Source organism: Campylobacter concisus (assembly GCF_003049085.1).
Classification (GTDB): domain Bacteria; phylum Campylobacterota; class Campylobacteria; order Campylobacterales; family Campylobacteraceae; genus Campylobacter_A; species Campylobacter_A concisus_H.
On record NZ_PIQX01000003.1, the window covers coordinates 228116 to 273413 of the forward strand.

Here is a 45298-nt window from a genome sequence, read left to right on the forward strand (position 1 = left end):
AAAATCCAAAGCTAAAAATGTATAGTATGCCATCAAGCAAAAATGCGCTTTTTATCCCAAAAAAATGTATATAAACTCCAGCTAGCCCCATACCAGCAGTGTATGAGACCGCCCAGATAATGGAGTGGATCTCGTTTGCGAGTTTGAGATTTTCTTTGCTTAAAATTTTTGGCAGCACGCTCATCTCTACTTGAAAATACATTCCACCAGTGCCATTTCTAACAAAAATGATAAGTAAAAGTAGCCATAAAAAATCAAGTGAGTCTATAAAAAGAAGCATGAAAACGCTTATCGTCTCAACTGCCATCATGATGACAAGCATTGGCTTTGGGCTAAATTTATCAACTAAAATTCCACTAAATGGAGCTATGACAACACCTGGGATAAATGCCATCGCTGCACTTAGCGTGATCGCCCAAACAGGAGCGTCAAGCTTGATAAGAAGTGTAAAAATACCTGTGTGCGAAAACCATACGCCAAAATAGCATATAAGCTGAATGATGCTTAAGAGGCGAAAATTTCTCTCTTCTTTTAAAAGTTTAAGATATTCTTTCAACTTATTGATTCCACATTAGCGTTATTTGCTCTATCTTTGTTTCATCTGGTATATCGTTTAGGCTTGTTATCTCTTTGGCAAGTGTATTTTTTAGTGTGATTAGTATATCGTGGCTATCTATTTTTAGATAGATGTTGCTTTTATCACTACGAAATTTAGAAATGACAAGAGAATTTTTTATATCTTTGAAATTTGATTTAAGGCTGATATTTTCTGGAGTTTTAAACTCGTTTGAATAAATTTCAATGCTTGTGATAATGCCATTTAGCAAGGTGTATTCAAAAATTCTTTCATTTTTGTTTGTTACGATGTAGCTGTTTTCTTTTTTTGTGTTATCTCGTTTTATATTTTTTGAGCCATAAATTTTTATCACATCTCTATTTGCTGATTCGTTTGTCAGCTCTGCAAAAAAGCCTTTGCCAAAGAGATTTTTTTGATCTTTATCTTTTTTATATCGTCCGCTTATGTGAGCATTTTTACAAATTTTGTCATTTGCCACTAGAAAAATTGCATTATTTATTCTGTGTATGCTTAGAGCAATGCCTTTTTTATCTAAAAGGTAAAAAATTCCCTTGTCGTAAAGTAGCTCAGAGCTAAACTCGCAAAGTGGCGAGCCATTTTTTAACGATGAATAAAAACTTATTTTCGCACCATTTTTACTTGGCACGATTACGATATCTAAAAAGTTATCTTTGTTTTTAAATTTATAAAATTTAGCAAAAAAACTATCTTTGTAAGCTTTATTTACCGGTTCAAAATTATAAATTTGAGCTAGCACGCCAACTCGCTTATTTTTCTTGTCATCAAGCTGAAGAAGTGAGTTTTTATTTGGCGCAAAGTAGCTAAGATTGCCATTTTCATCTTTTAAAATGATAGCACTATCATCAACATCAAACGTACCATTTTTTTCAACCAAGCTTACTTCTTTATCCATAGTAAGCATTGTTTTTGTGTAGGTTTTGTCTTTATTTAGCGTAATGATAGTTTTTATGCCTTCGCAATTTGGGCAAGGCAAAATAGTGTGAAAACTACTATAAATTGAGTTTGGAAGTATTAGCTTTTCTGGCTTCTTTGGTGTATCTGCCTGAACTAGCGGTTTGTCTTCTTTTACTGTATTTTGTGTGTTTTGTTTTGGCTCTAAATTTTCATTTTTTGCGCAGCCAAGGATGAAAAATGAGATAAGTATGGCAAAAAGATATTTCATTTGCAACTCCTTAAAAATTGCAAAATTATATCATTTTGCCTTTAAAATTTATTTTACGCGTTTAAAGATGTATTTATCTTTTAGCTCGCCAGTGACCTCTTTTTGATCCATATCTAGCATTTTTAGGTTCTCGCCTTCTATTTTATAAAAGCTTTTTTCTTTATACTCATCAATCGTTGTTATCACACCATTTTCTATTGAGTATTTGCCTTTGCTAACGGCTTTGTAGTTGTCTTTTGACTTGTAGTTCATCACACTTTCAAATGTGCCGTCTTTTTTTAGTGTAAGGGTTGAGTCTATGCCCATGCAGCTAGCGCAAGGTAAAAATGCCTTGTAAGTGCCCTCGATGCTGCTTACTGGAGCCATGCAGCTACCTTTTACTTCACATTTGCCTTGTGGGATGTTTGCGTTTTGGCTAGATGAGGCACAACCTGCCAAAAGTAGAGCCGCACTTAGTGCAAATATAAAATTTTTCATGCTAATCCTTTTTGAAAATAAAATTTAAAATGTATTATAATACTTAAGAAAATAACAAATTATAAATTAAAGGAGTAAAAATGCAAATCGAAGCATTTGGCGTTTTAGTCGTAGTTCTGGTTATCTTTGCGTTCTTGTTTTTAAAGGCTGGTATCAAGATCGTCTCACAAGCTGATAATCTACTCATCGAGCGACTTGGTAAATTTCATAAAGTGCTTGACGGCGGATTTCACATAATCATCCCATTTGTCGATCAAATAAGAGCGATAATTACCGTAAAAGAGCAGCTCGTAGATATCACAAAACAGCAAGTCATCACAAAAGATAACGTAAACATAAGCGTCGATGGTATCGTCTTTTTAAAGGTTTTTGATGCAAAAATGGCAGTTTATAATGTCGATAACTACAAACGTGCCATTGCAAATTTAGCCATGACAACGCTTCGTGGTGAGATAGGCGCGATGAATCTTGACGATACACTAAGCTCACGTGACCGCCTAAATGCCGCACTTCAAGTGGCTCTTGGCGACGCTGCTGGTAACTGGGGCGTAAAGATTATGCGTGTAGAAATTTCTGAAATTTCTGTCCCACTTGGCATCGAAGAGGCGATGAATATGCAGATGAAAGCTGAGCGTGAAAAACGTGCGATCGAGCTAAAAGCCTTGGCTGAAAAAGAGGCGTTAATTCGCAACGCAGAGGCGCTAAAACAAGAAAAAGTGCTTCAAGCAGAGGCTATAGAGCGTATGGCTGATGCGAAAAAATACGAACAAATCGCTATCGCAACGGCTCAAAAAGAGGCCATGGATATGATAAATGACAGCATGAGTAAAAACGCAAATGCAGCAGAATTTTTGCTCGCTCGCGATAGAGTCGGGGCATTTAGCGAGCTAGCTAAAAATAGCTCAAAAGATAAAATTTTAGTCCCTTACGAGGCGACTGAGCTTATTGGCTCCCTTAGTGTTTTGAAAAATTTCCTAGCTAAGGATAAGGCGTGATCAGCCCTTTTATAATGATAGCAATCGGTGTGGTTTTATGCATCACCGAGTTTATCTTTTTCTCATTTTATTTGCTGTTTTTTGGTATAGCTTTTATCGTAGTTGGAGCTATAAATTTTGGTTTTAGTTTTGCTTGGAGCTATCAAATTTTAATTACAGCAGCGATTGCGATCGTGCTCCTTGTGCTTTTAAAAGCGCCGTTAAAGAGTAAATTTATGTCCAGAAAAGAGAGCTTTAACGAGGAATTTTTAGACGAAGCCGGCGTTGGCGAGATCAGAGAAAATATGGTCTATTTCAAAGGCACTCTTTGGAAATATGATGGAAATTTAGCTAACGGAGAAAAAGTGACGGTTCTTGGCACCAAAGGTGACAAGGTGATATTAAAATAAAAGTGCCATTTGGCACTTTTACTATTTTGCGTGAGCTGGGCAGCCTGCTGGCATTTGCTCATGCATCGCACCTTGCATGCCATGATGTGGGCAGCTTGGCATATTTTCTTGCATCATTTTTTGATGATGAGCACATCCACAGCTTGCACCTTGAGGCCCAGCTGGCTTTGGCTCATTTTTGGCACAACCAACTAAAAATAGCCCGCAGATAACGGCAAATATCACCTTTTTCATAACTTGCTCCTTTAAAGAATTTCTCACATTTTAGCCTTTAAAAATTAATTTTTCATAACGCCTGATTTATCATATTTAAAAGCATTTTTGGCTAAACTTTCGCCCAAAAATAAGCAAAATAAAAGGTTAAATTTGAAAAGACTTAGTGTAAATGAAGCCATCGATCTCATAGAAAATGCACCGCTTCACGAGCTTGGCAAGATGGCGCTAGCTAGGAAAAAAGAGCTTCATCCAGAGGGCATAACGACCTTTATCGTAGATCGCAACATCAACTATACAAACGTCTGCTGGGTGGATTGTAAATTTTGCGCATTTTACCGCCACGCAAAAGAGGAAGACGCATACGTTCTAAGTTTTGAGGAGATCGGCAAGAAGATCGAGGAGCTAATCGCCATTGGCGGCACGCAAATTTTATTTCAAGGTGGCGTTCATCCAAAGCTAAAGATCGAGTGGTACGAGGAGCTTGTCGGCTACATCAGCAAGCACTATCCAAGCATCACGATACATGGCTTCTCAGCCGTTGAGATCGACTACATCGCAAGAGTTTCAAAAATTTCTACAAAAGAGGTCTTAAGACGCCTAAATGAAAAGGGCTTATACTCGATGCCAGGGGCTGGAGCGGAGATTTTAAGTGACAGGGTGCGTGACATCATCGCCCCAAAAAAGTGCGACACCGCAGACTGGCTTCGCATACACAAAGAGGCGCACGAGCTTGGCATGAAAACGACTGCTACGATGATGTTTGGCACGGTTGAGAGCACTCGCGAGATCGTCGAGCACTGGGAGCATATCAGAAATTTACAAGATGAAACGGCTGGATTTAGGGCATTTATACTTTGGAGCTTTCAAGGGCTAAATACAAAGCTCATGCAAGAATTTCCAGAGATCAAAAAGCAAAGCTCAAACGTCTATCTAAGGCTTCTTGCAGTCTCAAGGCTCTTTTTGGATAACTTTAAAAATATCCAAAGCAGCTGGGTCACGCAGGGTAGCTACGTAGGCCAGCTAGCGCTTCTTTTTGGTGCAAACGACCTTGGTAGCACAATGATGGAAGAAAACGTCGTAAAGGCGGCAGGAGCAAGCTTTAGGATGAATCAAGATCAGATGATTGAGCTTATAAAAGATGTCGGAGAAATTCCAGCTAAGCGCAACACAAACTATGATATTTTGGAGAAATTTTAGATGAAAATTTTAGATATCAATGTAAAAAATGTAAAAATCCCAGTCGTTTTTGAAAGCTCAAAAGCGATGCCAGTAGTGAGCCTAAAACTAGTTTTCAAAGCAGCTGGTAGCTCACAAAATGGCAAACTAGCAGGCCTTGCAAGACTAAGTGCAAATTTGCTAAACGAGGGTGATATGAAGCTGGGCTCGGCTAAATTCGCTAAAGAGCTTGAAGTAAGGGCGATTAGCCTAAATGCAAGCTGCGGCTTTGAGATATTTTGCATCGATCTAAACTGCCTAAAAGAGCACTTTGTCTTTGCGTGCGGCAAGCTAAAAGAGCTTATAAGCGCTCCAAATTTAACTGATGAAATTCTAAATAGGTGCAAAACAGTCACACTTGGCGAGATCGCAGCAAATGAAAACGACTTTGACTACGTGGCAAGGCAAGGTCTTTTTGAGCTTTTGTACCCAAAAAGCGTTCTTGCTCAGCCAAGTATCGGCACTAAAAAGAGCATAAAAGCGATCACACTTGAAGATGTGAGAAAGTTTTTAAACGAGCATTTAGACCTTTCAAATCTGCTTTGCGTGCTAGGTGGCGACATCGATGAGAAGCAGACAAAAGAGCTTGCAAGCGTTTTAGAAATCCTAAAACCTGGTAAGGTGCGAAATCTAGAGCGCTTTAGTCCAAGTGACAAGTGTGAAAGCAGCGAGATCATTAGGCAAAGTGAGCAAGCATACATCTACTTTGGTGCGCCATTTGATGTAAAGCCTGAAGAGAAATACAAGGCCGCAGTGGCGACATTTATCCTAGGCGAGGGTGGCTTTGGCTCGAGGCTCATGGAGGAGATACGCGTGAAAAGAGGGCTTGCTTATAGCGCCTACGCTAGAAATTTGCTAAATCTCTCTTACAGCCAGATTTATGGCTACATGCAGACAAAAAATGAGAAAAAAGATGAGGCTATCGCCGTTATAAAAGAGGAAATTTTAAAATTTAGTAAAAAAGGAGTTAGCGAGGCCGAGCTTGAGCAGGCAAAGAAATTCTTACTTGGCTCGTTACCGCTTAGGCTAGAGACGCTATTTAAACGCCTTGATATCGCGCAAAGTGAGTTTTATGAGCATGGCGAGCTTGGGGCATTTTTAAAGGACCTTGATAAAATTTCAGCCCTTTCGCTAAGCGAGCTAAATAGCTTTATAAAAGCCCACGCAGAGATCAATCAGCTAAGTTTTTGCGTCCTAAAAAATGAAATTTGAAGCAAGCGACAGAGCAAAACTTCTAAAAATAGGCGTGCTTAGCCTGCTTGACCTTGCTCTAGTGCTGCCAAAGGACTTTGAGGATACGACTATCGCTAAGAGCCCAAGAGAGGGGCAGGTCTGCATAAACGTAAAGATCACTTCGCTAGCCTCGCGCCCTGGCATGCTAACAGCACTTGCCTTTTGCGAGCAGTGGCAAAGTAGCGTAAAGATCGTCATTTTTAACGCAAAGTCTTGGCACTACGGCGCCTTTAAGACGGGCAAAGAGATGGCGATATATGGGATTTGCTCCTATGCCTTTGGCTCATGGCAGATCGTAAATCCAAAAATCACCACAAAAATAGGCCAGATCGTGCCTAAATTTAAGACCGAGCTAAAAGATGATGAAGTCAAAAAACTTGTTTTAAAATATATAAATTTACAAAATTTACTGGCTGAGGGTTTAAACGAAAAAGAGGCTAAATTTCTAGCTGATCTGCAAAGACTAGATGAGCAAAGCGTGCAAATTTTATATCGCCTAAAAAATGGTGGCGAGGGCGTGGATATCTTAAAATTTATAGAAATTTTTAACTACATAAAAAAGCTAAGTGCCAAAAAAACCTACTTTAAAAGCCCCAAGATCAAGCTTTTTGATATAAGCTCTTGGCTTAAGGGCTTGCCATTTACGCCGACAAATGATCAGATAAATGCCATAAATGATATCAGAGACGACCTTAGCGCTGTGCAGGCAAAAAGGCGCGTCATAATGGGCGATGTGGGAAGCGGCAAGACGCTAGTGATCTTAGCAGCTGCTCTTAGCGTCTATCCGCAAAGTGCCATTTTGATGGCGCCAACGAGCATCTTAAGTGAGCAAATTTATAATGAAGCAAAGAGGCTTTTGCCTGCTTTTATGAATGTGATGCTGGTGCGAAGCGGGGAGAAAAAGATAGACTTTAGCGGGGTAAATTTGATCGTTGGCACGCATGCGCTACTCTTTCACGAGCTGCCAAACTCGCCGCTTGTCATGGTCGATGAGCAGCACCGCTTTGGCTCAAACCAGCGCAAAAAGATAGAGGAGCTGGCTTCAAGCGAGGACGAGCGAGCAAATTTCGTGCAGTTTTCAGCTACGCCAATACCAAGGACGCTAAGTTTAATCCAGTCTGAGATCGTAAATTTTAGCTTTTTAAAGCAGATGCCATTTAAGAAAAATATAACTAGCCAAATTTTAGGCGCTAGCGAGTTTGGCTTTTTGCTAACTCACATCAAAAAGCAGCTTGCGGGCGGCTTTCAAGTGGCTATCATCTATCCGCTAGTCGAGAGCAGCGAGAGCTCAAACTACCAAAGTCTAAGCGAGGCGCAGGGCTTTTGGCTAAAGAATTTCAAAAATGTCTTCGTCACGCACGGCAAGGACAAAGAGAAAGAGGAAATTTTAAGGCGCTTTAGAGAAGAGGGCGAAATTTTGCTCTCAACCACTGTTGTTGAGGTGGGGATCTCGCTGCCAAGGCTAAATACGATAGTGATCGTGGGCGCTGAGCGGCTGGGGCTTGCCACGCTTCATCAGCTGCGTGGTAGAGTGGGGCGAAACGGCGGCGATGGATACTGCTTTTTATTTACCAAGCTAAAAGAGGCACCAGCTAGACTAAAAGAATTTTGCGCGACAAATGACGGCTTTAAGGTGGCTGAGCTTGATCTGAAAAACCGTCAAAGTGGCGACATACTAAACGGCTTTTTTCAGCATGGAGCGACATTTAACTTCTACGACTACGAGGATGATATCACACAGGCTGCAAAGGCTAGAGTGGCGGCGCTTGCTAAAAATAACGCCTAGTTGCTTTCAATTTAACCTAAATTTTTGATTTGATTTTGTTAGCTTTAAATTTTAGCGGAGTAAATTTTAATAAAATTATTTTTCTACTCTACGTTCTTTGCATATATTCTCACATGGTATGCCGTCACGATCACGGTCAAGGCCACTGCGTCCACAGTTTCTTAGATAGTGATATGCTTCTTCACAACTCTTCATCTCTTTGCAGTAGCGTTTAGAGCAATCAAATTTATCAGCCGCATTTGCTATCAATGCAAAAAATAAAATCAAAATTAACTTTTTCATTTTTACTCCAAAGGCAATATGTGTGAAATAACAAAAAAGTACAAAAAGTGCTTTCAAAAGAATTTATCCTTTTGAAAGCAGATAAATTTAAAGAGGATATGTTAAGCAACACTCTCTTTGCACTTTGTCGATGTAGCTCACGTTTAGATCGAGTCCATAAAGTTTACTTAAATTTTCACTTTTAATAATCTCGCTGACTGAGCCAAACTCAACATTTCCATCACCTTTTACAAGTGCGACATATCCGCCAAGAAGCACGGCAAAGTCAGGGTTGTGAGTAGTTAGCACCACCGAGTAGCCAAGCTCTTTTAGCCATTTAACAGTGCGTAGGAATTTATACTGGTTGCCAAAATCAAGCGCGCTCGTTGGCTCGTCAAATATAATCATCTTTGGCTGTGCAGCCATCGCACGTGCGATCATGCACATTTGCTTTTGGCCGCCACTCATTTGAGTGATAAATTTCTCTTCAAGATACTTGATCTCAAGCTTTTTAGTATAAATCCTAGCTATCTCTTCATCTTCTTTGCTAGGCCTTGCAAAGATACCAAGGTGTGCTGCACGACCCATCGTGATAAACTCAAGCCCAGTGTAGTCGTATTCTGTGATCTCGCTTTGAGCCACATATGCCATGATCTTGGCTCGATCTTTATTGCTTAGACTCTCTACGTTTTTACCATCGAGAAAAATTTCTCCAGATACTGGCTTTAGTGAGCCGCTTATTAGTCCAAGGGTGGTTGATTTACCAGCTCCGTTTCGCCCAAGTATGGTTAAAATTTCACCTGCACCTATCTTTAAATTTACATTTTCTAGTTTACCAGCTCCATTTGGGTAGCTAAAGTTTAAATTTCTAACTTCAAGCATCACGCAACCTTTTTATTTCGCCATAATACCCAGACGAAAAATACCGTGCCGATAAAGCCAGTAAGCACACCAAGAGGCACTTCGCTCACACTTATACTGCGTGCCAAGGTATCAACAAAAAGCAAAAACATAGCTCCCATAAATATACTTGCAGGCATGCTTTTTATGTTATTTGCGCCAACTAGCATGCGCGCTAAGTGAGGCATGAGAAGTCCCACCCAAGCGACTATGCCGCTTATGCAGACGCTGCATGCTGTAAGAAGCGTAGCGCAGATGATGATGACAGCGCGCTCAAATGAGACATTTACGCCCAGCCTTGCCGCACTCTCGTCGCCAAGAGAGAGTAAATTTATACGCCAGCTCATGGCGATAAGTAAAATGGCGCAGATGATCATCACTGGAGCTATGTATTTTAAGTTGTCACTATCAAGCTTTGCAAGGCTACCAAGTTGCCAATAAACAATGTCAGGTAACTTCGTCTCAGGGTCGGCGACATACTTTAAAAAGCCGATCACTGAGCCCATGAGGCCGCTTACGATGATACCAGAAAGAACTAGCATAAGCGTGCTCGTGCGACCCATCATCTTTGGTATGGCTAGCGTGATAGCAACGGCTGCTAGGCCAAAGCCAAAGGCAAAAGCCTGCACCCAAAATAGCGATAGATCAAAGATGATAGCAGTGGCTGCTCCCACGCAAGCGCCCGCTGAGACGCCAAGAAGATCAGGGCTAACTAGCTGGTTTTTAAAGACGCCTTGATAGGCCGCACCACTCACGCTAAGAGCGGCTCCAACAAGGATGGCTGCGATGATACGCGGGATGCGTAAATTTTCTATCACATTTGTGATGTTGCTAGCTGCACCATCTCCAAAACCAAAGCCGTGAGCTAGCACGCTAAAGACGTCGTTAAATGGTATGTAAAATCTACCAACGCCAAGTGCGACAAAGGCGCAAAGAAGCGTTAGTAGAGCTAAAAAGATAACAACTATTGAAAAATTTGCGTTTTTCATATCTTACTTGCTGCTACCGTCTGGATTTAGACCTTTTAAGATATAGCCGTACTCTGTATCGCTAAGATCGTGATTTAAGAACTCTTTATAAAACTCTTTTGTTTTTGCTTTTATATCGACATCTTTAAATAGATCTGGTTGGATAGTCTTTGCTGCCCATAAAATTTGAAGCACGTTTTCAGCGCCATATCTATCCCAGCTAAATACACCTTTTGGGTTGCCGTAAATTTTGCCGTTTTTAACAGCATTTGAGCCAGAGAATGCAGGGTGCTCTTTTATCTTTTTGATCTGTGCGTCTGTGTCATTACCGCCAACGATGATGATATCAGGGTTTGCATTGATGATCTCTTCTGCGCTAACTTCGATCATTGAGCCCTCAGTTTGGATAGCATTTACACCGCCACCTAGCTTGATCCAAGTGTTTTGGATGGTATTTGTACCATCAACTTTTAGCAAATTTGCGCCACCAAGCAAGTGAAGTACTTTTGGACGTTTAGCGTCAGGGATGTTTTTTGTTCTTGCTGTTACAAACTCAGAGTTATCGTGGATTTTATTAGCAAGTTTTTCAGCTTTTTTTCTAGCGTCATCAGTGCCTATGACTTCAGCTGTTGCGTAGATGCTTTTCTCCATATCTGGATAGTCTCTAAAGATCAAATTTACCGCGCTAAAGCCATTTTTGATAAGTTCATCTTGAAAATTTTTGTTATATACTATGATAACGTCAGGTGCAAGTTTAACAAGCTCTTCGATCTGAAGGTCTTTGCCATTTAGTGCAGCTGGTAAATTTTTAAGTTTTGGATAGACATGCTCAAACCACTTGTTGTTTTTGATCAGATCAGTTGTGGCTACAACTTTATCCATGCCACCAAGTGCTAGGATGATCTCGTTGTTTGCATTCCACAGTGCTGCGATCTTCTCAACCTTCTCAGGCACGCTTACTTTGACACCTTTCATATCTGTGATGCTTCTAGCAGACTCAGCTGCGCTTAGACTAAGAGCCATAAATAGTGAAGCAACAAGGCTAAATTTAGCTACTTTATGCATAAAATTTGTTTGCATATTTTTTCCTTTATTTTTGAAGTATAAACATGTATGTTAATAATATTTATATTAATTCTATGTAAATTTTGCATATACATTATGAAGAATTTGCATATATTGTAAATTCTTATAAAACTAATGGGATAAATTCTCTCCTCTTATTGACATATGTCATTATTTGCTTTTTTAAAATGAGATAAACTTCGCCTTAAAATTTTTAAAAAAAGGAGAATCAATGCGTGAATACAAAAAGTATTGGCTAGCACTTGTTGCAGTACTAGTAATTTGCTTTAGTATTTTAGGCTACTACGGCGTTGAAGTTTATAGAAGCTCGCCACCAGTTGTAAATTTTACAGATGAGAATGGCAATGTCGTGATCGACAAAGAGAGCATCTATAAAGGTCAAGAGGCCTGGCAAAGCATAGGAGGTATGCAAGTTGGCTCTGTTTGGGGACACGGCGCATATCAAGCACCTGATTGGAGTGCGGACTGGCTTCACAAAGAGTTAGTTATATTTTTAGAGTTAAAAGCAGATGAAATTTACCACTCAAAATATGCTGACTTAAATGATGAGCAAAAAGCAAATCTAAAAGTTCTACTTAAAAAAGAATACCGGGAAAATGGCGTAAAAGACGATAAAATCGTACTTAGCAGCGATAGATTAAAGGCTATGAAACAAGTAAGCCAAGAGTATTCATCACTTTTTGGAAATGACCCTAAGTTTAAATCTTTAAGAGAAGCTTATGCGATGAAAGAAAATACTCTTCCAAATGCTTCTGATAGAGATGATCTTAATAACTTTTTCTTCTGGTCAGCCTGGGCAACCGCAGCAAATAGACCTAATAGCGATGCTACATATACAAATAACTGGCCACATGAGCCACTAATCGATAATGTACCAACAAGCGAAAATATTTTTTGGTCAATCGCAAGCGTTGTAATACTTATTGCTGGTATTGGATTTCTTGTTTGGTTTAGCTCTTTTTATGGCAAAAAAGATGATGAAAAATTGGAAGCTATTAGCGAAGATCCGCTTAGTAAATTAAGCCTAACTCCATCTCAAAAAGCTCTTAAAAAATATCTTTTTGTGACTTTGGCTCTTTTTGCATTCCAAATTTTAATAGGCGGCTTTACAGCTCATTATACAGTAGAAGGACAGGAATTTTACGGTATAAATTTATCAGCCTATATTCCTTATTCACTTGCTAGAACATGGCACATTCAGGCTAGTATCTTCTGGATTGCGACAGGATTTTTAGCAGGCGGTCTTTTCCTAGCGCCTATTATAAATGGCGGTAAAGATCCAAAATTCCAAAAGCTTGGCGTAGATTTATTATTTTACGCATTACTAATCCTTGTGGTTGGCAGTTTTGCTGGTGAGTATTTAGCGATCGCAAATATTATGCCTATAAATTTAAGCTTCTGGTTTGGACACCAAGGATACGAATATATCGAGCTTGGACGTGTTTGGCAAATTATTTTATTTGTTGGCCTTGTCATTTGGATGCTACTTTTACTTCGCGGATTTATCGGCGGATTTAAGAACAAAGGTGATAAAAATTTACTTGCTATCTTCGCAGCTTCAGCTGTTGCAGTTGGATTATTTTACGGAGCAGGATTATTTTACGGTCAAAGAAGCCCACTTCCAGTGATGGAATACTGGCGCTGGTGGGTTGTACACCTTTGGGTTGAAGGCTTTTTTGAGGTATTTGCTACCGCTTCACTTGCTTTTGTGTTTGTTAGTCTTGGTCTTGTTTCAAAGAGATTTGCTACGTTTTCAACACTTGCGAGTGCATCACTTTTCTTAGTAGGCGGAATTCCAGGAACTTTCCACCACTTATATTTTGCGGGCACTACAACACCTATAATGGCAGTTGGCGCTAGCTTCTCAGCACTTGAGGTAGTTCCTCTTGTATTGCTTGGCGCTGAAGCTTATGAACACTACAGACTTCAGTTTGCTCAAACTTGGGCTAAGACATTAAAATGGCCACTTTACTGCTTTATCGCAGTTGCTTTCTGGAATATGCTAGGCGCTGGTGTATTTGGATTTTTAATCAATCCTCCGATTTCACTATTTTATATCCAAGGCCTAAATACGACTCCAGTTCACGGACATGCTGCGCTATTTGGTGTTTATGGATTTTTGGCACTTGGATTTGTTTGGCTAGTAGCTACTTATCTATTCAAAGGTCAAGAATTTGATGAAAAACTTATGAAAGTAGGTTTTTGGGGCTTAAATATAGGTCTTATGCTAATGATCGTGCTTTCACTACTTCCAATAGGAATTTATCAAGCATTTGCAAGCCTAGAGCATGGTATGTGGTATGCAAGAAGCGCTGAGCTTTTACAACAATCACACTTACAAAATTTAAGATGGGTAAGAATGATTGGCGATACGATTTTAATAATCGGTGGAATCAGCTTCCTTGCACAACTTCTAAAATTTATGCTTAATAAAAAAGCTTAAAATTAAAGGGGTATTTTGCCCCTTTATTAAGCTATCTTTTCATAAAATAACGCAAATTTAAAAGGAAAGAAATGATTACATTTTTTAAAAGAATTTGCGTTATTTTTATTGTACTCTTACACGCTTTTTTGGCTCTTGTAGTTGATTATTCGTTTCCACACTATGCAAATGTGCAAATCACGGGTGGCGATGTCAAACGTATGGACAAAGATGGTATCATCGACGCTAAAAATCCGGCAGATGGTCCTACCAGAGATGTTTATTTTATCTATACTAAAGATTCTAATAATTCAAATAAAGTCATGGCTTATAGAAATGAAGATACTGCATGGGGATTTCCGTTTTATTTTAAATTTAACTCAGCTGATGTACAAGCCAAGGCCCAGGGCTTTGCAAATAGCGATAAAAACGTAACTGTAAAATATTATGGATATAGAATTTCTATGCTTCAAGAGTTTAGAAATGTCATCTCACTAAAAGAGAGCGGTACTGATACTAGTTGGCCGGTAGCTAGCTATGTATTTTACTTTATCTTGTTTATCTCGCTAATCATTTGGATAAGAAAGATAAATAAGGCCTTTAGACCAAAAACTAGTGAAAATTTAGAGAAATAGATTACATTTGTTTTAGCTATTTGATATTTTAAAAATCAAAAAGAGAGCCTTGTCTCTCTTTTATCTTTAAAAATTTCTAGTGTTATCAAGTATTTTTAGCTCATTTGCTCTGTTGTATTATTTGTCACATTCATCTACGTTTTTCCAGCTTGTAAAGTAAAATTCCACGTCCAGATGCTTAAAATTATTTTTAAGAAAACCGCCCACTTTTTTATGGCATGTAATTCTTTGCCTTGCCATTCATCAGTTGTAACCTAGTTTATGTCGTTAAATTTAGCTCGCCAAGATCTTCTAAAATGACTCGCACGAAAGCCACCTTGTATCTACGTCTATCTCACGCAAGGATATCTATTCTATTTTTGAAAATTTTAAGCCATTTGCTGGCGTATCAGTTTTTGTAACAGGATTTTTTAGATTTCAGAAAGAAATTTTATAGTGAATTAGCATAAATTTTAGGGGCAAAGATGCCCCTATTTTTAGTAAAGACCGAAAGTTCCGTCTGTTCTTTTGTAGATCACACGCATTTTTGCGTCAACGTCGTTAAATACATAAAATTGTTTATCACTTGATTTTAGTTTCTCAAGTGCCTCTTCGACTTCAAGTGGTTTATAAATTTCAAGCTCCATAGGCACTATCTCCTCGACACCCTCTATCTTTTCTTCACCTATTCTTGAGCGAAATTCTTTGTCGTCAGCCTTACCTTTTACGGTAAATTTCTTATCATGCTCTCTTCTTAAAACTTTTGATGCTTTTTCGATAGCAAGATCGATCGCAGCGTAAAGGTCTTTATCTTTTTGGCGAACGACTATCGTATCTTTATGGGCCATATTTAGAGAAAATTCTGCATTAAAGCCTTTTTTTCCTTGTTTTTCATCGGCTGCTACAACACATCTTGCTGAGATGATGTCGAGATTGTATTTGCCAAGCGTATCAAAAGCGTCTTGGATATAGTTTTTGATTGGCTCTGTTAGCTCAAATTGTTTTCCTACAATGCTTATGTTCATCGTAATCTCCTTTATAGAAAGTAAGATGATTATAACACGCTAAAACTAAAAACAAATTAAACTAAAATCTTTATAAAATTTTAAAGTTTCTGAAGAGTTCGTTTGTGAAAATTTATAGGATTTGGCGTTTTTTTATCTTTTGATGTTACAAAAACATCAAAGATCATGTTGCCAGTACTTGCGACTCCCTCAGTGCCAGGCATGATGGTCGGTGGAGTGCATATGCCGATATCGCCAAAGTAAGTTATTTTTACTTTAAAGTCGAACATATCGTTAAATTCTCCATTTACTTTATCTAAGCATTTGTTTGAGAAATCGGTTCTAAAAATTTCAAACATCGCATACTCTGCTGCTGCTTGAGCAACGAGCTGCGCTTGCTCTCTTAGATAAATTTCACTGCTTTGTCTAGCTGATGTGCTAGCTATCGAAAGGGCAAGAGTGCTAATAGAAGCTGCTACAACTAGAAAAAATATCGCTGCTATTAACGTAAATCCTCTTCTCATTAATACACTGCCTTTGATTTACAAATGGTTATTTCTGATTTTTCTGCTTTAAGGCAAAGCTTTAGCGCGATGACACCATTTTTTTCTGTAAAGACAAATCTTGTTACGTGTTTAGCTAGTGTTGCACTTTCAGCTTTGATATCCTTTGTAGATGTCGAGCTAAATTTTTTAAAGCCTTCATTTAGCCATGGCCTATAGTTGTAGTAAATTTTAAGGTCAAAAGAGCCATTTTGTATATCCTCGGCACTTTGCTCAGCTGGCGCTATGGCAATGGCTGTGTAAGCTAGCTTATACTGTTCTGAAATTTTTTTATTTTTAAAATCACTTGAAATCTTAAGCGTGTCGATTGATTGTATGCCAACTTTTGCGATATCTAAGTGCCTTTGGTCTAAATTTTCTTGATAGCCAAAACTACTACCAACTCTATAAAGTATGCTAGAAAATATCGCTACTAAACCACCATTTTCATTATCGGCGTTTATACACCTAGAACCGCTATTTACATCTTCTTCATTGCTATCATTTTCGCAGGTCAAGTCCATTACGCCGTTTCTAAAAGCATCATTAAATTTGCTTCCAGGGCTTTTTAGTCCATTTGCAACAGAGCTATTTGCAAGATCTACATATCCGCTATATATGCCTTCTTCGATGATAGGATCTCCGTTAGTATCATCTCCTTTATATTCGTTTATGCCATCAAATAACTCATAAGCAGCTGGGATAAATTCTAAAATTTCAAAGTCACTACTTAAATTTACGCCACTATCATTTAGAGCTAGATAATCTCCATTTTTTTTTCTAGCGATAACGCTTTGTTTGATTCTGTGGCTAAGTAGCATTGAAATTTGCTCTAGAGCGATTTCGCTTTGTGTTTCTAGTTCGTTTATTACTTTGCTTTGAAAATAGTTTTGATATAAATTCATAAGCGTGTTAAAGCTCATAAGTGAGATAACGCCAAGTACGGTGATGACTATTATTAACTCAATTAATGTAAAAGCTTTTTTTGTTTTTTTCATTTCCATTCTTTTACACTTAGAGTGCTACTTTCACCTATGTTAAAGGCATATCCATAAAGTACGCTTTTGCTCTCTTTTGTAGTTTTCATAGTCGTATCTAGCTTTATCTGTAAAACGTCGTTATCGTTTAAAGGAGTGCTAACTACAAATTTATCAGCTCTATTTGTTATAGTTGGAGTCGTTTCTGTATCTATGATAAAGTCGCGTTTAGTGGTACTGGCAGTTGGTGAGATGGATTTTTGAGTATTGAAATTTTTGATAGATTTTACTTTAAAATTTACGCTTTTGATTGATTCTGGAAGCTTTGAATCACTAGGCCTTGTAGCACATGCAGATGAATTTTGTACCGGATACGCAAGTATCCTATGTCCTTCTCCTTTTACACCGCTTTTTTCATAAAAATCCGGATTTGCCCCTTGATCGCAGATAATAAGAGGAAAAATTATAGCCTCTTGAGTGGTTATAGATGATGGCATGGTGTTTTTACCGGCTATTAAGACTTGATCACTAAATGGTGCTTTTAATATTAATGACATATAAGTTTTAGCGTTCATTAGTCCTTCTTGCATTAAGGACTGCTCGCTTAAATTTGAAGTAGTTCTTACTGCTAGTGGCAGGCTTGCACTTACTATGGCTACTACAAGCACTGACAAGATAAGCTCTATCAATGAAAAGCCACCTCTTTTTACCACTCTATTCTCCTGTTTGTCTTGTCGCTTATATCTAGGTTACTATCACTATTAGATTTTACTCCTATAAAACCTCCAACTGCACCGCTTGTCTTATCCTCTATATTATTGCTCTTTAGGACTTTACCAGCCCATTCGCCATTTGGTACTAGAAAATTTAGATTGAAATTATTTGTTTCAGTTTTTTCATCAAATTCACTATAAAGAAGCCAGCTAGGTGCTCTCATTTTAGCCACATCAGTAACTGCTGAAGGGTTTCTTATAAAAATTATTTGCTCGCCATTGCTTATACTACTTACATCATTTCTTAAAACAGTGCCGCTGTAAGTGTTTGTAAAGCTAAAGTCGTGATAGTTAAGTACTCCTGCGCTATGTTTTGGATTGGTAGCCCAAAATGGTGCAGCTGGAAAGTCTTGCCACAGTTTGCCATTATCTTTCATATAGATATTTTTATTGCATCCATCGCAGTAGGCACCATAATAAATTTTGGCATAAAAACCGCTATAAAGCCCTTCATAAAATGGTGCATAAACCCTACCAAAGTAAAATTTTGCTGTCGTTTCTGTTGCTGGTTTTTCATATTTTTTTACTGTATCGGTGCTATCTGACATGCCGCTAAAGCTAAAATCATTACTTGAAATAGTAAAAGGATTTTTGGCATGATTTACTTTTCTTTCAAAATTAAAATATACTTCACCTTTGCCTACGCCATTTACAAAAGTGTTTTTCTCTACATAAAATGTTGATTTTGTGGCACTTGGATCTATTGCTTTTCTAGTATTTGAGCCAGGAATTTCAAAAAATAAAATTTCTTCATTTGCTTTTGCTAATGTACCGGCATTGCCATCGTTATCTGTAAAATTTAAAGGAACTCTGTCTAACTTTATGTCAAAGTTCATATTTTTTGCATAGCAATCTTCATTATAAAGTTTTGCAGGATCATCGTTAAATAACCTGGCAGTTACTTCAAAGTCAAGCTTTGCTTTTTGTATGCCTTCATTATCAAGGTATGTTATATCGCTATCTTTTGTTATCTTTAACTTACTTATTTGTATATCTTTTGGCCTAAATAGATAATCTCTATTACCTTCTAGCTTTATACTACATCCGATCCTTCCTTCTTGAGCAGTATCTTGTGATGGATCGTTGCTAATTGAGTTTTTTACACAATCATCAGCTCTTGATGGCGTATGTTGATCAGTTATTGTATAGTCTTTGTCTAATACATAAAAATATGTATCACCTATATCTGAGTAAGAAAAGCCAACAGGTCCACTTGACGTGTGACGGAAAATTTTACCCAATGCTTTATTTGGATCGTTAAAATCTACGCTTAGTTTGTTCTCGCTCTCTATAATGCTAGGATCGCAGGTCGCACTATATGCTGGTACAAGTTTTATCTCTCCATTTGAGCCACTTATGTTGTTTGTATAGCCATTTGCTAAGCCACTATCAAGAGGTTTCATAGCCGCAAGAGCAATATTATTATAAACTTTGCCGCCTATTAAAACATTGTTATTATTGATCGTGTTCTTGTCGGTATCCCATAGTCTAAAGTGACTTGGTCTTATGGCAAAATCATCTAATTTTTCGCATTCAACCTTTGTAGTATTTGTCACTGGATCAAGATGAGAAATTCTAAATTTTACGCTTTTATAGGCTCTATCAATACTAATGCCTGACAACAAAATATCAGTTACGCCATTAAATGTTATATCTTGTTCATATAAATTTGTTGGAGCACTGCAAGACTCAACCAACTCTACTTTTACATCTACTGGGGCATCTGGTACTTTTTTGTTGCCATCTGTATCATAGTTTGTGATATAGACATTAAATGGCGTAGAAACGATTTTTGTTAGAAGTCTATTTTTAAATTTAGTTTTAAAAGCCGCTGAGCCATCGTCTTGTCTATTACTTGCGACGAAATTATTTGGACTGGCACTAACGCCTAAAGTAATGTTGTAATTTTGATTGCTACATCTTCTTATGTATGTGTCATAGGGCTGTAAATTTATATCAGCATTTGCGACCGTCGCTTTGTAACTATTTGGCTCAAATTTAGACTTAAGGGTAGTTTCATATATAGCATAAGCGTAGTTGCCTTGATGAATTAGCATTTCTCCACCCTTATTTGCAGCCGCACCTTGTCCCAAATAAAAAGTTAAGTCATTTCCACTTAGTTGCTGCAAGCCTGTGTTGTCGTTATAGTGCACCTGTCCTGACATAGTAAGCAAGTCACTAGGCCCTTGTGATGCTTTATCTGCGTATATGTAAGTTGAGTTTGGATTATAAATTTGACTTGGATCTATTGTAGCTTTTAGAGCAAAGTCTTGGGCAGCTTCATTAGTATTATTTGTAACTTCAACGAAAGTTTTTAAAATAGTATTTGCTGGCACTACCGTCGGAGTATTTTCTTGCACCTTTGTAAAAGTACTATCGCTAGGTTTTTTCGCATAAATATATTCCATATAACAAACATCTGGCTTATATATACTAGTAGAAAAGCCAACTAGAGCTAAATTTATACGGTCAGCACTTACAACATTGGCACCGCCTGAGCTCTTAATCGTTGTAACTGTAAATTTTATATCCGCTTCTTTTTGAGCATATGACATTTTGTCCGATATATCAAATATATCCAAGTCTGCTTGGGAGTGAAATTTTTTACCTGGATTTATAAGTTGTCCAAATTTTGTCATAGTTGAGTTAAACTGATCGCCTTGAGCATTATATCCGCTGGTAATACTCTGATAGCTGCCACCATTTTTTATCTTGATATCTTCACCCTTTGTTTCTGGCTTGCCGCCAAATGAAAACATTGTGAGCGAAGCATCTATATTTCCTGCTTTTGGTGTGTAGATATTTTCAAATTTTACATCTATGGTTGAGCTCTTTACAGTACCAAATGGATCGCTTGACTTCATCCAGTCCGCCGCAAGTCTTTCTAGTCCATCAAATATACTAACAAGCTTTGGCTCTATATTGTTTGCTGCAGCGGTTTTATCATCAAAGTCATAAATGATGACTAAACTCCAAGCTGCAAATTGTGGTGCGATGGATTGTATCCAGTAACCATTTTGCCCTTGAACTGGTGAGAATAGTAGCGTGCCGTATGTTTTTTTTAGTTTTCTATTAGTAGAGTTGTTTACCTTATATATGCCATCATTTGGGTCTATAAATTCATCACTAAAGGGAATCGTAGTTGATCTAATATTGCCAGCATAAAATGTCCTATCTGACTCGCTAGTGCCAAGAGAGTCTCTAACTATATCTGTTACATCAGCACTTGCTACATATTGATAGTTTATTCCAGCCTTTACATAGTAGCTATTAGACTCGTTTTGATTGTATGATTCAAGAGTCATTGATTTTGGTTTATACTCACTAAATGAACCAAACCAAAAGATATCTTTTGGATCAGCATCTATTGTGATTGCATTTTTTCCAGGAGCTTTAAAATCAATCCTGCTATATCCTTTTATGTAATTTAAAGCACTTACATATAAATTTGACCCAAGATTTTTTATTGCCCAGTTTTGATAAAGAGAGCCGCCCCAATAAAGCCTGGCATAGACTACGTTTTTGCCTTTTAAATTATTTTGTATAAAGGTATTTTTCTCACTAAAATCAAATGTGGAAGAGGATGAATTTTTACAATAAGGATGCTTGCTAGGATTATAAATATATGTTGTTTGACAAAGTGTGTAATTGCTAGGCGAAAAATTACCAGTATCTAAAAATATTCTATCGGCTGTAGATGATGTTCTTGTTACGTTAGATGGATCTGGAACAAAATTATATCCAGCGTATTGTGGAATCATAATAGTAGCACCAATGGTAGCTATATCTCCATTTACTCTGGTATTTAGATTTCCATTTATTGATCTTTGTCTTAAGCCTTTAGAGTGATCATCCCACATACCTATTAATGATCGTTGATTCCATGGAGAAAATTGCTCAACGTAAATATGATAGTGATCTTGTGCTAAGCCTGAAGAAAAGCTATTGGTATCTATCGTCCAGGTTCTATCAGATTTTCTTATGCAATGTGGGATATTTTTAGAAGAGTTATCTTGGTACTCTTCAGCGTCTATAAAGCAAGAATAATTTGCTCCACTACAACCAATAGATGCTGCTTCTGCTGTCGTACAAGCTCTGGGTGCACAAAAACCAAACGTGACAATAAAACAGAGTAAGTATGCTATCTTCACAACAAATCCTCTAAATAACAATAAAAAATCTATCCTTAGATTTTTAAAAGCTTTTAGCTACTATTTTTGTATAAAATTTTCTATCATTTCAGCTTGCCCGTACTGAGGATATTTGGCAATGTCTAAAACGACTTGGGATAAGGTCATATTATCCATATTGCAAACGATAGGAGCTATAAAATTTACAGTTGATTTTTCAAGCGGGAGTGCAACAACGATAATGTTATAAATTCTAAGTTGAGAGCTTTCTTTAATCTCCATAAGATCTTCATAATAGCTTGGAATATCGAATTCGTAGCTTCTTAATGCAAAAGGATTTATCATTGTAAAAGATGTCTCATCATCTTTGCTTGCTAGCTTAACAAAAAATTTATCAAGTTCAATTAACTCCATCGTCTTGATATGCTCAAAGCCTAAAATAGGGCTTTTAACACTAAAAATCATACTAACTCCTATTTTGTAAAGTTGCCGTATTTTATCATAGTTTTAAAAAATTTATACAAAAATAATAGCAAAAAATGTAGAATACGAGGATTTAAACTTTTTAAGGAAAAGCATGAAAAGATTTTCTAAATTTCTAGCAGTTGTAGCTCTTTTGGGGCTTTTTAGTGGTTGTGCTGAAAAATATACCGAGCTTTACAATCTAACTCCTGATGAGTGGTATGCACAGGTTATCGCTGATATAAAAGATGGTGATCTTGAAGCGGCCGATAAACACTATGTTTCAATGGCAAGCGAACACGTAGCAAGTCCCCTTTTGGAGCAAATTTTACTTATTCTTGCCCAAGCTCACGCAAATGATGAAGAGTATCTAATGGCAAATCACTATCTTGATGAGTATATCAAAAGATACGGCGACAACGGCCCAAAAACAGAGTTTGCTCAGTATCTAAAGATAAAAGCAAATTTTGACTCATTTACTCAGCCAAACCGCAACCAAAAGCTTATGGAAGATAGCGTAACAGAGATTGAGAAATTTCTTTATATGTATCCAAATACTGAATATAAGCCACTTATTGAGACTATGCTTATCAAATTTAAACTCGCGCTTTACTTCCTAGATATGCAAATAGCTGATCTTTACAATAGGACTGGTCGTGATGTTTCGGCTAAAATTTACGAGCAAAAGCTTGAAGAGTCGCCGTTTAAAAACTCAGATCTTATTAAACCTGACGTGGCATGGTATAGAAAACTGTTTGAATAGGAGAAATTTTGCAAATAAACGAAAATAAAGGCTTCCCAACTGAAATTCCCATCATCGTTGAGGACGAGCTATTTTTATATCCATTTATGATAACTCCGCTTTTTTTAAGCGATGATGAAAATTTAAAGGCACTTGAACTCGCCATACAAGAAGAGACTCCGATCCTTGTGGTGCCTACAAAGCCTCAGCAAGACGGTGCTAGAGACTTTGATGGTATCTATGATGCTGGCGTTATCGGCACGATAATGCGCCGTGTGCCACTACCTGATGGACGCGTAAAAGTTTTATTTCAAGGCATAGATAAAGGTAAAATTTTAAAACAATCAGGCATAAATCCGCTCCGCGGTATAGTTGATATGCTCCATGTTAAGCGCCCATCGCAGGTCAAAACTGACGCACTCATAGTGGTTTTAAGAGAAAAAGTAAGAGAGCTTTCGCAGTTTAGCCATTTTTTCCCACCTGATCTTTTAAAGACGATCGAAGAGAGCGCTGAGGCGATCAGGGTTTGTGACCTAGTTTCAAGCGCACTTCGCTTAAAAAAACAGATCGCCTATAGCTTTTTTGTAGAGGAAAATTTAGAGCAGCGCCTACTAAAGCTCATCGACTACGTCATCGAAGAGATCGAGGCAAACAAGCTTCAAAAAGAGATCAAAAACAAGGTTCACTCAAAGATCGACAAGACAAACAAAGAGTACTTTTTAAAAGAGCAGCTAAAGCAAATTCAAGCTGAGCTTGGAGCGGATACGAGCCGTGAAGAGGAGCTTGAAGAGTACCGCAAAAAGCTTGATGCGAAGAAGAAATTTATGGCTGAGGACGCCTACAAAGAGATCAAAAAACAAATAGATAAACTTTCTCGCATGCACCCAGACTCAGCCGACGCAAACACTTTACAAAGCTATCTTGACTGGGTTTTAGAAATTCCATTTGAAAATGTAGCTAAGAAAAAATCATCCATCACCGAAGTGAGCAAGCATTTAAATGCCGATCATTACAGCCTTGAAAAGCCAAAAGAGCGCATTGAGGAGTATTTTGCTTTGCGTGAGCTTTTGGAGCTTAGAGGCGTTGGAGAAAAGGTAAATAATGGCGCTATTTTATGCTTTGCAGGCCCTCCAGGCGTGGGTAAAACAAGCCTTGCAAACTCGATCGCAAAGGCGCTAAAGCGTGAACTAGTTAGGATCGCGCTTGGCGGACTTGAGGATGTAAACGAGCTAAGAGGCCACCGCCGCACCTACATAGGCGCTATGCCAGGGCGTATCGTGCAAGGGCTCATAGAAGCCAAACAGATGAACCCAGTGGTTGTCTTAGATGAGATCGATAAGGTTGGCAGAAGCTACAGAGGCGACCCGACCGCAGTTTTACTTGAAATTTTGGACCCAGAGCAAAATAACAAATTTAGAGACTACTACCTAAATTTCAACATCGATCTTAGCAAGATCATTTTTATCGCCACAGCAAATGACGTGAGCATGATACCAGCTGCACTTCGAGATAGGATGGAGTTTATCGAACTTAGCTCATATACCCCGCAAGAGAAATTTGAGATCGCTAAGAAATATCTCTTGCCTCAGGAACTTAAAAAACACGGACTAAAACCAAGCGATGTTAGCATCAGCAAAGAGGCACTTGAGCTAATAATTAGCGACTATACAAGAGAGAGTGGCGTGCGAAATTTACGCCGCAGGATGGCTGATATATTAAGAAAGGTTGCTAAAAATATCCTCACCAAAAAGAATGATGGCAAGATCAGTGTCACGGCTAAAAATTTAAAAGAGTTTTTAGAGAAAAAGGTCTATGAGATCGAGCCGGCGGATAAAAAAGATCAGATAGGTCTAGTAAATGGCCTAGCGTGGACGAGTGTCGGTGGCGACGTGCTAAGGATCGAGGCTATAAGGATCCAAGGCAAAGGCAGCATGCAAATCACCGGTCAGCTAGGCGACGTGATGAAAGAGAGCGCTCATATCGCATTTAGCGTGGTAAAAGTGCTGATCGATAACAAAAAACTAAAAGTACCAATGGCTATCGTGCCAAAACTAGATGACGACAAGCGTAAGCTCGAAGCTAGCGATGTTTATAGACGCTATGATCTTCACTTGCACGTACCAGAGGGTGCTGTACCAAAAGACGGCCCAAGTGCTGGCATCACGATGGCAACCGCGATCGCATCTATACTAACCGACACAAAGGTAAGACACGACATAGCAATGACTGGTGAGATCACGCTAACTGGTAGAGTGCTGCCGATCGGTGGTCTAAAAGAGAAGCTCATCGCTGCTCACAAAGCTGGCATCAAAATAGCTCTAATACCTCGTAAAAACTACGACCGCGATCTTGTCGATATACCAGCCGAAGTAAAAGGCGACATGAAGATCATTGCCGTAGATACGATAGAAGATGTCTTAAAAAACGCTCTTGTAACTAAAAAATAATCCAAATCCTAGCCCCATTTAGCCTTGCTTAGGGCTAGGAAATTTTCATAAATATATTACGAAATAAAAATTTAGGCTAGCTTGTTTACTCTTGAATAAAAAATAAATATTAAAACTTTGCCTATTCGCTTTGGCGGACTATTAAATTTGTAAGATGTTTTTACAAAATCTAGGTCTTGTAAAGCTCGCTGCTAAATTTAGAGCCGTGATATGCTCGTTCATAAATTTTAAAATTTGATAGATTTTTTGCTGTAAATTTTAGCTATTTATGCTTTGCTTCATGCTCTAAAAGCCAAATTTTAGTTGGTAGACCATCTCCACCAGAGTAGCCGCCAAGTCCGCTACTAGCTAGCACTCTGTGGCAAGGTATAATGATAGGCACTGGATTTTTGGCATTGGCTGATCCTGCTGCTCGGTAGGCATTTTTGTGACCTACGGCAAGTGCAAGGGCTGCGTATGTGGTCGTTTCCCCGTATGGTACTTTTTGTAAAGCCTCGTAAATTTTTGCTCTAAAATTAGTTGTTTTTATATCAAGCCTTACGCTAAATTTTTTAAGCTTGCCATTAAAATAAGCCTCTAGCTCATTCAAGCAAAGCTTTAAATTTTTATCTTTTACTGAAATTTTTTCAAATTTATCTACAAAATTTATCTCACAAATTCCATTTTCGCTAGCGATGATCTCCAAAATTCCAATGGGAGATTTTAGGTAAGCTTTTGACACATTTGCTCCTTAAAATTTGAAATTTTGGGCAAATTTTACTTTAGTTTGTTTTGCTTTTTGATAAAATGCAAGCAAAATAGCGATTTTAGACTAAAAATAACGAGCAAAAACCACAAAGGAATTTCATGAGCTTTTTTACCGACTACGAAAAACACGTGAGCGAGCGAGAAAAAGAGGGCGTGCCACCGCTTGCGCTAAATGCCAAGCAAACAAGTGAAGTTTGCGAGCTAATAAAGATTGCCAGCAAGTCTAGTTGCGACGAAAAGGCACAAAGCGAGCTAAAATTTCTTATAAATTTGCTTGAAACTCGTATCAATCCTGGCGTTGATGACGCAGCGAAGATAAAGGCAGAATTTCTTGGTGAAGTGATAGATGGGCTTGCTGTTAATGGCCTTGACGCTATGCGTGCTATTAAAATTTTAGGCAAGATGCTTGGCGGATATAACGTGGAAATTTTGGTGCGAGCTCTAAAAAATAGCGATGAAAATATTGCACAAGCTGCGGTAAATGAGCTAAAAAATATCATCCTGGTGCATGAGTATTTTGACGAGATAGTAAAGCTAAGTAGCAACAATAAATTTGCAAAAGATGTACTTGTTTCTTGGGCGAACGCAGAGTGGTTTACGCATAAAAAGCCAATCGAAACCTGTATAAACGCAGTCGTTTTTAAAGTACCTGGTGAGACAAATACTGACGACCTAAGTCCAGCGAGTGAGGCCTATACAAGGGCCGACATACCACTTCACGCAAAAGCAATGCTTGTTAAAAAGATGCCTGAGGGTCTAGAAATTTTAAAAGAGCTCAAAACTCGTGGTAAAAAAGTGGCGTATGTTGGCGATGTGGTTGGCACTGGCAGCAGCAGAAAGAGCGGTATAAACTCTATCCAGTGGCATCTTGGCGATGAGATCGAGGGCGTGCCAAACAAAAAAACGGGCGGTATCGTGATCGGTACGACCATAGCTCCTATATTTTTTAATACCGCTGAAGATAGCGGTGCACTGCCGATAGTTGCAAACGTAAATGAGCTTGAGATGGGCGATGAGATAGAAATTTATCCATTTAAAGGCGAAATTTACAAGCTTGCAGGTACTGAGAAAAAACTCGTGGCAAATTTTAAACTTAGTCCAAATACTCTAAGTGACGAGATAAGAGCAGGTGGCAGGATACCACTTATGATAGGACGGCAAGTGACCAAAAAGGCTAGAGAGGCTCTAGGGCTTGGCGAGGAGCAAATTTTTATAAAGCCAGATCAGCCAAAAGAGCAGAGCGGTGGCTATACGCTGGCTCAAAAGATGGTTGGCAAGGCTTGCGGCAAGGCTGGCGTTAGAGCTGGGGCTTATGTGGAGCCAGAAATTTTAACTGTTGGCTCGCAAGATACGACTGGGCCGATGACTAGAGATGAGATAAAAGAGCTTGCTAGCCTTAGTTTCGGCGCGGATTTTGTTCTGCAAAGCTTTTGCCACACAGCTGCTTATCCAAAGCCAAGCGACCTTGAGATGCAAAAGAGCTTGCCAAAATTTATAAATTTACGTGGCGGTGTGAGTCTAAAGCCAGGCGATGGCGTCATCCACTCGTGGCTAAACCGCATGGTACTACCTGATACGGTGGGCACTGGCGGCGATAGTCACACGAGATTTCCTATCGGTATCAGCTTTCCAGCGGGAAGTGGTCTAGTGGCGTTTGCAGCGGTGCTTGGCATGATGCCACTAAATATGCCAGAGTCGGTTTTGATCAAATTTAAAGGCGAGCTAAAAGAGGGCGTGACGCTTCGTGATCTTGTCAATGCGATACCTTATTTTGCTATCAAAAAAGGGCTTTTAAGCGTTGAGAAGAAAAACAAAAAGAATGTTTTTGCGGGTAAAATTTTAGAGATAGAAGGGCTTGAGAGTCTAAAAGTAGAGCAGGCGTTTGAGCTAAGTGATGCTTCGGCTGAACGCTCGGCGGCGGCTTGCGTGGTAAATTTAAGCGTTGATAGCGTTGTGGAGTATGTTCGCTCAAACGTCGCGCTAATTGATGCGATGATAAAAGCTGGTTACGATAGCCGTGAGACTTTGCTTAGACGAAAAGAGAAGATGCAAAAATGGCTTGAAAATCCAACTCTTTTAAGAGCCGATAAAGATGCAAAATACGCTGAAATTTTGGAGATCGATCTAGCTCAGATAGATGAGCCGATTTTGGCGTGTCCAAATGACCCAGACGATGTGGCAACATTAAGTGAAATTTTAGCTGATAACAAAAGAGCGCATAAAATCGATGAAGTTTTTGTGGGAAGCTGTATGACAAATATCGGCCATTACAGGGCGCTTGCTAGAATTTTAGAACATGAGAGTAAGCTTACAACTAGGCTTTGGATAGCACCGCCGACAAAGATGGATAAAAGCACACTTGAAAATGAAGGCGTTTATGAAATTTTTAAAAGATTAAATGCAAGGACAGAGGTGCCAGGCTGTTCGCTTTGCATGGGCAATCAAGCAAGAGTTAATGACAATGCCGTTGTCTTTTCTACCTCGACTAGAAATTTTGATAACAGAATGGGTATGGGCGCGAAGGTCTATCTAGGAAGTGCCGAGCTGGCTGCTGTTTGTGCGCTACTTGGGCGTTTACCAAGTGTAGATGAATATAAAAAGATAGTAAAAGATAGCCTTAGCTTAAATAAAGATGAAATTTATAAATATCTAAATTTTAATGAAATAAGCGAGTTTAGCATATAAATTTGTTACAATATCGCGAAATTTTAAGGAGCTTTGATGAAAAAAGTAGTTTTTTTTCTCTTTTTTAGCGTTTGTTTTTTTATAAATTTACACGCTTTAGAGTGCAGTGATCTTGCTAAAAAAGAGAGCTTTAAAACTACTCCAAACGATCTTGCTTATGCGAATGAGGGGCTATTTTACTGTGATGGTTCGCTTTTAAATTTAAAAGAGGTGAAAGAGCTTTTTGAGGCGAGTGTGGCTGTGAGAAGTGAGTCTCAAAGTTGCGTTGGTGATAGAGTTTATAAAGAAAATTTAAACAAGCTTAGATGGCTTTTACTAAAAGCGTCATTCGCACCTGAATTTTACGCAAAAGAGCTTGCAGAGCCAAAGATTGCTGAGGGTGAAAAAGACGCTAGAATGGAGTATCTTAGATACTGGGCAAACGAGAGCTTATTTAATTTTTTAAAATATAAAAAAATTATCGAAGCTTACAAAAACGCTCAAACTCCGCTTGTAAAATTTTATGAAAGCCTGGGACTTGATACACCAAGTGCCGCTTACTACGCAACTAGCGTGGTAAATGAGTTTTTGACTTTTGGTGTCGGTAAAAGTGTAAATAAGGCTAAAATTTTAACACCTGAGCAAAATATGATGGCTCAAAGGATAAATTCCGATGAGCTGGCAAATTTGCTCTACTCGAAAAATTTTAGTACCGCTGAGCTTACAAATTTGCTTAATATCGCACTTTTAAACGAAAAAAGTAGTGACATGATAAAAGAGATCATAAGGCGCGGGGCCGATGTGAATTTGGGCGATGAGACGCCGCTATTTTTTGCTTTAAAAAATATAGAAAATGTAAAAATTTTACTTGCAAATAAAGCCGATGTAAATCACAAAAATTTCTTTGGAAAAAGTGTGCTTTTTTACGCTGTGCAGTTTAGTGATAAACCACTTTGCGAGCTTTTGCTAAAAAATGGCGCCAATGCCAACGAGAGCTACATAGATGAAAATACCAAGATGAATATGATAAATTTGGGTATGACGCAGGTTGAAGATACATGTGGATTAGAACACACAAATAGAAGCGTTTTTATGCATGCAGCAGCTCATGCAACACCAGAAATTTTAAAGCTTTTGATGGATAATGGTGCTGATATTAACGCCACTGATGATGCTGGATTTAACGCACTTGACTATGCTATGAAAGAACAAAACGAAAAGACGATCAAATTTTTAGAAAATTTGGGTTTAAAGCCAAATTTCAATTAGGAAAAATTATGAAAAAGACAGCTTTTGTAACTGGTGCAACATCTGGATTTGGCGAGGCGATCGCCAGAAGACTCTCAAAAGAGGGCTACAAGATAGTCGCTCTTGCAAGGCGAGAAGATAGGCTAAAAAAGCTTGCAAGCGAGCTTGGCGATACACATATCATAGTAGCTGATATACGCGACAAAGAAGCTGTTTTTAAAGCGGTTGAGAGCTTGCCTGATAAATTTAAGGATATCGAAGTGCTTGTAAATAACGCTGGTATGGCACTTGGGCTTGAAAAGACGATAGATGCGAAGGTGGAGGACTTTGAGGCGATGATAGACACCAATGTCAAGGGTCTTATCTACTCAACAAAGGCGGTTTTGCCACTACTTTACAAGCAAGAAAAGGGCTATATCTTTAATATTGGCTCGACAGCTGGCTCATGGCCATATCCTGGAAGCAACGTTTACGGCGCTACAAAGGCCTTTGTAAAGCAGTTTAGTTTAAATTTAAGAAACGATCTAGTCGGTACAAATATCAGGGTGACAAACATCGAGCCAGGGCTTTGCAAGACTGAATTTAGCGAGGTTAGATTTAGGGGAGATAAGGCAAAGGCAGATAGCCTTTATGAAAATACAAATTTCATCACATCTGAGGATATCGCGACGATTTTGGTAAATTGTCTAAATATGCCTGGAAGTGTTAATATAAATAGAGTCGAAGTCATGGCAAATACGCAGACTTGGGCTGGACTTGCGATAGAAAAATTTTAAGGAGTTCTTGTGAGACAAATTTTATTATTACTTTTTTTTAGCGTTGCACTTTTTGGTGTCGATCCAGAAGTGGCAAAGAGAAACGCTGAAATTTATGGCGTATTTACGCTTATACCGCCTGTTGTGGCAATAGCACTTGCTTTTATCACAAAAGACGTCATCTTGTCGCTATTTATAGGTGTTTTTAGCGGAACATTTCTCATAAATATCATCAATGAAAACATCTTTATGGGTATCGTAAAAGGCTTTACAGGTATCGTTTCAAGGGTCGTTGAATCAATGGCTGATAAGACTGACTCAGGAATTTTACTTCAAGTGCTTTGTATCGGTGGTGTGGTCGCACTTATCACAAAAATGGGTGGTACAAAAGCGGTTGCTCTTTGGCTTAGCAAAAAGGCAAAAAGCGGCATTTCAGCTCAAATTTCAACGTGGCTGATGGGAATTTTTGTATTTTTTGATGACTATGCAAATGCTCTAATAGTAGGTCCAATCATGAGACCAATAAGTGATAAATTTAAAATAAGTCGTGAAAAACTAGCTTTTATCATCGATGCTACTGCAGCACCGATCGCTGGTATTGCTATCATCTCGACATGGGTTGGCCTTGAGGTTTCACTCATTGAAAAGGGCTATGAGCTAGTTGGAGAGACTGGTATTAACGCTTATTCTATATTTATCGAGACAATTCCATATAGATTTTACAATCTCTTCATCTTATTTTTTATAGTCTGTACAGCCTTGATGCAACGTGAATACGGACCAATGCTATTAGCTGAAAGACGTGCTAGAAGAGGCGAGCTTCACTCAGGTAAAACTCAAATCCAAGATCTTGAAGATAAAACACTTGAGCCAAAAGAGGGCGTAAAATTAAGTGCTGCAAATGCTGTTGTACCACTTCTTGTGCTGGTCATTGGCGCATTTACTAGTTTTTACTTTAGTGGCCTTGCTGCACTTGAGGGCGATGCTCTTAAAAATGCACTTGCTAATCCACTTTCATTTTCTACTTTTAAAGATACTTTTGGCGCAGCAGACTCGGCTACATCGCTATTTCAAGCAGCACTACTTGCTAGTATCGTAGCTATAACAATGGGTGTTTGGCGTAAAATTTTTGACGTAAAAGAGGCTATCAGCACATGGGTAAAAGGCTGGAAAACTATGATAATTACAGTTGTAATCTTGCTTCTTGCTTGGAGCCTTAGCGCGGTTATAAAAGAGCTTGGCACATCAAGATATTTGGTTGATCTATTAAGCTCTTCAACACCTAAATTTATATTGCCAGTTGCTGTTTTTATCCTTGGTTCGTTTATTAGCTTTTCAACTGGAACGAGCTATGGCACGATGGGAATTTTAATGCCCCTAGCTATCCCACTAGCTTATGCGGTCGGCAAAAACTACGGCCTAGAGGGTGATGCGATGCATGCATATATGATCGTAAATATCTCAGGCGTACTTACAGGTGCGATCTTTGGCGATCACTGCTCACCGATATCGGATACTACGATCCTTTCATCAATGGGCGCAGGATGTAATCATATCGATCACGTATCGACTCAAATGGTCTATGCGCTTAGCGTTTGTGCGGTTTGTGTGCTAGTTGGTTACTTGCCGGTTGCACTTGGTCTTAGCGTTTGGATCGCGCTTCCTTGCGGATTTTTAGCGATTTGGGCACTAGTTAGATTTGTTGGAAAGAAAGTAGAAGCATAAATTTGGATTGCAATTATCTAAAAGAGTGCGGCTCTTGCACTCTTTTTACTCCTTATGATGAGCAAATTTTATTTAAAACTGATCTTATAAAACAAAATTTTTCAGAGTTTTATGATGGCGAGTTTGATGTTTTTAGCTCAACACCAAAACACTACCGCACAAGAGCTGAGTTTGGTATCTGGCACGAAGACACAAAGCTTTGCTATACGATGCATGCAAGCGAAAAGGGCAAAAAGGTCTTTATAGATGATTGTCCAAAGGTTTGCGAGCAAATTTCAGAGCTTATGCCAAGCTTACTTTATAACTTGCAAGAGAGTGAAATACTGCGCGCAAAGCTTTTTGGAGTGGAATTTATCTCTTGTAAAAGCGGTATCTTGATCACACTTCTTTATCATAAAAGGCTTGATGGCGAGTTTGAAACAGCTATGAAAATTCTAGCCAGTAAGCTTGATGTCACCATGCTTGCCAGATCTCGCTGGCAAAAGCTGCTAAGTGGTGAGCTAAATTTGATCGATGAGCTAAATATTGGAGAGCAAATTTATAAATTTAGCCTAAGTGAGAATGCCTTTATCCAGCCAAATAGAGCCGTAAATGAAAAGATGATAGCTTGGGCAAAAGAGTGTGTGCAAGGCGGTGCTGACCTCCTTGAGCTCTACTGCGGACATGGAAATTTTACTATTCCGCTTTCATTTAAATTTAAAAACGTTCTTGCCACTGAAATTTCAAAAAGCTCGATCGCAAATGCCCTTAAAAACTGCGAGCTAAATAAGGCTAAAAACATCAAATTTTTACGAATGGATGCTGATGAGCTTATGAGCGCATTTGCTGGCGTTAGGGAGTTTAACAGGCTGAAAGAGATAAATTTAAGCGACTTTAATTTCTCGCATGTCCTTGTTGATCCGCCCCGTGCAGGACTAAGCGAAAGTGTCGTAAATTTCATCAAAAATTTTAAAAACATCATTTATATCTCGTGCAATCCAGAGACTCTAAAAGAAAATTTAAAAGAGCTTTGTAAAAGCCATAAAGTGATAAAATTTGCCATTTTTGATCAGTTTGCAAACACTCATCACATTGAGTGTGGCGTGTTACTAAGGGAAAAAGAATAATTTAAAAAAGGAAAAATAAAAAATGGTTTCACTAAATAAAATCATCCAAGCAAAGATCACGATCGGTCATTTCGTGACTAAGACCCCATTTGCGCTAAGTGCAAAGCTTAGTAAAATTTTAGGTGCAAGTGTTTACCTGAAAGAAGAAAATTTACAAAGAACTGGTGCATATAAGATAAGAGGCGCATACAATAAAATAGCTAGCCTAAGTGATGAGGAGCGAAAGCTTGGTGTAGTAGCTGCAAGCGCTGGTAACCATGCTCAAGGTGTAGCAATAAGTGCAAAGGAATTTGGCGTGCATGCTTGCATCGTCATGCCAGAATCAACCCCGCTTCTAAAGGTAGCTGGCACAAAGGATCTTGGCGCTGAAGTGATCTTAAAAGGTGATAACTTTGATGAGGCGTATGAATTTGCAGTAAATTACGCCAAAGAAAAAGATATGACCTTTGTTCATCCATTTAACGATGAGTATGTTATGGCAGGGCAGGGCACTGTGGGTCTTGAGATGCTTGATGAGATAAGCGACCTTGATATGGTTATCGTGCCAGTTGGTGGTGGTGGCTTAGCTAGCGGCGTGGCAAGCTGTATAAAGCAAGTCAATCCAAAAACTAAAGTCGTTTGCGTCGGCGCAAAGGGCGCTCCAGCGATGTTTAATAGCTACGGTGCTAAAAAGAGCATAAACTCAAAGTCAGTTCGCACCATAGCTGATGGCATCGCTGTGCGTGATGCGAGTGAGATAACGCTTAAAAATATCGTTGAGTGCGTGGATGAGTTTGTGCAGGTAGATGATGAGGAGATCGCAACTGCGATTTTGTTCTTGCTAGAGACGCAAAAGATCGTGGTTGAAGGAGCTGGCGCAGCTGGCGTGGCAGCACTTATGCATGATAAGATCAAATTTAAAAAAGGTGCAAAGATAGGCGTGGTGCTAAGTGGCGGAAATATCGATGTTCAGGTGCTTTCTATCATCATCGAAAAGGGTCTTATCAAATCTCACCGCAAGATGACCTTGCAAATCACACTTGTAGATAAGCCAGGAGCGCTCATGAGCCTAACTGATAGCCTAAAATCAGCAAATGCAAACATCGTCAAGATCGACTACGACCGCTTCTCTACTAAGCTTGACTACGGCGATGCAAGCATCACTATCACGCTTGAGACAAAGGGTCTTGAGCATCAAGAAAAGATCAAAGAAGTGCTTGAAAAAAGTGGTTTTTTATTTTCTCAATTGTTTTAAAAATTTTTTGCTATTTTGTGGATTTCAAGATAGCAAAAAACAAGCTAAAATTCCTTTTGCTTTACAAATTTAAGCTAAAATAGCAAGCTTTAAAGGAGAAAAAATGAGCGAATATGCAAATTTGATATTAGCTATCTTACTAGCTGTTTTGGCATTTGCATTTTATAGGTCAAATAAGGCGTTAAAAAAGGCAAAAGATGATAGTGAAAATCTCTCAGTCAGCACCGAAATTTCGCAGCTAAAAAGCATCGGCGAGCTATCTGTTTTTCAAGTATATAGCAAAGAGATCGTTACAAAGACAGATCATGCGTTTGGAAATTTTGGCAAAGAGTATCTAAGATGGCTTATAAGCGAGAAGAAGCTTTCGATGATATTTGAGTTTGAGATAAATTTCATATACGATCTAACTAGCCCAAAGCTCGAGATCACGCAGATCGCAAACTCTAGCTATAAGATAAAAATGCCTCCATGTAAGTATAAATTTTCAATCGCAGATATGAAATTTTACGACGAAAAAAATGGCAAATTTATACCATTTTTGCTGCCTGACTCGCTAAATGGCTTTTTTGGTAGCACTTTTACAGAAGAAGATAAAAATAGACTAATCGAAGAGGCAAGAAATGAAGTCAAAAAGATGAGCGTTCGCCTTATCTCGCAGCTTCAAAGTAAAATCCACAAATCAGCTCGCGACACGCTTGAAGCGATAGCTAAGAGCTTTGGTGCAAACAAGGTCGAGTTTGTCTTTGACGATAGTGACGAGCAGATCAACGAGCAATTAAATTTAGAAAATATCGCATAAAAATTAAATTTAAAGGAGAAAAAATGAGTGTAAATTCACAAGAGGTCACACAAGCACCAGGCAACAACACAGTCTTTCAAACATGGGTTTTAAAAGGCGACAAAAAAGCATGTAAAGAGGGCTTTGCTAAGCTTTGTGCTTTGGTTGTAAATTTAAACAAGACTGCTAAAGTTAGATTTGGCGCAAACGAAAATGTAAATTGCGTCCTTGGCGTGGGTCATGATGCTTGGAAAAAGCTTGAAATTTCAAAAGAATTACCAAAAGAGCTTGTAAATTTTAAAGCGATCAAAGGCGATAAACATGAAGCTGTTAGCACAAAGGGCGATATCCACATCCACATCCGCGCGCTAAATGCGGCTGACTGCTTTGATATGGCGCAAAATATCAAAGAAGTTTTGTTTAAATTTGCAGAGCTTACAGATGAGACTCAAGGCTTTAAGTACCACGACGGCAGGGCGATCATCGGCTTTGTAGATGGCACTGAAAACCCTGATGGCGAAGATAGAGATCTTTTTGCAAAAGTCGGCAAAGAAGACGCTAAATTTAAAGGCGGTAGCTACGTTTTTGTTCAAAAATACTTCCACAAAATGAAAGAATGGAACGCCACAAGCGTAAGCGAGCAAGAAAAGGTTATAGGCCGCTCAAAAGAGTATGACATCGAGATGGACGAGAGCGTAAAACCTACAAATTCACACTCAGCTGCTGCAAATGTCGGCGACGATAAAAAGGTCGTGCGCGGCAATATGCCATTTACTGAAGGCAGCAAGAGTGGCACCTACTTTATCGCCTATGCGAGCACGTTTTCGACCGTTGAGGCGATGCTTAAAAAGATGTTTATCGGCGAGCCAAAAGGCAACTCAGATAGGCTGCTTGACTTTAGTACGCCAGTAACTGGGGCTTTATATTTTGCTCCTACGCTTGATATGCTTGGTGACTACGAGGGATAAATTTAGCTTGGGGCGAAGCAAATTTGCCCCTTTAAATTTATAAGGATAAAGATGCCAGAGTGGTTTATCTACGCAGCTCTTTCGGCTGTTTTTGCTGCACTTACAGCGATCTTTGCAAAGCTAGGCGTAAAGGACATTGACAGCGATTTTGCGACATTTATAAGAACGATCGTCGTCATTTTGATGCTTATTTTGCTTTTAAGCGTGGCTAAAAAATGGCAACCGCTAAGCTCGCTAAGTCCCAAAAACTGGCTCTTTCTCATACTAAGTGGCATGGCGACTGGGCTTTCGTGGCTCATGTATTTTAAGGCAATGCAAGCAGGCAAGGTCTATCAAGTGGCACTGGTTGATAAATTTAGCGTTGTGCTGGCTATCATTTTGGCTGTTATATTTCTTGGTGAGAGGCTAAATTTAAAAGAAATTTTAGCCGTTTGCCTTATCGTATCTGGCGTGTTTTTACTCATTTTTAAATAAAATTTTCTGCATTATTCTTAAAATATATTTTTAATTTTAATTTGTAATTAATCAAATGCCCATAGAATTTGACAATTTCATTTTGAAGGGAGAAATATGAAAAAAATTATTCTATCAGCCATCGTAGCTTGTGCTGCATTTGGTGCAGGCATGAACTACACAGATGTCGTAAAGGACGTATATGCTGACGCAAACTCAGCTAAGAGCATAGGCAGACTGCTACCAACCAACGCAGTTGAAATTTTACAAACAAGCGGCGATAGAGCGCAGATCAAAGTAAAAGGCTATCAAAACCCAGCCGTTAGCAACGTAGTTTATTTTGCTGATGGCGCGAGGATCATCTCAGTAGCATTTGCAAAAACTGCACCTTTTGATATAAAAGTGATAAAAGAGGGCAAAAACGGCAAATGGAACGAGGTAGAAACGACAGTTTTTGTTCAAAAAGATGGCTTTAGCACTGACGTAAATGCGATGTTTGCAAAAGCTGATAAGATGTATAAAGAGAGCTGTGGCGTTTGCCATGCGTTGCCTCAAACTACGCACTTTAACGCAAATCAATGGCCGTCACTTCTAAAATCAATGATCGGCAGAACCGCAATAGAGAAAAAAGACGAGTGGCTAGTTATCGAATATCTACAAAAACACTCATCTGACGTAAATTTAGGCAAATAAGGAGAAAAAATGAACGAGAACAGACGAGATTTTCTAAAAAAAGGTGCAACAGCGCTTGCAGCTACACCTTTGCTTTCAGGCGTAACAGCTTCAAATTTGTTTGCTGATGAGGTTAAAAAGGGCGTTGTAAAAAATGGCGAAACTCTTACAGCTGCTCACTGGGGTATGCTAAAAATTACAACCAAAAACGGCATCGCTGTAAAGTCAGAGCCTATCCAAAAGACAAGTGAAATTTACAATCCACTTCAACACTACACACCAGATATGATCTATAAAAGTCGTATCAAGCATACAATGGTAAGAAAGAGCTACCTAGAAAACCCAGACAGCCCAAAACCAGAGCTTCGCGGCATCGATGAGTGGGTCGAGGTGCCTTACGAAGAAGCGATCAAGCTAGTTGCTAAAGAGCTTAAAAAAACAAGAGCGCAAAAAGGTTTAGAGAGCGTTTTTGCAGGTAGCTACGGCTGGAAATCAAGCGGCAATGTGCATAACTCGAGAATTTTACTTCATAGATTTATGAACCTTAGTGGCGGCTTTGTTGGCTCGCTAGGGGACTATTCAACAGGCGCTAGCCAGATCATTATGCCTCACGTTGTGGGTAGTATCGAGGTCTATGAGCAGCAAACTAGCTGGCCAGTCGTGCTTGAAAACTCAAAAGTCGTAGTCATCTGGGGCGCAAACCCACTTGCGACACTTCGCATAGCTTGGACAGCGACTGATGAGCAAGGGTTTAAATACTTTGAAGAGCTAAAAAACAAAAAAGATATCAAAGTGATCGTGATCGATCCTATCAGATCTGAAACAGCGCAATACTTCGACAAAGCTCAGTGGATCGCTCCAGTGCCAAACACCGACACAGCGATGATGCTAGGTATGATGCACTACCTATATGAAAGTGGCAAATACGATAAAGAATTTATCGAAAACTACACTTATGGCTTTGATAAATTCCTCCCATATCTACTAGGCAAGACAGACAACACTCCTAAAAATTTAGAGTGGGCGAGCAAAATTTGTGGTATCGACAAAGATATTTTAAAAGAGCTAGCTGATACATTTGTAAGCAACCGCACGATGCTAATGAGTGGCTGGGGTATGCAGCGCGCTCACCACGGCGAGCAACCACACTGGGCGATGGTGACACTAGCTGCGATGATCGGTCAGATAGGCCTACCAGGTGGAGGCTTTGGCTTAAGCTACCACTACTCAAACGGCGGCGCACCAACATGCAAAGGCGCAGTCATCGGCGGCGTAAATAGCGCGAGTGTGGGTAAATTTAACGAAAAAGGCGAGTTTATCGGCACTGATACGGGCGAATTTGACAAACACGGTCGCTTCGTCGCAAAAGCAGCCGCAGTAGCAGGCACAGGTCAAAGCTGGCTACAAAAAGCAACCAACTACGCTTTCCCAGTAGCTCGTATCGCTGATGCGTTGCTTCACCCTGGCAAAGTGATAGATCACGACGGCAAAAAGATCACCTACCCAGACATCGACTTTATCTACTGGGTCGGCGGCAACCCACTAGTTCACCACCAAGATACTAATACAAATTTAAAAGCATGGAGAAAGCCAAGAACGGTTGTCGTTCACGAAGCTTACTGGACACCGACAGCAAAAATGGCTGATATCGTCTTTCCAGTCACCACAGAGTACGAGAGAAACGACATTACGATGACTGGGGACTACTCAAACATGAACATCGTGCCAATGAAGCAAGTCGTTGAGAAATACCACGAGGCAAGAGACGATTATCAAATTTTCATCGATCTTTGTAAGGCTTATGCTAAAAATTTAGTAATTGCCTACACAGATAACGGCAAGGATGAGTTTGACTGGATCAAAGAGTACTATGACGCAGCCTACGCTCAGGTCAAGGCTGTGCCAGAGCTAACTACTGATATGAAGCCATTTGAAGAGTTTTGGAATGAAAACAAACCAGTCACATTTGCCTCATCTCAAGATAGTGATAATTGGGTAAGACTTGGCGAGTTTAGAGAAGATCCTGTGCTAAACGCTCTTGGAACGCCTAGCGGTCTTATCGAAATTTACTCAGATACGATCGAGAAAATGGGCTATGATGACTGCAAGGCGCATCCAACTTGGTTTGAGCCGATCGAGTGGCTAGGCATGAAAGACAAACCTGCAAAATACCACATGATAAGCGCTCACCCAACTGACCGCTTGCACTCACAGCTAAGCCAAACTTCACTTCGTGACAAGTATGCTATCGCTAACCGTGAGCCAGTGTGGATAAACGAAAATGACGCAAAAGAGCTTGGCGTAAAAACAGGTGATTTGGTGTGTGTATTTAACGCTCGTGGCGAGGTTTTGGCAGGTGCTCATGTCACTAAAAACATCAAAGAGGGCGTTGTAAAACTAGCTGAGGGCGCTTGGTATGACGGCTTTGATAGTGGCATCTGCAAAAATGGCTCTGCAAACGTGCTAACCATAGATATCCCAACAAGCAAGCTAGCAAACGGCAACATCAGCCATACAGCTCTTGTAAATATCGAGAAATATAAGGGCGACGAGGCGTTAAAGCTCACAGCTTTTGCTGAGCCAAAAATTTCTAAATAATATTAAAAGCAGGGGAACTTTCTCCTGCTTTTAAACTTAAAATTTAAAATAAATCTACTACTCACAAAAGCTTAAATTTATATTGAAGCCTATAGCTTTATAAATTTTTTATTTTGCAATTATATTTGTAAAACTTGACGTAAAGGATATCACCACTGTGTTATTTTGTCCTGTGTGTTTTAAAGAAATACAAACAAGTAATGCCTATCAAGTGGCGCTGGTTGATAAATTTAGCGTTGTGCTGGCTATCATTTTGGCTGTCATCTTTCTTGGTGAGAGGTTAAATTTAAAAGAAATTTTAGCCATTTGCCTTATTATTTCAGGCGTTGTTTTATTGATTTTCAAGTAAAAATTTATACTCTATATCTGGCTAAAGACCAAAAAGCAAAACTAGCTTATTTAATGGCATTTTGTGATCTAAAATTTATTCAAAAATTTTTAATTATCAAGATATCTTTATTAATTTTTAAAAAGCATTAAATAGAGGGTAAATTTAATACTAATTTTAATTCTTTTTCGATAAATTAAAGCGATTATAACTTTTTAAAGGAGGAAAGATGAAGTCCATAACTTCAAAGATAGCGATGATTATCATCTCATTGCTAGTTATTTCGTTTGCTGCTATTTCAGCAGTCAGCTACTATACAGCGGAAAGTAAGGTAGTAGAGTTGGTCAGCCAGACCCAGGATCAGATTCTAAGTGACATCAAAGCTACTACGGATTCTTTTTTTGAAGATTATTTAGAAGTTGCCAAAAAGTCTGCTTCAGATATAGCACAAATACCAAATAATGATGACTCGTACATGGAAAAAACAAAAATGCAAAAAGAAAGCGTTAGTCATCTAGTTACTGATATTTTTTATGGTCGCGAGAGTGATGGACATTTTTTCCAATCAGATGGAACTAGAACAACTCCAGCCGATAACTACGATCCTAGAACTAGAGGCTGGTATAAAGCAGCAAAGAGTGCAAATGGTGCTATATATACCGAACCTTACAAAGCTGCCTTGTCTAATGCTTTAGTAATTAGCTTTGCCGCTCCAGTAAATAAAAATGGAAATTTTGATGGTGTTTTGGGGCTTGATTTAAATATAGATGCTTTAAGTAAAAAAATTCTCGAAATGGGTAAAACGAAATACGGTTACGTCTTTTTAATGAACAAAGACGGCTTAATGCTAATGCACAATGACCCAAACAATGTTGGTAAAACCGTTCCTGCTAGCAAATATATTGCTGAGGTTTTTGCAGCTAAAAAATTTGATGAAAATGGACTTATCCCTTATACAAACTATAAAGGCGAAAACGTAACTGCTAAAGTCCTTCCTATAAATGATCAGGGCTGGCTGGCCGTAGCCGCTATCGGAGCAGATACTTTTTCGTCTAATACCTTACCTTTATTAAAAGCTCAAATAATCCTAGCCGTAGCTTTTATAGTCATACTTTCGGCTATCGTATTTACTCTTCTTAAAAAATCCCTTAGCCCTATTAGAACTATTCAAACCAAGCTTGAAGACGCGTTTAAATTCATCACCTACGAAACCCCTAACGCTCCGGAAAAGCTAGTAGTAACTACCAAAGACGAATTCGGCAGAATGAGCGAATCTATTAACGATAATATAGAAAAAGTCCTTAACGGCGTTAAAAAAGACAGCGCCTTAATAGAGGAGATGAACGGTATAGCAAATCTCATGATAAAAGGACACATGGGGGCTAAGATTAACTCCGTCCCTAATAATCCGGCTTTAGTTCAGTTAAAAGATCTGCTAAATAAATTCTTTGCGTCAATTTCTGAAAATTTAAAAGGAATAGCGGTAGTTTTAGCTTCTTACAATAAAAACGACTACACTCCTAGACTAGAGCTAAAACCGGAGCTTGAAAGCGATCTAAGAGATATGATAGTAGGCCTTCAAAGCGCGGGCGACGCCGTAAGCAATATGCTAAGGGAAAATTTAAAAGAAGCTCAGGTCCTAGAAGAAAAAGCCAAAATCCTAGCAGAATCTATGAGAACCCTAACCGACGGAGCCCATAAGCAAGCCGATTCCATACAAGAAAGCGCGGCGGCTATAGAAGAGATGAGCAGTTCTATGAACGCTATTAGCCAAAAGGCTAGCGACGTAACTAGACAAAGCGAAGAGATTAAAAATATCATCGTTATTATTAGAGATATAGCCGATCAAACAAATTTACTTGCTCTAAACGCCGCTATCGAAGCGGCACGCGCCGGCGAGCACGGCAGAGGGTTTGCCGTAGTCGCCGACGAGGTTAGAAAACTAGCAGAGCGAACTCAAAAATCACTTGGCGAGATCGAAGCTAACGCAAATGTTTTAGCTCAAAGCATTAATGAGATGAGTGAAAGCATCAGAGAGCAAAGCGAAGGCATAAATATGATAAATCAAAGCGTAAGTCAGATCGACAGTATTACAAAACAAAATATTAATATTGTTGGTACAACAAATGAAATTACTGACCAAATAGATGAAATGGCTAAGACGATAGTAGCCGACGTTAGAAAGAATAAATTTTAATCTTAGAGCCGAATTTAGGGGTTTGCCTCCCCTAAATTCTAATTTTATTTAGCTGATTTTAACTACCTAAAATGAAAAAATAATTCAAAATTATTATTTAATGTATACATCACTATTTTGTAATTAATATTATTTAAGACTATTTAATATAAAAAAATATAAAATCGTATCTTAATTTTTTGTAAAAGGAAAGTAAATGCGCTCGATTGCAAACAAAATATCTTTAATGCTCATACTGGCATTATTCATATCATTCTCACTAATATCTTTAGCCAGCTACAATACAGCTCATGATAAAGCCATTGAGTTAGTAATACAAACTCAAAAGCAAATTTTAAAAGATGTGAAAATCACACTAAATAGCTTTTTTACCAATAATCAGTATGCTATAGAGAAAATGGCTGAGACTCTTAGTAAGATAAGCGAGAAAAGTGATGGCTCGATGAATGCTGATGGTATAAATTTAGCTTTATCTCAAGCAAAAGCTATATCTGGAAAAGAGATCACTCTTGTTTATGCTGGATATGAGGATGGGGCTATGTTTAGATCAAATGGGCAAAATAAAGCTGGATACGATCCAAGAGTTAGAGGATGGTATAAACAAGTTAAAGCCGAGAATAAACCAATATATACTGATCCATATATGGCAGCTTCATTAAATGCGATGGTTATAACTTTTGCTGCACCTATTAAAAATATTGGAGTTACGGGTATAGATGCATCTATTGAGGAGTTGAGCAATAATATATCGCAAATTAGTAAGACTGAATACAGCTATGCTTTTGTTGCAGATCAAAATGGCAACATTATAATGCACCCAAATAAAGAATTAGTTGGTAAACCTCACGAGATCGCTAAAAGCCTGATAAAACAATATAATGAAAAGAAATTTGATGAAAATGGATTAATAGCATATAAAAATACAAAAGGCGAAGATGTCTATGCTTATATGTTAGAGATAAATGACAAAGGTTGGTTGGCAATAACAGCAATGGATCAAAATATCTTTAGCTCGCATACTTTGCCTATTTTAAAAGTTCAGATTATTTTAGCCTTTATATTTATAGTTGTCTTGTCTGCGTTTGTATATTTCTTGCTAAAAAGATCGCTTAATCCTATTAAAACTATTACAGATGCTTTGGTTAGTTTCTTTAGATTTTTAAATTTTGAGATAAAAGAGCCAGTTGTTTCAAAGGTGGCAACAAAAGATGAATTTGGCGTAATGAGCAAACTAATAAATGATAATATTGCTAAAATTTTTGACAATGCCGATCAAGACTCTAGAGTGGTATCTCAATCTGTTGAGACTGCAAAGGCGATAGAAAATGGAAATTTAAAAGCAAGGATAGTAGATGTTCCAGCTAATCCAAAGCTAATCGAATTAAAAGATGTCTTAAATAAAATGCTAGATGTTTTGGAAAAAAGAGTCGGTAGCGATTTAAATATGATCCAAAAAACTTTTAATGATTTTAGAAATTCTGATTTTACTTCAAGAATTTTGGATGCCAAAGGCAATGTCGAACTAGTAACAAATGAGCTTGGCGAAGAGATAGCTAATATGCTTGCGTTTAACTTAAAACAAGCACAATTCTTAGAAGAAAAAGCCAAAAATTTAGATGTATCAATGAAGCAAGTAACTCAAGGTGCTAGCACACAGGCAAATTCTCTTCAAGAAAGTGCTGCTGCTATCGAGCAAATGAGTAGCTCAATGAGCGCAATTAGTCAAAAGACTGTAGATGTTATAAAACAATCTGAAGAGATTAAAAATATCATCGTTATTATTAGAGATATTGCAGATCAAACCAATCTACTTGCTCTAAACGCCGCTATCGAGGCAGCGCGTGCTGGTGAGCATGGACGAGGTTTTGCTGTAGTTGCGGATGAGGTTAGAAAACTAGCTGAGCGAACTCAAAAATCACTTGGCGAGATCGAAACTAATGCAAATATACTTACTCAAAGCATTAACGAGATGAGCGAGAGCATCAGAGAGCAAAGCGAAGGCATAAATATGATAAATCAAAGTGTAAGCCAGATAGATAGCATTACAAAGCAAAATGTTGATATCGTGAGCTCAACGAACGAAATCACCGCCCAAATCGATGAAATGGCTAAGACAATAGTAGCTGATGTTAAAAAGAATAAATTTTAACCTTGCGGCTTGATATTTAAAATTTTATTAATATTTCATCCTCAAAATTTGAGGATGAAAATAACTCCTTTTTTATCTCTAATCTTAAAATTATTTTTTATTTTATAAATATAATAAAATTTTTTAAAATTATCTAATTTTTATAGCTTTGCAGTGATATTACTAGTTAAATTTTTATAGGTTATGTTTGCCACAATGTAATGAAAATTATTAGAATTTATCCTTGCAATTATTGATATTTCAGTAAGAAGATAAAATTTTTAATAATACTTTATGT

Annotated in this window: 38 protein-coding genes and 2 pseudogenes (1 of these 40 only partly in view); 25 read left to right on the forward strand and 15 right to left on the reverse strand. The window is 38.5% G+C overall.

Annotation, left to right across the window (positions count from 1 at the left end):
* The 3 genes in view from CVT13_RS05155 to CVT13_RS05165 are tightly spaced (at most 48 nt apart) and all read right to left on the reverse strand, a layout consistent with a single transcriptional unit that may run on beyond the window.
* Window positions 1–556 carry the beginning of an MFS transporter gene (locus CVT13_RS05155; RefSeq protein ID WP_107811829.1) on the reverse strand. 641 nt of this gene lie to the left of the window's left edge, so 556 of the gene's 1197 nt are visible here — the first part of the coding sequence; its start codon is at window positions 554–556; its stop codon lies off the left edge, out of view.
* Between the two features lies 1 nt (window position 557).
* Entirely contained in the window at window positions 558–1760 is a 1203-nt protein-coding gene (locus CVT13_RS05160; protein ID WP_107811830.1) for a copper resistance protein NlpE, read from the reverse strand.
* A 48-nt stretch (window positions 1761–1808) separates the two neighbouring features.
* Window positions 1809–2237 (reverse strand): copper resistance protein NlpE, encoded by a 429-nt coding sequence (locus tag CVT13_RS05165; RefSeq protein WP_107811831.1) that lies wholly within the window; start codon window positions 2235–2237, stop codon window positions 1809–1811.
* 80 nt (window positions 2238–2317) lie between these two features.
* Between CVT13_RS05165 and CVT13_RS05170 the strand changes: the two genes are divergently transcribed.
* A complete protein-coding gene (locus tag CVT13_RS05170) occupies window positions 2318–3232 on the forward strand; it encodes an SPFH domain-containing protein (protein ID WP_054196349.1) in 915 nt (304 codons plus the stop codon).
* Window positions 3229–3621 carry an NfeD family protein gene (locus CVT13_RS05175; RefSeq protein WP_021090625.1) on the forward strand — a complete coding sequence of 131 codons (393 nt, stop codon included), beginning with the start codon at window positions 3229–3231 and terminating at the stop codon, window positions 3619–3621. Before CVT13_RS05170 ends, CVT13_RS05175 begins: the two co-directional genes overlap by 4 nt.
* Before the next feature lie 21 nt (window positions 3622–3642).
* Here CVT13_RS05175 and CVT13_RS05180 read toward each other — a convergent pair whose 3' ends face one another.
* Entirely contained in the window at window positions 3643–3855 is a 213-nt protein-coding gene (locus tag CVT13_RS05180) for a hypothetical protein (RefSeq protein WP_021087694.1), read from the reverse strand.
* 132 nt (window positions 3856–3987) lie between these two features.
* Here CVT13_RS05180 and CVT13_RS05185 point away from each other — a divergent pair, with 132 nt between their 5' ends.
* From CVT13_RS05185 to recG, 3 genes are read left to right on the forward strand one after another with little or no spacing between them, the layout of a single operon-like run.
* On the forward strand, window positions 3988–5034 hold the full coding sequence (locus tag CVT13_RS05185; RefSeq protein ID WP_087579812.1) for a dehypoxanthine futalosine cyclase: 1047 nt from the start codon (window positions 3988–3990) through the stop codon (window positions 5032–5034).
* Entirely contained in the window at window positions 5035–6264 is a 1230-nt protein-coding gene (locus tag CVT13_RS05190; RefSeq protein WP_107811832.1) for a M16 family metallopeptidase, read from the forward strand.
* The gene (gene recG / locus CVT13_RS05195; protein ID WP_107811833.1) at window positions 6254–8071 is read left to right on the forward strand and encodes an ATP-dependent DNA helicase RecG; all 1818 of its coding nucleotides are present in this window, start codon (window positions 6254–6256) and stop codon (window positions 8069–8071) included. Before CVT13_RS05190 ends, recG begins: the two co-directional genes overlap by 11 nt.
* A gap of 75 nt (window positions 8072–8146) precedes the next feature.
* On the opposite strand, the gene CVT13_RS05200 is transcribed toward recG, so the two are convergent.
* The 4 genes from CVT13_RS05200 to CVT13_RS05215 all read right to left on the reverse strand — a co-directional run bounded on the left by CVT13_RS05200 (window position 8147) and on the right by CVT13_RS05215 (window position 11280).
* Entirely contained in the window at window positions 8147–8353 is a 207-nt protein-coding gene (locus tag CVT13_RS05200; protein WP_107811861.1) for an excalibur calcium-binding domain-containing protein, read from the reverse strand.
* Between the two features lie 87 nt (window positions 8354–8440).
* Window positions 8441–9214, reverse strand: a complete 774-nt coding sequence (locus CVT13_RS05205) for an ABC transporter ATP-binding protein (protein ID WP_107811834.1) — start codon at window positions 9212–9214, stop codon at window positions 8441–8443.
* Window positions 9214–10221, reverse strand: coding sequence for a FecCD family ABC transporter permease (locus CVT13_RS05210; RefSeq protein WP_107811835.1), 1008 nt, complete (start codon window positions 10219–10221; stop codon window positions 9214–9216). Before CVT13_RS05210 ends, CVT13_RS05205 begins: the two co-directional genes overlap by 1 nt.
* A 3-nt stretch (window positions 10222–10224) precedes the next feature.
* Window positions 10225–11280: an ABC transporter substrate-binding protein gene (locus CVT13_RS05215; protein WP_107811836.1), complete on the reverse strand. Its 1056-nt coding sequence runs from the start codon at window positions 11278–11280 to the stop codon at window positions 10225–10227.
* Between the two features lie 217 nt (window positions 11281–11497).
* Between CVT13_RS05215 and CVT13_RS05220 the strand changes: the two genes are divergently transcribed.
* Window positions 11498–13729, forward strand: coding sequence for a nitric-oxide reductase large subunit (locus tag CVT13_RS05220; RefSeq protein ID WP_021090748.1), 2232 nt, complete (start codon window positions 11498–11500; stop codon window positions 13727–13729).
* Between the two features lie 71 nt (window positions 13730–13800).
* Complete coding sequence (locus CVT13_RS05225) at window positions 13801–14343, forward strand: DUF1523 family protein (protein ID WP_107690924.1); 543 nt, start codon at window positions 13801–13803, stop codon at window positions 14341–14343.
* A gap of 476 nt (window positions 14344–14819) precedes the next feature.
* Here CVT13_RS05225 and hpf read toward each other — a convergent pair whose 3' ends face one another.
* From hpf to fliW, 6 genes are all read right to left on the reverse strand, one after another.
* The gene (gene hpf / locus CVT13_RS05230; RefSeq protein ID WP_021090930.1) at window positions 14820–15347 is read right to left on the reverse strand and encodes a ribosome hibernation-promoting factor, HPF/YfiA family; all 528 of its coding nucleotides are present in this window, start codon (window positions 15345–15347) and stop codon (window positions 14820–14822) included.
* Between the two features lie 80 nt (window positions 15348–15427).
* A complete protein-coding gene (locus CVT13_RS05235) occupies window positions 15428–15850 on the reverse strand; it encodes a hypothetical protein (RefSeq protein ID WP_087584768.1) in 423 nt (140 codons plus the stop codon).
* Complete coding sequence (locus CVT13_RS05240) at window positions 15850–16866, reverse strand: type II secretion system protein (RefSeq protein ID WP_234411977.1); 1017 nt, start codon at window positions 16864–16866, stop codon at window positions 15850–15852. The genes CVT13_RS05235 and CVT13_RS05240 overlap by 1 nt, the downstream gene beginning before the upstream one ends.
* A complete protein-coding gene (locus CVT13_RS05245; RefSeq protein ID WP_107811837.1) occupies window positions 16863–17558 on the reverse strand; it encodes a type II secretion system protein in 696 nt (231 codons plus the stop codon). Before CVT13_RS05245 ends, CVT13_RS05240 begins: the two co-directional genes overlap by 4 nt.
* The gene (locus CVT13_RS05250) at window positions 17552–21769 is read right to left on the reverse strand and encodes a hypothetical protein (RefSeq protein ID WP_107811838.1); all 4218 of its coding nucleotides are present in this window, start codon (window positions 21767–21769) and stop codon (window positions 17552–17554) included. Before CVT13_RS05250 ends, CVT13_RS05245 begins: the two co-directional genes overlap by 7 nt.
* A gap of 60 nt (window positions 21770–21829) precedes the next feature.
* On the reverse strand, window positions 21830–22213 hold the full coding sequence (gene fliW, locus CVT13_RS05255; RefSeq protein WP_054196362.1) for a flagellar assembly protein FliW: 384 nt from the start codon (window positions 22211–22213) through the stop codon (window positions 21830–21832).
* A 112-nt stretch (window positions 22214–22325) separates the two neighbouring features.
* On the opposite strand from fliW, the gene CVT13_RS05260 reads away from it, so the two are divergent.
* Window positions 22326–22973 (forward strand): outer membrane protein assembly factor BamD, encoded by a 648-nt coding sequence (locus tag CVT13_RS05260; RefSeq protein ID WP_021091013.1) that lies wholly within the window; start codon window positions 22326–22328, stop codon window positions 22971–22973.
* 8 nt (window positions 22974–22981) lie between these two features.
* Window positions 22982–25399 (forward strand): endopeptidase La, encoded by a 2418-nt coding sequence (lon, locus tag CVT13_RS05265; RefSeq protein WP_107811839.1) that lies wholly within the window; start codon window positions 22982–22984, stop codon window positions 25397–25399.
* A 262-nt stretch (window positions 25400–25661) separates the two neighbouring features.
* On the opposite strand, the gene CVT13_RS05270 is transcribed toward lon, so the two are convergent.
* A complete protein-coding gene (locus CVT13_RS05270; protein ID WP_107811840.1) occupies window positions 25662–26120 on the reverse strand; it encodes a methylated-DNA--[protein]-cysteine S-methyltransferase in 459 nt (152 codons plus the stop codon).
* Window positions 26121–26245: 125 nt separating this feature from the next.
* Here CVT13_RS05270 and CVT13_RS05275 point away from each other — a divergent pair, with 125 nt between their 5' ends.
* The 16 genes and pseudogenes from CVT13_RS05275 to CVT13_RS10670 all read left to right on the forward strand — a co-directional run bounded on the left by CVT13_RS05275 (window position 26246) and on the right by CVT13_RS10670 (window position 45021).
* Window positions 26246–28831 (forward strand): bifunctional aconitate hydratase 2/2-methylisocitrate dehydratase, encoded by a 2586-nt coding sequence (locus CVT13_RS05275; RefSeq protein ID WP_107811841.1) that lies wholly within the window; start codon window positions 26246–26248, stop codon window positions 28829–28831.
* Between the two features lie 36 nt (window positions 28832–28867).
* On the forward strand, window positions 28868–30079 hold the full coding sequence (locus tag CVT13_RS05280; protein ID WP_107811842.1) for an ankyrin repeat domain-containing protein: 1212 nt from the start codon (window positions 28868–28870) through the stop codon (window positions 30077–30079).
* 8 nt (window positions 30080–30087) lie between these two features.
* The gene (locus CVT13_RS05285) at window positions 30088–30834 is read left to right on the forward strand and encodes an SDR family NAD(P)-dependent oxidoreductase (protein ID WP_087578570.1); all 747 of its coding nucleotides are present in this window, start codon (window positions 30088–30090) and stop codon (window positions 30832–30834) included.
* Between the two features lie 9 nt (window positions 30835–30843).
* Entirely contained in the window at window positions 30844–32538 is a 1695-nt protein-coding gene (locus CVT13_RS05290) for a Na+/H+ antiporter NhaC family protein (RefSeq protein ID WP_054196368.1), read from the forward strand.
* A 2-nt stretch (window positions 32539–32540) separates the two neighbouring features.
* A complete protein-coding gene (gene trmA / locus CVT13_RS05295; RefSeq protein WP_107811843.1) occupies window positions 32541–33644 on the forward strand; it encodes a tRNA (uridine(54)-C5)-methyltransferase TrmA in 1104 nt (367 codons plus the stop codon).
* Between the two features lie 22 nt (window positions 33645–33666).
* Window positions 33667–34878, forward strand: a complete 1212-nt coding sequence (ilvA, locus tag CVT13_RS05300; RefSeq protein WP_107811844.1) for a threonine ammonia-lyase — start codon at window positions 33667–33669, stop codon at window positions 34876–34878.
* Between the two features lie 103 nt (window positions 34879–34981).
* A complete protein-coding gene (locus CVT13_RS05305; RefSeq protein WP_107811845.1) occupies window positions 34982–35677 on the forward strand; it encodes a DUF4230 domain-containing protein in 696 nt (231 codons plus the stop codon).
* A 23-nt stretch (window positions 35678–35700) separates the two neighbouring features.
* Complete coding sequence (locus tag CVT13_RS05310; RefSeq protein ID WP_107811846.1) at window positions 35701–36624, forward strand: Dyp-type peroxidase; 924 nt, start codon at window positions 35701–35703, stop codon at window positions 36622–36624.
* 45 nt (window positions 36625–36669) lie between these two features.
* Window positions 36670–37098: an EamA family transporter gene (locus tag CVT13_RS05315; RefSeq protein ID WP_413784300.1), complete on the forward strand. Its 429-nt coding sequence runs from the start codon at window positions 36670–36672 to the stop codon at window positions 37096–37098.
* A 96-nt stretch (window positions 37099–37194) separates the two neighbouring features.
* On the forward strand, window positions 37195–37770 hold the full coding sequence (locus CVT13_RS05320; protein WP_002942837.1) for a cytochrome c: 576 nt from the start codon (window positions 37195–37197) through the stop codon (window positions 37768–37770).
* 9 nt (window positions 37771–37779) lie between these two features.
* Window positions 37780–40347, forward strand: coding sequence for a molybdopterin-dependent oxidoreductase (locus tag CVT13_RS05325; RefSeq protein ID WP_107811848.1), 2568 nt, complete (start codon window positions 37780–37782; stop codon window positions 40345–40347).
* A 157-nt stretch (window positions 40348–40504) separates the two neighbouring features.
* The gene (locus CVT13_RS05330; protein WP_234411978.1) at window positions 40505–40696 is read left to right on the forward strand and encodes an EamA family transporter; all 192 of its coding nucleotides are present in this window, start codon (window positions 40505–40507) and stop codon (window positions 40694–40696) included.
* Between the two features lie 235 nt (window positions 40697–40931).
* Window positions 40932–41636 (forward strand): annotated as a pseudogene (locus CVT13_RS10655) (cache domain-containing protein); the annotation flags it as partial.
* Window positions 41637–42431: 795 nt separating this feature from the next.
* Window positions 42432–42872 carry a methyl-accepting chemotaxis protein gene (locus tag CVT13_RS10660; protein ID WP_374188056.1) on the forward strand — a complete coding sequence of 147 codons (441 nt, stop codon included), beginning with the start codon at window positions 42432–42434 and terminating at the stop codon, window positions 42870–42872.
* A gap of 226 nt (window positions 42873–43098) precedes the next feature.
* Window positions 43099–43839: pseudogene (locus CVT13_RS10665) on the forward strand (cache domain-containing protein); the annotation flags it as partial.
* Between the two features lie 657 nt (window positions 43840–44496).
* Window positions 44497–45021, forward strand: coding sequence for a methyl-accepting chemotaxis protein (locus CVT13_RS10670; protein ID WP_159070040.1), 525 nt, complete (start codon window positions 44497–44499; stop codon window positions 45019–45021).
* Window positions 45022–45298: the final 277 nt, after the last annotated feature.

Bases quoted from the DNA above. Each gene is read 5' to 3' on its own strand.
- CVT13_RS05160 (WP_107811830.1), bottom strand. From the start codon at position 1,760: ATGAAATATCTTTTTGCCATACTTATCTCATTTTTCATCCTTGGCTGC.
- CVT13_RS05165 (WP_107811831.1), bottom strand. From the start codon at position 2,237: ATGAAAAATTTTATATTTGCACTAAGTGCGGCTCTACTTTTGGCAGGT.
- CVT13_RS05170 (WP_054196349.1), top strand. From the start codon at position 2,318: ATGCAAATCGAAGCATTTGGCGTTTTAGTCGTAGTTCTGGTTATCTTT.
- CVT13_RS05180 (WP_021087694.1), bottom strand. From the start codon at position 3,855: ATGAAAAAGGTGATATTTGCCGTTATCTGCGGGCTATTTTTAGTTGGT.
- CVT13_RS05190 (WP_107811832.1), top strand. From the start codon at position 5,035: ATGAAAATTTTAGATATCAATGTAAAAAATGTAAAAATCCCAGTCGTT.
- recG (WP_107811833.1), top strand. From the start codon at position 6,254: ATGAAATTTGAAGCAAGCGACAGAGCAAAACTTCTAAAAATAGGCGTG.
- CVT13_RS05200 (WP_107811861.1), bottom strand. From the start codon at position 8,353: ATGAAAAAGTTAATTTTGATTTTATTTTTTGCATTGATAGCAAATGCG.
- CVT13_RS05205 (WP_107811834.1), bottom strand. From the start codon at position 9,214: ATGCTTGAAGTTAGAAATTTAAACTTTAGCTACCCAAATGGAGCTGGT.
- CVT13_RS05210 (WP_107811835.1), bottom strand. From the start codon at position 10,221: ATGAAAAACGCAAATTTTTCAATAGTTGTTATCTTTTTAGCTCTACTA.
- CVT13_RS05215 (WP_107811836.1), bottom strand. From the start codon at position 11,280: ATGCAAACAAATTTTATGCATAAAGTAGCTAAATTTAGCCTTGTTGCT.
- CVT13_RS05220 (WP_021090748.1), top strand. From the start codon at position 11,498: ATGCGTGAATACAAAAAGTATTGGCTAGCACTTGTTGCAGTACTAGTA.
- CVT13_RS05225 (WP_107690924.1), top strand. From the start codon at position 13,801: ATGATTACATTTTTTAAAAGAATTTGCGTTATTTTTATTGTACTCTTA.
- hpf (WP_021090930.1), bottom strand. From the start codon at position 15,347: ATGAACATAAGCATTGTAGGAAAACAATTTGAGCTAACAGAGCCAATC.
- CVT13_RS05235 (WP_087584768.1), bottom strand. From the start codon at position 15,850: ATGAGAAGAGGATTTACGTTAATAGCAGCGATATTTTTTCTAGTTGTA.
- CVT13_RS05240 (WP_234411977.1), bottom strand. From the start codon at position 16,866: ATGAAAAAAACAAAAAAAGCTTTTACATTAATTGAGTTAATAATAGTC.
- fliW (WP_054196362.1), bottom strand. From the start codon at position 22,213: ATGATTTTTAGTGTTAAAAGCCCTATTTTAGGCTTTGAGCATATCAAG.
- CVT13_RS05260 (WP_021091013.1), top strand. From the start codon at position 22,326: ATGAAAAGATTTTCTAAATTTCTAGCAGTTGTAGCTCTTTTGGGGCTT.
- CVT13_RS05275 (WP_107811841.1), top strand. From the start codon at position 26,246: ATGAGCTTTTTTACCGACTACGAAAAACACGTGAGCGAGCGAGAAAAA.
- CVT13_RS05280 (WP_107811842.1), top strand. From the start codon at position 28,868: ATGAAAAAAGTAGTTTTTTTTCTCTTTTTTAGCGTTTGTTTTTTTATA.
- CVT13_RS05285 (WP_087578570.1), top strand. From the start codon at position 30,088: ATGAAAAAGACAGCTTTTGTAACTGGTGCAACATCTGGATTTGGCGAG.
- ilvA (WP_107811844.1), top strand. From the start codon at position 33,667: ATGGTTTCACTAAATAAAATCATCCAAGCAAAGATCACGATCGGTCAT.
- CVT13_RS05305 (WP_107811845.1), top strand. From the start codon at position 34,982: ATGAGCGAATATGCAAATTTGATATTAGCTATCTTACTAGCTGTTTTG.
- CVT13_RS05310 (WP_107811846.1), top strand. From the start codon at position 35,701: ATGAGTGTAAATTCACAAGAGGTCACACAAGCACCAGGCAACAACACA.
- CVT13_RS05320 (WP_002942837.1), top strand. From the start codon at position 37,195: ATGAAAAAAATTATTCTATCAGCCATCGTAGCTTGTGCTGCATTTGGT.
- CVT13_RS05325 (WP_107811848.1), top strand. From the start codon at position 37,780: ATGAACGAGAACAGACGAGATTTTCTAAAAAAAGGTGCAACAGCGCTT.
- CVT13_RS10660 (WP_374188056.1), top strand. From the start codon at position 42,432: ATGAACGCTATTAGCCAAAAGGCTAGCGACGTAACTAGACAAAGCGAA.
- CVT13_RS10670 (WP_159070040.1), top strand. From the start codon at position 44,497: ATGAAGCAAGTAACTCAAGGTGCTAGCACACAGGCAAATTCTCTTCAA.